Source organism: Companilactobacillus allii, from assembly GCF_001971585.1.
Taxonomy (GTDB): Bacteria; Bacillota; Bacilli; order Lactobacillales; family Lactobacillaceae; genus Companilactobacillus; species Companilactobacillus allii.
On sequence record NZ_CP019323.1, the window covers coordinates 230,687 to 288,357 of the forward strand.

A 57,671-nucleotide genomic window follows, 5' to 3' on the forward strand; every position below is an offset into this window, starting at 1 on the left:
TATAATCGCGATGTTAATCTTTGGATTATCAGGTAATTTTATTTCTGAACTAGTGCCAAAGATATTTGATGCCTTTAATGGTTATTATGTAACATCAATATTCATCCCGCTTATGTCAATTCCAGCGTATATCCTATTGCAAAAGTGGGGACAAAATATCAAGTCTGAAAAAGTTATCAGCGTCTTTGAATTTCTAGCCCCATTAGTCTTTGGGATTTATTTGATTCATAATCTGTTGATTTTATACTTAGAACCTTGGTTCATGTCAATTCTGCCATTTGGAGGGATTCTTTCAACATTTATTCGCTACATTGCTGTAGCATCACTCTCCACACTGATAATTTGGATTATCAGCTTGATCCCAGGATTGAATTATTTATTAACCGGAACACACAAAAAAAGATTGTGACATAACTCTTTTTCTACTCAAGCTTGCAGTGAAAACGTGTGCCAAAACACAATTTTCTCCGTCTAATAAAAAGAAGCCGACATTTACTTACGTAAATATCGGTTTTTTTTGCATTATACTCGAAAAATGAACGTGTTCCGTCACACTCTACGTTTCTTCTTATATCCGAATAGACCTAAAAATGACATCAAGGCTAATCCTAGAATGCTTAATAATCCACCATTTGACTCGTTTGTCTGTGGAAATGTTTCTTTTCCATCCACACTACTTGCAGAATCATTTGTTGTATTAATTGTTGTGGAGTCATTATTTACTTTTTCATCAGCTTTGTTCTCTTCTGATACATCAAGCAAATCATCGCTAGAATCTTCTTTTGATGTGTCATCAATCTGTTCGTCATCTGTATTATCAGATTCATCTGGTAATTCACCGGGTATTGTCACAGGTTTTTCAGGGTCTACATCGTTGTCTTCTTCCGTATTGTCTGATCCATCTGGCAATTCACCCGGTATTGTTACTGGCTTTTCAGGGTCTACATTGTTGTCCTCTTCACCTGAATCACCAGGTTCATCTGTATCTCCGGGTTCGTCGGTGTCACCAGGTTCATCCGTGTCACCAGGTTCGTCTGTGTCGCCTGGTTCATCCGTGTCACCAGGCTCATCTGTATCTCCGGGTTCATCTGTGTCGCCAGGATCTGGAATCTCTTCTTCCCAATCATCCTCATCCCCGGGATCTTCTTCGTCAGTTGACCCTGGAATTTCAGCTGGTGCGGGAAGTGGTTGAATTCCATCAAAGGCAGTCTCTTCTTCAGTGTTATCTTGTAGATCCCATCTGTGAGTTTCACCCTTTATATTTACTTTGTCGGCAACAATATTACCGTCCAAGTTATGATTGACAGTTATCTCAGCCTTGGGAGCAAGAACGCTACCTTGGAAAGTATTGTTAAAGTTTATGTTTCCTGTGTATAAATTATCGGATGCATCACTATTATAGAAGTTCCACAACAGATGATTGTCACCAAAATATTCAGTTTCTTTATTATTTCTCTCTGAGCCATCGCTATATATAATCTTTAGTTGAGAACCAACTTCGTATGGATCGACACCGTGCGTATCGACGTTAATTATGACAGTATCACCTGTTTCAACATCAGAAAGTCCTCTGATTGTCAATGGTGTACCTTGTTGTAACACTTCTGGTGATAAGTAAATTACAATTTGATTATTATCATTGGCTACCATATTTTCCAAATCTATGACACGATTATTCCGATCAGGAAATTGGTCATTAGTAATCAATGCTACATTATCGGAATCAACTATTTTACTTGGATCTAGTGTAGTAAGATTTGTGGATTTTTGGTATAAGTCATTGAATATTGAAGCAAAGTCGATATACTTTTCAGCTTTGTCTTGATACGTTTCATCAGCAGTTAAATGATCAATGTATACTTCTTTTCCATCTGGCAAAGAAAGTAGCGGTCTATTTGGATTGGATACATCAACTTCCATACCATTACCAAAAACGACTTTATTAGTACGAGTACTACCACCTGACACAAATGAACTACCGGCAATATTCTCAATAGCCTGAATATATGAAACATCGTAGTCGACTAATTCTTCCTTAATATTGGTTCCAAAATTTACCTGACCATCCAGTAATCCAGTGGCCACATTACCATTGGTATGTGTATTTAAATGAGCTTCATTCGCAAAAATATGAAAATATGCGGCATATCCTAACTCATTTAATTCTGGGTGCAAATTGAATCCAGTATTATTACTTTCACTATACTTCTTAATATCATTCGCAAAAGTACCACCATCTTTTACAACTGATTCAGCTTGTTGACTGGCAGTCGTATTAGCTACTGGCTGGTTTGCAACAGTTGAATTCTTTGTTACTGGAGTTTGTGATACTTGTTGTTGATTTGTACTTTGGTTTTGATTATCTTGTTGTTCCTGATCTAAAACTTGATTAGAATCCTGATTGGAAGCTTGACTTTGATTTTCATCAACAACACTTTGATCAGTTGATTGATCTGAATCAGAGTTGGAATCTGAATTAGAATTTGTATCTGAACTTGTATCTGTAGTCACACCACTTTGTTCAACTTGACTATCTGGCGTAGATGGGTCTGTTAGTGTATCACTAGCAAAGGCATTATTTGAAATAATCATGAATGAAAGAACGGCAGCACTCGTCGCTACACACGACAAAGCCCATTTTTTTCCTTTTAAATTATTCATGTAAATTCCCCTCGAATCTATACATTTGCATACTTTTATAAATATATTGCTTATAAAATTATTATCACGCTCATATTTTTATATGTCAATTTCATATCAATTAATTTTTTCAAGTTGTGCTTGTGTATAGACGTATGGAAAATGTGCCATATTGGGAACATCTTCCCATTTCACAGGGTATCCTGCACCGTGAGCACAAAATACTGATCCCGGGGTATTATCCAAATCTGATACTGGATCATAATCAAACTTTTCAACGACCTCATCTGTATTGTGACAAGGATTATAACCATCAACCATATATTCGATCTCACCTTGTCCATGAGTATAAGCCTGTACTTCTTGAGCATAATCTTGCATCTCAGATACTGGAGCGATTCCAGTTAGCACAGTATTTCCAGCAATATTACCAGATTTAGGCGTGTCAAAACTACCACTCATCTTTTGAATATCATTCATGGCACGACCAACTTGAGTCGCATTAACTTCCAAACGGAATCGATACCAAGGTTCAAGTAATTGACATGAACCACTTCTCTTTAACTCCATCAATCCTTGCCTTACCGCTCTCCAAGTTGCTTCACGAAAGTCTCCACCTACTGAATGAACGTTGCTAAACCTTCCGCCAACTAATGTGATATCCATATTGGTTAATGGTGAGCCAGTTAAGACGCCCAGTTGTTCTTTGGCATTCAAATTAGTGAGCACTTGATGTTGCCAATTCTTACTCAAAACTTCCAAGTCACAATCACTATTAAAGATTAAGCCTTTGCCGTCATTTGGTTTCAGCAACAAATGAACCTCAGCGTAGTGTCTTAATGGTTCAAAATGTCCCACACCTTCAACAGCTTTAGTAACAGTTTCCTTATACAAGATACTGCTTGCGCCAAATCTAATATCCAAATTGAATCTATCTAACATTTCCTGTTGCAAAATCTCCAATTGAACTTTACCCATAATCTGGACATGGATTTCTTGTAAGTGGCTTGACCAAGTAACATGAAGCTGTTGATTTTCATCTTCTAATTGACGAAGTGATTTCAAACATTCGTGCACATCATTACCATTTACATCCAATGAATAATTCAGTACCGGCTGGATCTCAGGTGCTCCACTATCTTTTTCGACCCCAATACCTTGACCCGGAAAAGTATCAACCAATCCCGGTATTGTGCAGATTCCCCCAGAGACAATTTCTTGACTAGTTGTAAATTTACTACCATTATAAATTCTCAATTGATTGGCTTTTTGTTCATCCACAATAATCGACTTATTAATTAATACCCCACCAGTCACTCTTAACCAAGTGAGTCTCTCACCTTTATCATCATGTGAAACTTTAAAGACTTTTGCACCAAAGTCTTGTTGATAACTGGATTCAATCGTCCACTTATCTATTCCCTGTAAAAAGTTATCCACACCATCTTGTTTTAAGGCTGCTCCAAAATAACATGGGAAAATTTTCCTCTGCTTAATCATTTCACGAATGACATCTTCAGAGACTTCCCCAGAATCCAAGAAATCCTCTAGAACATCATCATCTTGCATGGCTATTTCTTCGTATGATTCTTCAGACAAATCCTCATCAAAATCAATACAACCATGGAACGTTTCTTGCAAACTTTTCAACACCTCAGATTTATTAACACCATTGGCATCCATTTTGTTAACAAAAATAAACACAGGAATATTTCTGTGTTTCAATAAACGCCAAAGAGTTCTCGTGTACCCTTGAATTCCATCCGTGGCAGAAATAACTAGAATTGCATAATCTAACACGTCTAATACCTGTTCAGTCTGTGCCGCGAAATCCACATGTCCCGGCGTATCTAGGAGTGTTAATTGTGTATCACCAAATTTCAAACTGGCTTGATGTGAGAATATAGTAATACCACGTTTCTTCTCCAATTTATCAGAATCAAGAAAAGTGTCACCATTATCAACTCGTCCGATTTTTCGTAATTGTCCTGACTTGAATAATAATGATTCTGAAAGAGTTGTTTTACCGGCATCAACGTGGGCAACGATTCCTGTTACTATGTGTTTCATATTTTTCTCCTCTTTGAATTCAGTGAACTTCTATTAATTATTATATATTTTGGTTGAGCACATGTTAATCTATAAATAAAGATAGTATGACCGATATAGGACATAGATTAATGAATAAATATGAAAATTAGTGATAAAAATGTCCAAATACTGATGACAATAAAAGCTGATATCATGAAAGGCGGATTTAATTAAAGTGGACCTGGATATTCCCAAACGCATAGTTTTAAAAACAAGAAAATAAATTCTTGTTTATTTAAAAAAGTGGAGAAAATTACTATGTCTAATCACGATAAATCTCTTATAGAAAAAATAATATAAGACTGGATTGTTCAAATGATAGATTTAAAGAAGTATCTAATTCTGGTAATAAAAAATTTGAAAAATTACCAAATTGGCTAGACAACGTATCATATAGATATAAGGAAGAATGCGATAATCATTTTCCTAATGGATATTATCATTATAAACGAGGAACTATAATTAGAGCCGACTTCGGTGTTAATATGGGAAGTGAATTCTCTTTCTTACATTTTGCAATTGTTTTAGATAAAAAGGATAATTCTAAAAAGCGTACATTAACGGTAATACCTCTCACTTCTAAACAAAAAAGTGGAAGATTCCCATTGGGAAAGGAAATATTCAATCAAACTATAACAATTATTAATAGCAGAATAGAAGAAAATGAAGATAAGCATAGAAGGATACAGCAAAATATTAACAAAATAACTAATGAAATAGCAGATCTTGTTAATGATTTCTTAGATGCAATAATTGAAAATAATTGTGATTATAAAGAAGAATTGAAACAGTTTAAAATATCAGACGATGAAGAAGACAGATTTGAAACAAATAATTTACTAAAAGAATTAACTAAATATGTGGAAAAAAATAATCACCTTGAATACTCAGATGAATTGCTTCCAAAATTTAATGAACAATTAGAATTAATGGCTAATGAATCCAAAAATTTATCAAAAGACGCCTCACAACTGAATAAAGAAACATTGGATCTTCAAAAAGTAATTGATATTTATCAAGGTTATAATAAGAATTCATACGTTAGACTAACTGATGTAACAACCATTAGTAAGTTTAGAATTAAAAGATTAAATCGATTTGATTCCTCGGGAAAAATCCAACTAAGTAGTGAACAAATGAAAGTAATCAGTGATGAATTGATGAAATTATATATTTCTTAATGAAATCATTGACGAAAAGTAATGATGATGTAATAATATAGTCACTGGGAGCTTGGCTCCACTTATTATATTTTTACGCGGACATATGTCCCTAAAAATCGCCTTTCTCTTTATAGATTGGCGATTTTTTTATGTAAAATATTAAGTAATTTTTAGTTTTAAAAAAGGCCTATAAACGCTGATAATTAAACGTTTATAGGCCCTTTACTTTTCTTAATGAAACTCTATGAAACACTTCGAAAGCCGTCTATCGGAATTGAACCGACGACCCCCACCTTACCATGGTGATGCTCTACCTATCTGAGCTAAGACGGCACTTTCATCTACTATCTTACCAAATAGACTATGTAGATGAAATAACTTATATCAAAATGCTTCAATTATTTCCACAATTCCAGTTGTGATGAAAAAGAAGGCCAAAAAGAAAATAATGACTCCTCCAGCTAGAATTGGATTGAACAATAATATGAGTGCAAAAATCAAATTTAAAATTGCTAAAATAACAATTGCGATATAGTACTTCTTACCAAAGAAATGGTACAACCTTGATGTTGTTAATTGGAAAATTGCATCGATCAAGAACCATATGGCAAACATATAAATAAATACCATAACTCCAAAATTCAAATGTGCGATAAATAACACACCAATAAGAATATCAACAATTGAAGAAAAAACTGTCCAACCACTTCTGACACCTAAAAATCTAGTCATCTGTGATCCAAACCACAATTGATATATTCCACGTAAAATAACATAAACACCAAAAATTGCAGCAATAGTCGAGAGACTTCCTAGTGGGTACCACAAAACTAAGTAACCAGCATATAGTGAAATCAGACCAATAATAAACCCAAACCAATCGAAACGTCGCTTGGTATAATTCATAAGCATATCCCCTTTTTCTGAAAATTCAATATAATATTTACATTTATATTTTAGCATTATCACTCCACAAATTTTAATTAAAAGCGTTATAATGTATATAACTAATTAAATTTTTAGTCTAAACGAAAGGTCATAAAATTGTCACCTAACAAAGAAAATTATCTTAAGACTATATACGAGCTGAATTACGATTTTACTAAGATCACTAACAAGCGTATTGCCGAGATCATGGACGTCAGTGCACCTTCAGTAACTGAAATGCTCAATTCATTATCCGCTGATGGTTATTTAACACATTCGCCCTACAATAAAATAACCCTAACTCCAAAGGGGAATAAAATATCAGAAAAGTTAGTTAAGACTCACCGTTTATGGGAAGTATTTTTGAATAGATGTCTTGATTACCCCGTAGATAACGTCCATCATCACGCCGATGACTTGGAACATTCGTCTGATAAAGACTTGATGGATCATCTGAATGAATTCTTAGATTTTCCTCAACGTTGTCCACATGGTGGTATCATCCCTGGTAATGGCAAAGGCGAAACTGATGCTGATGACAAGTTACTAAGTATGATTCCTGATGGACAAACGGTTCAAATCGTCCGTGTTTCTGATAACTACGACTTTCTACAGTACTTCTCAAGTTTAAATATGCGAATTGACGATACTATCAAGATTATTAAAAAAGAAAAATTCGATAATTCATTAGTTCTAAAAAAAGAAGATGGATCTTCTGTAACTATTGGTGCAAAAGCCATTGATTATATTTTTGTTGAAGATCGTCCTGATATGGAAACAAAATAATATAGCGTGACAAAACACAATTTTTTATCAGGAAGTTCAATTTCAGGTGCTTTTACTTCTTATTCCTTGTTTGCTTCGCAAACGCGTAAAAACACACAATTTCTTCCGCTTAGCGCTAAAAATAGGGTCTTCACTTTCGTGAAGGCCCCTATTTTTTGTGCTAATGCTCGGAAATTCCCGTGTGTTTTTACGCTCTATTTTTCAGATTCATCCAATTTCACCTCATACCAACCAAGGAGTCGTTTAACATTTTCAACAGCACGTTCAAACGAAAATGTTCCCAACAATAATAGACATGGCAGGTACTGAATTAGATAACGACTACGACCACCTTCAAATAGCAGTAAGAATAAGAATCCACCTACCATTGATAGTCGTAGGATTTGAATAATATTTTGACGTGGTCCAAACCCTAACGCAATGATCATCAATAATGCGATCCACCACAACTGTGCAGCAAATCTGAAGTCAGCAATATGTTTTCCGTACAAATAAACATAATTCTTAATTTTGTTACTGATTCCTTTATTATTCGTTTTTTGATTATCACGGAAGAAATGTCCCTCTTTTAACCAGCCAAAAGTCCCGTCCGCAGTATTATTACGTTGCTTCATAGCTAAGAACTTCAAATAACCTAGTGGGCCTAATTTTTTCAAACGCCTAGTCAACATCTCAATTGAATAATCCGTTTTCTCTTTTTTGGTTCGTAAAACAGACATCTCAACAGCCTGTTTAGTGTTATATCCACCTTCGCCGTAAACACCCATGGCCATAAAGTGGATCGGTGGGATCGAAAGTGACTTATCTATCTTGATATAAGTTTGATTTTGAATCACATTGCTAGCAGTTTTATAGGTCAAACCCGCACTCCCGCCAACTAGAATCAAAACGGAAAAGGTCAGAATTGTCCCTTTCAAAGTGAAGTGCTTTTTTTGAACCAGCCATGTTAATAATTCAATAATAACAATTGCGATAGCCGGAACGATGGCTGATGGCTTAACAAAATATGTTAATACCAAACTAACACCACAACCGATGGACGATAACACAAATATCAATTGAGCTAAAGAATTTTTAAAACTTAATGAATTGCGCATAAGGAAATAGCAGAGCAAGAATAGTGAGATAAATGGTAATACCCATGCATCTGTATAAGGCATGATGATACTTGGGAATACAGCTAACCAAGCACAATGAATGTACATGGCAACTCCCAATAAACGCTTACGAACAACTACAACACTCAATAGATTGAAAATCGCAGATAGATCTACCAAGGCCAAAGTAACATAATCAAAAAACTGCCACGAAGTCTGTCCGCTGACTTCTGTTAACCAATGCATCCCCAACATACTCAAGATATTATTGGGATATAGGCTGTAATACGCAATAGTATTGACCTCTTTGGCATGTTCAGCACTAATAGCCGCATAATGTAGCGCTCCTGCATCGAATCCAGCAACTGGATGTACATATGATACAAAAACAACCTGACCTATCAACACGGCCAATAACATCAGCCCTGAAGTTATCAATTGATGTTTCACAAATACATTGGAAAACCAAGCATGTATCTTGGGATAGGCATAATTGAGTACTGCAATGGCAATGATCAAAATAACCAACCCTGAAGTCACCATAGTGGTACTAGTCCCAAACGTGTCATTATCACCAATAATAATATTGGATGATGTTAAAGCAAAAAAGAGGGTTAAAAAGAATAGAACCCTCCAAAAAATATTAATTATTGTATGACTGAAATTATAAAATCTACGCATCTGATTCGTCCTGTTTTTTTTGTTCTGACTTAATTTCTGATTCAGTTGGTATGTTTCGTCCTGTTACATCAATACAAAATGATCGAGTTGGTGAATCACTGACTTCGATCCTTAATAACATGGCACCGTTATCTTTCAAGATGCCATCAACTTTATCAAAGAGATATTCAGTCACATTTTCGACGGTTGGATTAATGACTTTAAACTCTGGTAAATCATTTAAGTACTTGCCAGACAATTCATCAATCGCTGCACTCAAAGACTTCTCAATATCAAAAAAAGAAACCATACCTTCGAAGGCATGCAACTCACAGACTATCTCCCAAGTATGGTTATGCTTCTTACCAGTACCTGACTTCCAACGAACTGCATGACTAGCATTTACGTATGATTTGATTTTGTATGACCGTTGTTTAATCATGAATCATTTTCCTTCCCTATCTTTACTACGCTGTTCTTTAACCGTTTTAACATCATCTTTGAAAACACTTTGCAACTGAGTTATCTCTGTATTGATATTCTTCATTTGCCAAGAAGATCTAGTCGTCATCCCGTTGATGATCCCAATCAAACGTATCCACGAACAGATGAACATATATACAGGTAGCGTCATAACGACCCACCACAACTTCAGATAATAATGTTGCTCATCATGATATTCACGCAATAGAATACCGACACTGATAAAGTTGATCAATCCGACAAATACATATAGTGCATAGATCAATATGTATGATAACAACAAGATTATCGGCGAATATCCAAAAGCTATCAAAACAAAACTCGCAAAGGTCCAGATCATTCTAGGAAAACTGAAGGTATGATCAATAATCATCCGACGAACCAAAAAGTTGTTAAAGAACTCCTTTAAACCGGCTGTTTTGGCCATATAGTTATGGGCAACTTCCATCTCACCACGTTGCCATCGCTGCCTTTGAGTATACAATTCATTCAATCCAGAAATCGGCTCACAATAAAAAATGGCATTGGAACAAATAACGACCTTTTTACCAAGTCGTGTCCGAATCTGAAAAGTCATATCAGTATCCTCACCAATAGTATCAATATCATACAAGAATGTTTCCATTAATACTTCTCGTCTAAAAGCTGAGAATGCACCTGACATTGTAAACAACTGATCACGTGAGGATTCAATCGTTCGACCAGATAGGAAAGCTTGAGCATATTCGTAATATTCATTTTTGGCCAAAATACGATGCCAAAACCCTTTAACATTTTGAACCATTGAAGAATTGGGCAATATAGCCCCCGTCATGGCCGCAATACTTGGGTCATTCTCAAATCGTAGCACCATATTCTTAACTGCATTAGGTTCTAGTACACCATCACTATCAATATTGATTACATAATTACCAATACTCTCATAAATGGCAGTATTCAACGCCTTAGCCTTACCATTATCAGTATTAACATAGCGCAAAATCAATTCTGGAAAGGTGTTTTGTGCCTTCGCATAGACGCCGAAGCTATCATCTGTACTCTGATTGTTCGCTAGTACGATCTGCATAGCTTTCTTGGTATACGTCTGATTATTTATCGATTCAATACATGCAAATAAAGTATCCTCTGAATTATAGACTGGCACAATAATGGAAACCCATGGCCACTTGCCAGGAGCTTCTAGTTTTGGCTCATGCAAATGCATATACATCAGCTTAATGGTCGATACGATTGCTGGGATTATTTCAACAACAATCGGGATCAATGCCCAAGTGATCCAAAATCCCATCCGGCTCAAAGCTAAATTGATCCAGTACATCACTGTTTATGATGCCCCCAATCTAAGAATTCTCGATAAATTCCACGTGTCAACTGAGAATAAGTGAATACATTGTAATACAATGCAATAACCAGCACATAGAAAACTAATCGTCCAATAACCGAGTGAGCTAGAAAGAAAGCACTACCACCACCAAAATGAACAATCGTTATAACGATAATCAAGCGCAAAACATTACTCAAATAAATAAAAACCAAACCGAAAATAGCATAGAATACCTTCTCCTTACGCTTATACATTGGAAAAAATACCGTCAAAGCAATAAACGCACAAGTTTCTATAATTCCGGAACATTCGTAATCAATCGACATTACTACAGGATTGTGCCCATTTGTGATGTAAACAAGTCCTGTTTTTAACATCACATTACTCCAATTAGTTATTCTGCTGAATAAATCCACCCCGTGTATGACGGCATGGGTAAAAAACCAGACCCAATATGGCCGACTAATTGCTGTGAGAATAAAGAAAAGTCCAGCACTACCAACGATGAAGAAGAAAGCAGATAGCTGGGCTCGCTTTAGCACTGACAACACATACAGCCATACCACGATGCCTAGCAGGATATATACGTTCATAAAATATCAGTCCTATTATTTAATTTGTAAAACATAAACTACTTACCAGAAATACGTAAGTCCTTCTTATCTAAGTAGCCTTTTCTCTTAAGCTGAACATAACCGAGAATAGCCACAACAGCACCAATTCCAGAAAGTAGGATTGGGCCAGTTGAACCACCGGCAACAGTAACTTTTTGAGCACCAATATTAGGATTACTCATTGTTATAGTTTGTCCAGTCATTGATGAAACACCAAGTTTACTCATATCGATCTTAAACTCAGCCACACTCTTATTATCTACATTAGAAACATAACCAGTACCGACAGTCCCGTATTGATGGCCCTCATTAATATCGCCACCAGTAAGGCTGATCTTCTTACTTTCGCCAGAGCTTAGATTATTGCTGATATTGTCTGACCAAATATAGAATTTCTTGCCACCAATATCGAAGTTATAATCACCATAACCCGGTACGGTACCATTCTTCATTTTGACATAGACGTATATATTATCACCGTCACTAGACATAGCAGTATAACCGTTATATCCTTCTGTCAAAGTCATGTTCTTCCAATCTTGATACTTACCATCAATATTAGTATTCAAATTATCATTATCATTACTTGCATTAACATCTGTAGGTGTATCACCTTTTTCATTTGTGTCACCCTTATCGGTAACTACTCCAGTAGATGTTGTTGGACTTGTAATATTTGTTGACGTAGTAGCTGGGGTATTCCCAATACTATAGGCTCTTACTGAAACCTTTTGACTAGCTGATGAACTAGAATCATCAAACTTGCTTAGATCAATTCTGAATTCACCTACACCAGAACCATTATCTTGACTTACATAACCAGTACCGACAGTTCCGTATTGGTCACCGCCATCCCATTTTCCACCAGTGAAACTAACTTGCTTAGAATCACCACTTGAACCATCAGAAGACTTAGATGACATATAATAATCCTTGCCATTGATTGACAATACATACCCTGAACTCGGTACGTCACCGTATTGCATATGAACATAGATATCTGCATATTGTCCATCGCCAACTATGGCGATACCACCATTATATCCAGTAGTTAGTTTGGTACTTTGCCAATCAGAATATTGACCATCGATTGCGATATTTGAACTAGTATCATCCGCATTAACTGTTGCAGAATTCGTAAACACTGTTAACCCTGACAAACCAAGTGCAAGTGCACCTACCATTATCATTTTGTGTAATTTCATAATATCAGTTTCCCCCTCTGAATAATTATGAATCATATTTTATATTACTTTATATAATTATATCTATATTTATTTTAACGCTTTTTGTGCTCATACTAAAGGAACTTCGACCCTAAGTTGCAGTGAAAACGCGTGCCAAAACACAATTTTTTCGTCCAGTCCAAAAAAGCCCTGCATTTACTTACGTAAATACCGGACTCAAAGGCTATCGCACCTTGTCAAACTCTGCCTCAAAAAACTTCTGTTCATCATCATTACACTCACGAGCCAAGTCGTCACGCATATTGACATGGAATACATGACCACGAGGGTGGTCTTCATCACCATAAATTTTGAATTCATGTTTAATATTAGAGTCACACAAGAATTGATCCATTCTGACTGCTTCATCATGTAAGAAGTCTTGATTGGCGGACATAACATACAATGGTGGAACTGTTGCATCGATGTAATTTTGTGGTGTCATTTGTTCATGCATTTCTTTTTGTACCTTAGCAGTGAAATAAGATTCCACCGCACCTGAGATTGCTCCCGGACGATTTAGGAAATATACGCCACAATTCATTGCAGCACCAAGAATGTTCACTTTATCAAGCTCTTTAAATCCAAACCAATCACGATAATTGGTATTAGAATAGGCTGTCATAAATTGCAATACCATATTGCCACCGGCACTGTCACCTACAAGAAAGACACGGTTCAAATCAAGATTATATTCTTCAGCATTTTCAGATACCCACTGCATAACCTTATCAGTATCTTGCAAAGCACCTGGGAACACTGTTTCTGGTGCTAGTCGATAATTGAAATTAACAAATGCAAAGCCACGCTTGGCCCAATCTAACCCATAGAATTGATAAGTCTCTTTGGTTCCATAGAAATACCCACCACCATGACAATTTACTATTACTGGTAACTTTCCGGGAGTGTTATTTGGTTCATACACGTCCAATAAATTTGAGACTCCAACAGGTCCATAACTAATATCGTTATAACGCTTAACACCCTTGGGATTAGTTGGTAATCCTAGATCTCTGTGGTCGTCACTTTTCTTCCACTCTAAGCGCATTTTTCTAGCTTCTTCAAAATTATCCATTATTTTTTGCCTTCACTACCTAATAATTCTTCCATTGCATCAAGTGCCGTACCACCGTATACATAGGCAGGTCCACCACTCATAACAATCGCTGTATTAACTGTCTCGACTATCTCTTCTCTAGTTGCTCCAGCCTTGATTGCATTACGTAAATGATCAAGGATACATCCCTCACAGCGAATCGAAATTGCTACACACAAACACATTAACTCCTTTGACTTATGAGGTAGTGCGCCGTCTTTTAATGCTGAAGCGTGTAAGCTCAAAAAGTCCTTACCCGGTTCACCTGACATCTCTGTTAACAAACCATAGTTTTGTGAAATCTTGTCTAACTTCTCTTTATAATATGCCATTAGTCAATTCTCCCATATTCGTTTAGTTCCATGATATCGCTTACAGAAAAATATGCAAAAAAAACAACGACAATTAAGCCGCCGCTTTTGCTCTATTTGCTTTATCAACCTCACTGATTTTGGCATAAAATGCTGCCAAAGTAAGTTGCTCATAGGGATGCAACCAGATCGATAAAATTTCATGTGTCATTAAATTAACAATTTCCCATAATAAAAATTCAAAACAGATGAAGAACAATGTTGTCTTGTGTCCACGCATCAATCTTGAGCTCTTTGCTAAACTCAAGAAGGTTGCACGAATCGACCAAGTCTTATTCTTATCCACATCATCCTTCAAAATATAAAAGCTCTGACTAAAAATAAGAAAGAACCAAATACCAGGAATAATGTACAGTGATAATCCAGCTTCAACGAATACACCAAGCATTGCTGTAATGAACAAAACTGGGAAGAAAAATCTACTACTGAAAACTTGTAGACTATCCTTCAAAGCATTGATCTCTAAATTTGGGTGACGCATTTTATCTAGCATTGTATATCCAACTCCTGTACAGACAAGTACGAAGAAAAATAAAAACGCAAAGATAATAACGCTACTACCCGGAGTCAAGCTAAGTGCATATTTAGTAGCTGCAGATGGATCATTAGCCATTTGTTGGGAAATCTCGCTTAAACGTTCACTGGCTTCTTGTGGATTACTAAAACTAACGCCCAATTCGCCTAGCCATGAATTATAGATTCTAGTTCCAAAATACATAGCAACCAAACGCATCAGGATGGGAAAAATATTCAAAGCAACATTTCCCTTGATATCCTTGAGGAAGGTACGCATTGCCAATCTTCTAACTTCTAAGGAGTTTACCCTTTTATAATTATTCATTAATATCCCTCACAGTACCGAATATTATAACATATCGCTAGTGAGTTTCTACTTGATAGACTTATTTACCGTTGACTTTGATCGAACCATTATCAGTTTGAACCTTTAGTAGATCATCTGAATCAGGATTATTTTGATAACTCTTACCTTTTGATTCACCATAATAAGTGACATTTCCATTAACAGTCAACAGATCTATGCCTTGTACATCAACTGTATCAGCTGAAAAACTTCCATTTTTCATTTTGAAGTTATTCGCACCTTTTAGAGTTGAATCCTTAATATCAGCATGACCATTATCAGTTTCAAAAGTTAGATTATCTAGAATTCCCTTATCAACATCCAAATCAACATTGTGTGTATTGATTATAGAATTCTTAATTGTTCCTTCAGAAAAAGTGATATTCGAATTATTTGATTCATTTAATTCAAAGTTCTCAACATCACTACGTACAAATTCCAAATAGCTCGACTCCAAATCAATATTCTTAGCGTTTTTAATCACTGAATCAGTGAACGTGATTGATCCATATGCACCACTAGAAACTTTAAGTTTATCAATATTTAATCCGTTAACATTCATATACAATTGATTCATATTCAGGTTCAATTCTTTAAGATTTGAACCACTTGGGACAGTTATCGTTATTTGAGGATTATTGTTGGATGATATACCGATAATATCCTTGTATTTACCAAATTTGTTCCCAGTAATATACAAAGTACCATCAGAAACATAATAATCACTATTACGTAACTCATCACCATCTATTTGTATCTTATATTTATCACCAGTTTCAATATTTACAGAGTGAGCATCACTATCAACTTTTATTTTATTGAACTTGTGAAGTTTCTCAGTTTTATTTACTGACTTAGATATTTTGAAACCATGATTCCACAAGACAGTGGTCTCAGCGTGCATAGCCACTCCACCGCCAAGTAAAATAGCACCAAGTATGATCAAATATAATCCCATCACAAAATACTTACGCATTATTTTTGTCCTCCTTGCTTGGTCTCTTTCTTCCATATAATAGTTTCTTACCGATCCAACGGAAGAAAATAACCACAACTTGGAAGAACCATTTGAACATCGCAATAACTATAGGAATTAAGAAGAAGTCAATTCCCAAAGCTATTAGACCTCCACCGACATAAAACAGTGTAGTGGCAAATGATTGAGTGATAACTGATATTCCTACAAATATAGCTCCGATTCCCAAGATAGCTGAAAGTGCTACTAAGAATACAAACAACAAGACTCCAAAAATTGCCATACCGACTACAACTGCTAACATAATGAGCAATACAACAGCAAATGGAATAGCCACTGGTGTCGCAAATAATCCTAAGATAATCAGCCATATCATGCGGACATTTTTCTTAGCTTTTTGCTCTGTAGGAATATTACCATTATCAACATTTTGATAATCTTCTTCTGACATCTTAATAGAATAATCAGTTAGAACCTTTCTAGCCAAATGCTTAGGTGTTCCCAGTTCATTGATTATTTTATCTGATGTATCAAGTTTTGCATCGATAATAAATTCTCGATAAAATTCCAAGACATCTTTTCGCTCATCCTCATCTAGTTGTCCCAGATAAACTTCAAACTCATTGATGTATGATTCAACAACTTTAGTTTCCATCGTTTCCCTCCAAAATAATATCTGTTGCCTCGCGTAATTCTTTCCAATTTGCACGAATTCTAGTTAATTCATCCAGACCAAGCTCAGTGATCTTGTAATATCTCCGGTTACGTCCTTCATAGGCTTGATCATATGTCTCTAACCAACCCATCTTTTTTAACCGTCTGAGAATTGGATACATGGTCGATTCTGAAATAGGGAATACCTTTTGCACTTCCCTAGTAATCGCATATCCGTAGTAATCTTCTCGAGTTAGTAAGGACAGGACTGAGCCCTCAAGAATCTCAGTTGATACTTGAATTGCCATATTATCTCCTCATTTCTTAATACTATACGAAGTTACAATACTATACGTCGTATAATATGGTTGCATACATAATATACCGCAGCATATATTGTAAGTCAATAACTCATTCAAATTAATTCTTGACAATATATAATTTTGGCTTTATCATTGTTTCAACATTTAAACACGTACAAAAACGACGACAGAAGAGTAATTTGTTAAGTTGGTTCAGAGAGTTGACGGTGGTGCAAGTCAATCCATTTAGTGAATGAAACACATCTGTAAGTTGAATAACTGAAGTCATAGTAAGTTATTTCGGTAGTCCCGTTACCACTGAAGTTATTTAATAACTTTTTGAGTCTAATACCGTGAGATATTAGAAATCAGAGGTGGTACCGCGAAATTCGCCCTCTTAGTCTTTTTGGCTAAGAGGGCTTTTTTATATCACAATTACAATAACTTCCTGAGGTTAATGTCGTAAGATATTAACGAATCAGAGGTGGAATCACGATACGTCGTCCTCTTAGTCTTTTGGCTAAGGGGATTTTTTTGTAGGTTTTAATTTAAGGGGAGGAATCAACATGAATTATATTTTTGAAATATTACCATCACTACTAAGTGGTACTGCAATGACACTTAAAATTTTCTTTTGGACTATTATTTGTTCCCTTCCATTAGGAATCCTTGTTTCACTAGGAAGAAACTCAAAATTCAAACCACTAAGTTGGATCATTTCCTTTTATATCTGGGTGATGCGTGGAACTCCACTACTACTACAACTTATCTTCGTCTTTTATGGCCTACCAAACATGCCCTTCGCACATATTGTCTTCGAGCGATATGATGCAGCACTTTTTGCCTTTATCCTAAACTACACAGCCTACTTTGCTGAGATATTCCGTGGTGGTTTTGGTGCCATCAGTGAAGGCCAGTTTGAAGGTGCTAAGGTACTTGGATTGAATTATTTCCAAACTATTAGGAAGATCATCGTTCCCCAAGTTGTCAAAATAGTCTTACCTTCAATTGGTAACGAAGTTATCAACTTGGTCAAAGATTCATCATTAGTATACGTAATTGGATTAGGTGACCTACTTCGTGCCGGAAATATCGCCAGTTCCCGTGATGTCACTCTTGTACCGTTAGTATTAGTTGGTGTTATCTATCTACTATTAACATTGGTATGTACTTGGATATTAAGATTGCTTGAAAAACGTTTCAGTTATTATAGAGATTAATGGGAGGAAAAACTTATGCTTGAACTTAAAAATATTACAAAAAGTTTTGATGGCAAGACAATTTTAGATAACCTTAGCCTAGAGGTCAAAGACAACTCTATTTTGAGTATTGTTGGACCTTCAGGAGCTGGTAAAACAACGCTTCTTCGTTGTATTGCTGGTCTTGAAACTGTTGATTCCGGTTCATTTATCTTGAATGATAAGCCATTTGACCCTTCTGATGAGACTTCCAAGGAACGTGTTGTTGGGGTGGTTTTTCAAGATTTCAACCTCTTCCCTCATCTATCTGTTATTGAGAACATCACACTAGCTCCAATGATGGTCCTAAAACAAGACAAAAATACAGCCAAACAAAAAGCTGAAGTAATCCTCAAACAATTGGAATTAGACGACTTAGCTAACCAATATCCATTCGAGTTATCTGGTGGTCAAAAACAACGTGTTGCTATTGCCCGTGCATTGGCTATGCAACCAAAGATTCTTTGTTACGACGAACCAACCTCAGCACTTGATCCTAGTTTGCGTGATGCTGTCGCTGAAGTTATTTTGAATTTGAAAAAGACAGGTATAACACAGATCGTCATCACCCATGATCCAGAATTCGCCAAAAAGATTGCCGATCAACTATTAGAAGTTAAACCAATTACTAACAAATAATTAAGGGGGGTTAATATATTATGAGAAAAAAACTAGTTTCACTCGTTGCCCTCTTAGCCAGCCTAATCATGGTATTGAGTCTTAGTGGTTGTGGAAGTAAAAAGTCAATCGCGCAAGAAGCCAATACTGCAGACACTTGGAGTTCTATCAAGAAACGTGGACGAGTTATTATTGGACTAGATGACACTTTTGTTCCTATGGGATTCCGTCAAAAGAACGGTAAGTTAGTCGGCTATGATATTGATTTGGCCAAAGCAGTCTTCAAACAATATGGTATTAAAGCTGACTTCCAACCGATTGATTGGAATATGAAAGAAACTGAATTGCGTAATCGTACTATTGATCTAATCTGGAACGGCTATACAATTACACCAGCTCGCCAAAAACAGATTGCCTTCTCACGTCCTTACATGGCCAATAGACAAGTCCTTGTTACTAAGAAAAGTGAAAATATAACTAGCTTTTCTGGCATGCAAAATAAGACTCTGGGCGTTCAAACCAGTTCTTCTGGTGCAAGTTTGTTGGATGAACACCCTGGTATGTTGAAAGACTATATCAAGGATAAAACTCCAGTAATGTATGATTCATTCAATAATGCCTTTATGGATCTTGATGCTGGTAGGATTCAAGGGATGTTGATAGATAGCGTTTATGCTGGATATTATATTCAACATGAAAAGAATCCTGATTCATATCAAACAACCGTCGGTGGATTCGATGGTGAAGATTTTGCCGTTGGTATGAGAAAAGGCGATAAGACCTTAAAGGGAAAGATTGATTCAGCACTCCAACAATTGGCTAACGATGGAACACTTAAAAAGATCAATGAGAAGTGGTTTGGTACTAATGATAATTCGCTAGTTGAACCTGAAAAATAAAGAGAGTGTGGCAGAACACGTTCAGTTTTCGTTTATAAGCCTAAAATGCCGGTATTTACGCAAGTGAATATCGGTCTTTTAGGCTTATATTGAGAAAATTATGTTTTGGCACACGTTTTCACTGCAAATTTATAGTGGAAACGTGTGAAAATACACAATTTCTTCCGTTTAACAAAAATAGTTCCGGAATTCATTTTCGTGAATTCCGGAACTATTTGCGTTAATACTCGAAAATTACCCGTGCATTTTCACACTCTAATTCTTTGATTTTAGTCTCAATACAGTAACTTTTTTATTAGTTTGTTTTTCTATTTCACTTACTACTTGCCCTATATTTCTCATATCTACATCATTCGATGTAAAAGGCAAATCAACTTCTTTATCATCCTTTAATAATATCTTCAAATAATAACCCTTTGAGAATAACCCTAAGGCTGATCCCACGACATAAAAGCTAGCATCTACTGCACCTTCTGATCCAATTCCTTTCGGCACACTCATCCCTTCACCCACTACTAATGAAATTGAATTTATTTCAGTAAAAGTTATTAATAATCTATTAGTGAATGATGGAAACAATATAGCTGCGACTCTTTTTGTGAATTTACTGTAGTCATAGTAGTAAATGCCCTTTTCAGTAACAAGCCAATAACTATGATTACCGTCAATATTAACTGTAAAAATCGACAAAATAACTATTAAACATACCAGTCCAAATATTATTCCTAATTTAAGCTCATTAGATGTTATTGAAATTAAATATCCGACAAATATACTGATTACTAATGTTATTAATAATGGATAATAATTGATTTTTTTACCAAATTTTATGCTCATAATAATTTCCCCCTTATCAACATGTTTATTCAAATTTCAAAGTTAATATCAAGTCTTTAATCTGGTCACGAATTTTACGAAATTCAACCAACTTTTCACTTTCTGATCCTGTTACTGCTGCGGGATCAGGTAATGGCCAATGTAATTTTTTTACAGTTGCAGGAGTTACCGGACACTTATCACGAGCATCTCCACATAAGGTAACTACCAAATCACAACTATTAAGATAATCAACATCGATTAACTTAGAATACTGTCCAGAAATATCAATCCCCACTTCTGCCATTACTTTAACAGCATAATTATTTAGTCCATGTGTCTCAACACCGGCGCTTGCCACTTCCCAATCATTACCTAACAACTCACGACCAAACCCCTCTGCCATTTGACTGCGACATGAATTACCTGTACATAGGAAATAAATTCTCTTCATAGTTACCTCCAGTAACGAATTTTGACATTATAATTTGTTTAAGTTAATATTACAGCATACATAGACGAATATCTATATGAGGTGAAAAATGAATTATCAAAATTACGTAAACTCTTTAAAAGCTATGTCTGATGAAAATAGACTGAAAATAATTGAATTAATCTCTGACCGGACTTTATGCGCCTGTGACTTATTAGATTATTTCAACTTTACACAACCTACCCTTTCACATCATATGAAGATTCTGGAAGATTCCGGAATAGTAAAAAGTTATCGCGAAGGTAAATGGAAACATTATTCGCTAAATGAAGAATTTGCGTCTGGTTTCTTTGAGAATACTAAACAATTGCTATCAAGCAATTCAAAGTGTGTTTGTGACTACAATAAAAAGTAGTTTATTTTTCAAATCAATAGATAGATATTAATCTATATGTTATAAAGGGGGAATATATTTTGAGAAATACAAGTAAGAAATTATCATTATTTGACCGGTATATGACCTGGTGGATAATTTTGGCTATGATTATTGGTGTATCAATTGGCTACTTCTGGCCTAACACCGCCAATATCATCAATGATCTATCGATTGGCACAACATCGATTCCAATTGCCATTGGGCTAATATTAATGATGTATCCACCACTAACCAAAGTTAAATATGAAGAAATGGGACACGTCTTCAAAGATTGGAAAACCTTAGCTGTTTCACTAATTCAAAACTGGATTGTTGGCCCAATAGTTATGTTCACTTTAGCAGTTATTTTTTTGCACAACTATCCTAGCTACATGACTGGTTTAATCATGATTGGTCTGGCAAGATGTATCGCCATGGTCATTGTTTGGAGTGAGCTAGCTCAAGGAGATAGTGAATATACAGCTGGATTGGTAGCCTTTAACGCAGTATTTCAGATAGTTTTCTATTCATTCTTTGCTTACCTTTTTATTACAATAATCCCTGGATGGTTAGGTCTACAAACTCACACTGTCAATGTTCCAATGGCATCAATTGCAAAAAGTGTCATGATATATTTGGGTATTCCATTTATTGCCGGAATTGCTTCAAGATATTTATTGATACATTTCAAAGGTAAGAACTGGTTTGAGAACATTTATGTACCCAAAATAAGTCGTATAACATTCTGGGCATTAATTTTCACTGTAATCGTTATGTTCTCAGTAAAAGGAGAAAAAGTCGTTCAATTACCACTAGACGTTGTAAGAATTGCTATTCCATTACTATTGTATTTCTTAATAATGTTCTTTGTATCATTTGGAATTGCTCATCATCGTGGAACGAGTTATCCCATTGCAACATCATTATCATTAACAGCTGCAAGCAATAACTTTGAACTTGCTATTGCGGTGGCTGTCAGTGTATTTGGTATAGGTTCTGGGGAAGCGTTTACCGCCGTTATTGGGCCATTAGTCGAAGTACCGGTATTATTAAGTTTAGTTAATGTAGCACTAAAGTATCGTAATAAATTCAAAAACTAAGAGCGATAAGTAATCTAATTAACATCAGATTACTTATCGCTCTTATCTTTTCTATTATAAAAAAGAATTTCCTAATCTTACCCATCTATAGCACGTCTATACCTAAAAAATTAATAACAAAAATGCTATCAATATCCCCACGATTGCAAGATAACTTACGTTGCGTTCATTATCCCGTAAGTTCTTTTTCTTCTTCATGGTATTTTCTTCCTCCGTGCTTAATTCCGTTATACCATCTTATATAATCAATTGAAAGAAAAATTTTAACTATGTAAGCCATATCATATAACGGTACTATAGTATTCACACACCGTTATAACGTATAATATACCATATCGTACAAAAGGGGAGAACGACTTCATGAATAAAAAAAATCGTGTATATTTGGCTGGACCATTCTTCAGCAAGGAACAAACCAATCGACTTAATGAGATTGAAAAAATACTTAATGAAAATGAGACAATCGGCGATATTTTCCGTCCCGGTGACAGTGAATATACTCCTGCTAAAATTGGAACTTTTGAATGGCAAACTGCAGTGTTCAAACACGATATAACTAATATCAACACTTCAGATCTTGTTATTGCCATGTTAGATTACAAGTTAGAAAATTCAGAATTTGAACCAGATTCTGGTACTATTTGGGAATGCGGCTATGCCTTTGCCAATAATATTCCTGTAATAGGAATTCGCTATGAGGATAATCAACCACTTAACTTGATGCTTGCTGGAAGTTTAACAGCATTTTTCAAGGGAGAAAAAAGTATTGAATCAATCAAAGATTATGACTTCAACACTTTAATGACACGTTATGAAGATGTCGATATAATTTAAGAAGATTAGCCATTAGTTTGGTTTGATCTTTTTTTGTTTTACACTAGTAGTAACAATCATCAGGGGGGAATATTTTTGAATTCTATAACCACAGCAAAAAAATCCAACAAATACTTTTTATTCAGTATGATGTTAATCGCCGCAAACCTGCGTCTACCAATCACTATCATGCCACCACTACTTGAAAGAATTGAGCAAAACTTTGATATACCTAGCTCAATGGCCGGATTATTAACATCCATCCCACTGCTTGCCTTTGCAATTTTCTCACCGATCATTGTCAAAATTGCTAACAAACGTGGAAATGAACTGACAATTTTCTTATTTTTTATTTTGCTTCTAGTCGGAAGTTATTTACGAGTGATTCCAACGATTTGGGCCTTGTTCTTGGGGACGGCATTAGTTGGTATCGGTATTGATAGTGGGAACGTCTTGCTTCCTGCCATCATCAAGGACAAAATGCCGACACAGATTCCACTCGGTACTAGTCTTTACACCCTATCGATGCTTCTAATAGGTGCAATCGGTACTGCTTTATCTGGATATCTCATTACCAGAATAAATCTAGGAACAACACTTGGAGTGATTTCTATTATGGGAATTATTGCATTCGTGTTCTGGATCCCAAATATTTTTCATAATCAAAAATCACCTGTGGACCAGAATATTACTGCACCAAAATATCACACCGTTTGGCGTCAGCATCTAGGTTGGTTGATAACCTTATACTTTGGACTTCAATCAGTTATTTATTATTCACTATTAACCTGGCTACCAAAAGTCCTCAGTAGTCACGGTGTCACAACTATCTTCTCTAGTAACTTATTAACCATCCTACAACTAGCCGGGTTACCTTGTTCATTCATAGTTCCCCTTTTGGCTCCTAGAAAGATGGGCATGAGGGTATTAATATCCTTAGTTACTCTTGGTTACGTGATTGCTCCATTGTCCTTTTTGCTTCCAACTACAAGCGGATTATATCTTGTCTTTTGGTCAATTATTATGGGAGTCGCTCAAGGTGTAGCTTTCAATACTGCCATTTTCTTCTTCACGAATAAAACCAGCAATCCTTATCAAACTGCTGAAGTTTCTGGTATGGCACAGTCTGCCGGATACTTACTAGCTGCCTTTGGGCCAGTGGCCTTTGGACTCTTACGCCAAAGCTCGATCATTCTGATTACATTAGCCACACTTGCTGTATTGTTGACGGTAACTGGAATAATAATTAATAAATCATCCCTTATAAAAGAATAAATTGAATTTGTTTAAACCTTGATACATTAACCTTTTTACTGAATATACAGTAATTCTCCTCTTGTATATAATTTTTTTGCGTGCTATTATACATTCAAGCAAAATAAGGAACGACAGTGAGCGTTCATTTTGGAGGAAAATATACTATGAAAATAGTCGCAAATAACAATTCAACCCATCTAGATAGCTACCGAGCTAAAGTGGTTGCTTCCACAGCATCAGGTTTTGGATTAGAGAATATGGACGTTATGTTTTTATCATTCGCCCTCTCATCCATTATCGCCGAATTCGGATTAAGTGGAACGCAAGCCGGAATGATCTCTACGATCACGAACATCGGTATGCTTATAGGTGGTATTTTTTTTGGAATTTTAGCCGATAGAGTCGGTAGAATCAAAACTTTTACTTATACGATCTTCATCTTCGCTATTGCTACTGGAGCAATGTTCTTCGCTCACAATCTAACACTAGTATATATTTGCCGCTTCTTCGCCGGAATCGGTGGCGGTGGTGAATATGGTATTGGTATGACAGTACTAGCAGAGAGTTTCTCCAAGAAAAAGCTTGGACGAGTTTCAAGCTGGGTCGGTATGGCTGGACAAGGTGGTGCTATCATTGCTGCACTTTTGGCAACATTAGTAATCCCAACTCTTGGCTGGCATGCATTATTCCTATTCGGAATTCTTCCAGTTGTCATCACATTTTTCATCAGACATCACTTAAAAGAAAGTGATACCTTCATCAAATCCTCCAAAGAAAAACACGGCAGTGTTAAAGAATTATTCGCTACACCAAAAATTGCACATCAAACAATTGCCTTGATGGTTATGGCAATCGTCCAAATTGCCGGATACTTCGGACTAATGAATTGGTTACCAACAATCATGCAAAAGCAATTGAATCTAACAGTTGCCAGTTCCACTTGGATGATTGCTACTATCCTTGGTATGTGTGCCGGAATGTTAACCTTCGGCTGGATCCTAGATACACTCGGACCAAGATTGGCCTTTGGGATTTTCCTAGTATGTTCAACAATCGGCGTTTACGTTTTAACATTACCAACAAACATGATTTCTCTAATCATCGTCGGAGCAATCGTCGGTTACTTCTCAAACGGAATGTTCGCCGGATATGGAGCAGTAGTAAGTAGACTCTATCCAACCGAGATACGTGCCACGGCAAATAACGTAATCATGAATACCGGACGTTGTATCGGTGGATTCTCAAGTCTAGCAATAGGCTGGATCCTTGATAATTACAACATTCTAACAGTTATGATGTTTATCTCAACCCTATATGTAATCAGCTTTATCGTCATGATGACAATAAGTAATTTGAAGGCTGAAAATTATAAACAAGCCTAAAAACAGAGCGCTTCAAAATACGGGAATTCCCGAGCATTAACACAAAAAATGACGATCAACACGAAAGTGTTGACCGCCATTTTTAGCGTTAAGCGGAAGAAATTGTATTTTGAAGCGCGTTTCAGCAAGTTTAAGAAATCAACCCAGCAATCTCCTTAACCACACCACGTGCCTCAGGAATAGGATAAACCATAAAGACATGATTCATATTCTCATAAGTATGGATTTTCAAATCAATATCCTTATCTTCAGCCATTTTACCTAGTTTTTCAGCATCAGCATACAAAATATCATGCGTACCAGTAAATACATCAATTGGAGGTAAGTTAGTTAAATCTCCATAGATTGGACTTACTAGTGGATCCTTAGTATCTAAAGTATCAGCGTAGACTTTACCCTGAAACTGTAAATCCTTAATGCTAAGTAATGGATCAGAAGACTGAATGCCCTCCATCTCCGGATTACTAGTTGAAACATCTAACCAAGGTGACAATAATACTGCCCTACCTGGCAATGGATACTCACGATCACGCATTACCTCTAATAACGACAAAGCCATCCCTGCACCGGCTGAATCTCCCATCAAAATAATATTTGCTGGATCAACAAACTCATCATTTATCAGGTGTAAATAACGTGACAACACCATAGCTGTGGCTTCATGTGCATTATGAAGTGGTGCTTTAGGATAAATTGGCATAACTACTCTAGCGAGAGATTTTTTGGACAATTTATGAAGCATATCATAATGCAGCGTAATTGGCTCAAACCAATAGGCCCCACCATGAATATAAAAAATCACCTTGTTTGTTTGTTCCTTTGGAACGTACTCTAACGTATCATCAAACCCCTTAAGGTATTTGAAGTGATAACGTAACTTAGCAATCTCTGGTAACTCAAATGGCTTACAACCATGTGAAACATATTGTTCCAAATCTTCTTGTGAATGAATCGTTGGAAACAAATTAAGAGTATCTAACGTTTCCTCAATCATCAAACTACTTAGACTTCTGTGTTCTTTATGCGCTTGGAATCCCTTCAATGCCATGAAACCTACACCGGCCATTCCAAGAATCTTTCCCGTTTTCTTGATACAGATCATCTCCTCAATCAACTATTACTACTATTATATAATTATCCTCAAAATAGGGCTCGAAAGAATTTCTTCTATCGAGCCCTATTTTAATATCTATTTATAATTTTTTCATCACTTTTTTGAAATTTATTAATTAATTATCAATATTTTAGTCACAATCACAATTATTAGGCACACAGTTACAATTTATAGATTCAACTGCTTTCTTTTGATTCAATTTAGACTGAATATTATCGATATCATCTTGGGTCAATTCTGATTCATCAATAATATAAGCTACTGCTGAACCAACTTTTTTAGCACAGACTTGATTGAAGAACTTCTTAGATGCCAAGTCAACAGTACGACTTTCGTCCATAACAGCTGAATAAATGAATTTTTTGCCATCTTTTTTGGACTTAATAATTCCCTTATCGCTCAAACGACGAAGCAGCGTCTTAATAGTAGCTGGCTTCCAATCCATTGAATCCCCTAATACATTGATCAATTGACGTGATGTTACAGTATCGAGCGCCCAAATAACTCGCATGATTCGCCATTCGGCATCTGTAATATTGATATTTGTTGTTTCTAGCATATTATCACTACCTCTAGTTTAATTTTAGCGGATTAGTGATAAAAGACAAGATATTAATTCTAGCTAATGTCACGTTGGTTAGTCTCATCTCCCATAAACCAAACAACTGCTCCGGCAAAAAGTGCAATTGCACTAATTATCCAAAAAATAACATTGGTAGTGGTAAAAGATAGTAACCAGGCTACAACGATCGGCATAGCAACTGTGAATAACTTAGCGATTCCATTGGCAATACCTGAACCACGGAAACGAATATTAGTAGGAAATAACTCTGCGACATAAACGGCTACAACACTTGCCATTAAAACGTAAAAACAAGTTGTTAATAAGAAACCAATGACAACAACTTGTGCCATTTGTGTTTGTTGCGCATACATCATTCCAAAGACAGCTGTTAAGAAGAATGCTGGAACTATGGTCAACTTACGACCGATTCTATCAACTAAGTATGCTCCAATCGCACAACCAACTGGTGCTCCAAGCATCATCATTGTTGAAAGTCCAAGGGAATTACCGATATTGATATTGCGTTGAACCAATAAAGTTGGGACCCAAGAAGTGAATGTATACTGACAAATAATCGTTGCGGAAACAGCCACAATAGCAACGAACAAACTTACACCAAATGAATGATGAACTGTCTCATGATTATTATCGGATTTCAAAATACTCGTATCACTACCATTGATCTCAAGTTGCTCAACAATTGACTTAGCTTCATCAGTCCTACCATGCGCAATCAACCAACGGGGAGATTCTGGAATACCTCTACGAAGATACCAAAGGATTCCTGCAACAATACCAATTACTGCAAACATTGGACGCCAACCAAGTCTTGGAATTATCAATGTGCAAAGTAGCATTGTGATCGGAGCACCACAATTAGCAACTAATGATACTGTGGCACACCATTTACCACGACTGTGAATTGGCGCAAATTCATTGACCATTGAATAACCAGTAACAATCTCAGAACCTAGACCAATGCTTGACATCAATCGACAAATTATCAGAATATACATATTCGGAGCGAATGCACCTGCAAATGTGAATACTCCAAAAAGGATCAAATTAATTTGGTATGCTACACGACGTCCCTTCAAATCACCGATAAAGCCAGCGATTATTGAACCGATGAACAGTCCCAAGAAACCACTTGATAAAAAGTATGAATTCTGTGAGATCGTTGACCAACCACTTTTCAATGTAGAACTTGCGACAGCACTTGCCATATATACGTCTGCAGCATCAAGGAACATACCACCAGATACCAATGCTACAACTTTGTAAAATAATGGTGATTCGTATGTACGATCAAGTCTACCTTGTAATTTGCTTCCTTCTTGTATTTCCACAATGCATCCCTCCACTAATTAAAATTAGGCATTTTTGCCTCAAATTCTTCTATTTGTTTTTCATATCCAAACGTAATTGCAATATCATCCAATCCATTAACAAACTTGTGTTTCCACAAAGGATCGATATCAAAGTTAAACTTATAATCTTTGTAACAGACAACTTGCTTAGGTAAATCCACAGTGATTTTTTCTTCAGGTGATATATTAGCCAAAATATCACGTTCATCCTGTGGAAGAACTATGGCCAATACACCATTCTTAGTACTGTTCATATAAAAAATGTCACTATAACTACCTGCGATCACTACTTCAAAGCCGTAATCTTTCAATGCCCAAACGGCATGTTCTCTTGATGAACCACAGCCGAAATTGTCACCAGTAATAAGTATCTTGGCACTTTTATATACTGGATCATTCAGGATAAAGTCAGGATTTGGTTTACCACCCTTTTGATAACGCCAATCAAAGAATAGATTGCGTCCATAACCAGTTTTCAAAATATTCTTTAAAAATTGTTTGGGGATAATTTGATCAGTATCAATATTTTCTTTCATAATCGGTATCGTTGTCTCAGTGATCGTTGTAATTGGTTCCATTTAGATTGCTTCCTTTCTAATATCAATGAAGTGTCCATGAATTGCTGCTCCGGCTACCATAGCTGGACTGGCCAAATGTGTTCTAGAACCAGCCCCTTGACGTCCCTCAAAATTACGATTAGACGTGGAAGCACAATGTACTCCTGCCGGCACTTGGTCAGGATTCATTCCCAAACATGCCGAACATCCTGGTTCACGCCAATCACACCCAGCATCCTTAAAAATCTTGTCCAATCCCAACTCTTCAGCTTTTTCTTTAACCGCACGTGATCCAGGTACCACCAGTGCCGTCACACCTTTGGCAATGTGCTTGCCTTTGATCGCATTAGCCGCAATCAACAAATCTGACAAACGTCCATTGGTACATGAGCCAAAGAATACGAATCCAATTGGAATCTGCTTAGCAGTTTGTCCTGGTTTCAAGCCGATATAGTTGTAAGCCTTCTTATCATCATCATTTTTGATCTGTGGGAAAGGTTGATCCACTGGTACCGACATCCCAGGGTTAGTTCCCCAAGATACAAATGGTGCCAAGTCGCTTACATCAAAGTCAATGATTCTATCAAAGGCGGACGGATCATCAGTCTTGAATTGTTTCCAGTACTCAATAGCCTGATCCATTTTCTTGGGAGCGTATTTACGTCCAGCCACATAATCAAATGTTGTCTGATCTGGCTGAATACTACCCATCTTGGCTCCACCTTCGATCGACATATTACAAATAGTCATCCGACTTTCCATACTCATCTTAGAGATAGTATCGCCGTAATATTCAACCGCATAACCAGTACCAAAGGCAACTCCTTCTCTAGCAATAATTCCCATGATAATATCTTTGGCAAACACACCTTTAGGAAGGTTGCCATGAATATGAATCCCCATGGTTTTTGGTTTTGTCTGCCAAATAGTCTGTGTTGCCAAGACGTGTTCAACTTCACTAGTTCCAATTCCAAAAGCAATTGAACCAAATGCACCGTGTGTTGCTGTATGAGAATCTCCACAAACAATGACCATTCCCGGTTGTGTCAATCCTAGTTGTGGTCCAATGACATGCACGATTCCTTGGTCCTCACTCCCCATACCGGCCAATCTAACACCGAATTCTTTCGTATTTTTTGCCAAAGTATCGATTTGTTTACGCGAAATTTCATCCTTAATATCGAAGATATTTACCGTAGGAACATTGTGGTCCATCGTCGCAAAATTCCTATCCGGACGTCTGACTACTCGCTTATTTTCACGTAGACCTTCAAAGGCTTGTGGTGAAGTTACTTCATGAAGTAGTTGTAGATCTACATATATCAGTTGTGGATCTCCAGTTTTCCCAGTGATAACGTGACTATTCCAAATTTTATCGAACATTGTTTGAGGTTTATTTTGTGACATATTCTTTCCTACTTTCTTTAATAGAATCAACTATGAACTCAGTTACTTTTGTGGTTGAATAATCCCCTCCTAAATCTGGAGTAACGATTTTTTTATCCACTGATTTATCCACTGCCGTCATAATTTGCTTCGCCAAATCCATTCTTCCAAATGAATATTGCAACATCATTGCAACTGACTTGATCATTGATAATGGATTGGCAATTCCTTTACCTGCAATATCTGGTGCCGAACCATGAATCGGTTCATAAAGTGCTGGGCTCACTTCACCTTTGCTCATTGATGGAATCGTTCCTAGTGAACCGGTAATTTGTGCTGCCTCATCACTCAAAATGTCCCCGAAGAGATTCTCAGTCAAAATCACATCGAATTGACCTGGTTTAGAGATTATTTTCATTGCTGCAGAATCAACATAACTAGTATCGTATTTCACTTCTGGATATTCTCTTGCGACATCTATAACTACCTCTCTCCACAACTTACTAGTGGCCAAAACATTGGCTTTATCTACCAAAGTTACGTGTTTGTTTCGTTGCATCGCCATATCAAAAGCAACTTTTGCAACTCGCCTGATTTCTTCACTGCTATAACGCATCGTGTCGATAGCCTGTGTTTGTGACTTTTCACGTGGTTGTCCAAAATAAATTCCACTTGTAAGCTCACGGACAATGACGAAGTCGATTGGTTCAGTAATTTTGATTGGTGAAAAGGACTTCATTGTTGAATTAATAATCGTTGGACGAATATTTGTAAACAATCCCAATTCTTGTCTAATTCTCAATAGTCCTGACTCTGGACTCTTCTCTACTCCATCCCACTTTGGACCGCCAATCGCTGCCAAAAGTATAGCGTCACTATTCTGGCAAGTCTCTAATGTGGCATCCGGTAGCGGATCATTTGTTTGATCGATTGCTTGACCACCAAAAGGAACCTCTGAAATCTCGTAGTCAAAATCAGTATTTTCACTTACCGTTTTTAAAACTTGCAATCCACTCGCCATAATCTCTGGACCAATGTAATCACCGGCAAGAACTGCTATTTGATATTTTGAATTCATTAGACATTTACCTCCTGCATGATATATTCAAGATCATTCTCAGAAACAATATTTGTATGATCCGCAACCGCTTTGAATTTAGGAAAAATGATTTTCATAGTATCCTTATCAACTTCATAACCCATCTTTTGTAGCTTAGCCATAACTGCGTGTGAGCCTGAAAGTTTACCAAGTGGCAACGTTGTTTTATGTGCACCAACAACTTCCGGAGTTAGAATCTCATAAGTTTGTGGATTTTTAAGCATCCCATCTTGGTGAATTCCTGACTCATGAGAAAAAGCATTATCGCCAACAACTGCTTTATTATGTGGCACCGGCATATTTGAGAAGTTACTAATCATATCGCTGGTTTTTTTAGTTTCAGAAAGATTGATATTGGATTCTGCATTGTAATAATCCTTTCTGACATACATTGCGGCGGCAACCTCTTCCAATGCTGCATTCCCGGCTCGTTCACCAATTCCATTAATGGTTCCTTCAATTCGAGTAGCACCATTTTCGATAGATGCAAGACTATTAGCAACTGCCATCCCTAGGTCATCATGACAATGAACTGAGAAAGTCACTTCATCGAACCTAGGAATATTAGTCCGAAGATTCTGGAATAGTTGAGCAAATTCAGCTGGATTAGTATAGCCAACCGTATCGGGAATATTTATAACCGTTGCACCTGCATCAATTGCTGTTTGAATGGATTGAACTAGGAAATCTGGCTCTGTACGAGTTGCATCTTCCGGTGAGAATTCCACAATATCAAAGAACTGATGTGCATAACTTACGCTGTCAAAGATTGATTGAATAACTTGTTCCCTAGTCATATGAAGCTTCGATTCACGATGAATCGGACTGGTTGCAATGAAAACATGAATTTGTTTATGGGTCGCATCTTTAGTCGCTTTCACACATGCATCAATATCTCCTTTCTTGGCTCTAGCAAGACCTGTAACTCGAGTACTTTTTACGGCTCTAGATACTGCGCTGACAGCTTCGAAGTCTCCTTTAGAAGCAACTGGGAATCCTGCTTCAATGACATCAACACCAAACTTTTCAAGTTGTTTAGCTATTTTTACTTTTTCATCAATATTAAAGTTAACTCCAATGGTCTGTTCCCCATCTCTTAGTGTCGTATCAAAAAATTGAATTTGTTTTGTCATAATTGTTACCTCTTAAATTTTAATTTTGGATAAAAAAACACCTCATCGAATAAAATGAGGTGTTAACGAGTATATCCGCCTAGCCCCAAGTACTAACGCAAAAAGGGCTCGACGTGTTTTGTCAGAGTCCTAAAGTTAGAGCAGCAAGGCTAGTAAGAAGGATACAGTATTCATATTCATTTTGCTTTTAATATTAATTGAATTATTCATAAATGTAACCTCCTTGAATTTGTTATTGCAATAGTACTACTCAAAATTAAAATATTCAACATAAATTTAATCTTTTTCTAATTTAAGCAAACAAAAAGGATGGATCCATATCGGATTCATCCCTATTTCACAGCGTTATTCACAGTTCTTAACTATTTTTTCGATTTTTACCAATTCTTTTTGATTATTGTTAAATTCAGAAAATACTCTTGCCTTAGTTAGCAGTTCTGTGACCTTATCGCTGGGACCATTGACTGCACAATCATTGATTGCAAGTTGAGCAAACAGTCTAGCAATATAATATGTCACATGGTTATCGGCACCAATTTTAATACCATAATTAAGCAACGTATTGGCAGTTTCATAATCATTTTGGGCCGAATAATACAAGGCACAGTAAAATATAATATTTATATATCGCCATATCTGATTAATATTATCAATTTCCATGCCATAGATATCATTAAAGACCTTGCTAAAGTAGTATTCACTCTTCAAAGAATCCTTTTGCTTAGCATAGACCATTCCCATACCGGTATATGCCAGAAATGTAAAGATAGTCTTACCTTCAGAGTCTAAATTGGTTAATATCTGATTAAAATCAAACACCGCATCAAACAGATCACCATCATCTAAAACGTTCAAAATCCCCTTTAAATAATAATATTGCATGAGTGCTTCATTATCATCTTTCAATAAAGATGGATCGATTTTTTCAATTATTTTCCATGAATCTTCATACTCATAAGTAATCAGATTGAATTCAACCTTGTTCATTGATTTTACTAATTTCTTTGAAGTACTATCATTGACTCCCATAACATCATCTAATGATAAATCCAGACGATTGCATAGTTGAATCAAGATTTTTAATGATGGGATTTTACCATTATTTTCAAATTTACTTAAAGTTGCTTGAGTACAAACACCGTTACTCAGCTCTTTTTGTGATAAACCCATTTCTTTACGTTTATTCACAAAACTCTGTATGTTCATAAGAACACCTCTATATAATATTTTATAAGTACCCTCATAATAATAATTATATACTCAAATCCAGCCCGTTACCATTTTTTCCAATATACATACTGACTGGCTTATGATCCAAAATAAAAGCGAGTGATGAAGCATATTTTTTTCCGCTTAATACAAAAAAACCAGCATTTACTTACGTAAATACTGGAATTTTCACACTTACTTATTCTTCAAATCTTCAATAGAGTTAATATTCTTCATATATTTTGGAACTGCAAGTCCAACTTTGGCACCTTTTAAGTTAATACCAAGGTCATCAAAGCGTCCCTTGTAATCTTTATAATACAAACCAGCTGTCTTAGGTAGCCATGCACTAACTTGTGCATCAGCAGCATTGGTTGCTATAGAAGCCCACATAGGTTGTTGCTCCATAGCTTGAATAGTTACCTTATATCCTTGATCACGGAGTACTTGTGCGACAACGTTGGTTGAAGCAATTTCAGAATCCCATGCAACATAAGTCATCTTAAATGACTTACCATGAACCTTTTTAACACCTTTAGTCCATTCAGCGACTAATTTAGGATTAGCTTTGATCCATTGTTTAGCTGCTTTTTGAGGGTCCATTCCAGCATTGACCTTCAACATAACTTCAGACATTTGAGCTGGTTTCCAATGGAAACGATCCAAAATAGTGTACGCACTAGGTTCATCCTTCTTCAATCCTTTACGAACGATAGTATGAATATTTTCAGCTTTACCATAAACATTCTTAGGATCCTTCAAGAATTTTATCGGATACTTAGTAAACATCCAATGTGGCTGCCAACCAGTAATAACAATTGGACGCTTTTCCTTAATGGCCTTATCCAAAGTACTTGTCATTGCGGCAGTAGAACTTGTCTGTAGTTGCCAATTTTTGGCACTCAAGCCGTATTCTTTCAAAGCAGTTTGAGTTGAAGACATAATACCTGCACCTGCATCAATACCTGTAATTGTGTAATTGATTTGTGGACCAATCTTTTCCTTACTTGTATAAGGTTGTGTTTCAGAACTACATGCAGTGATAAGTGGAATCATCAGCAACGCAACAAAGAAAAGACTTAAGATTTTTGATTTATTTTTCAAATAATCCCTCCTATCCTTTTTTACGATCTCTTGTTAATGATTGTGTGAGTCTATCTAAGATAATTGCCAAGATAACAACGGCAAGACCAGCAGAAAAACCACCACCAGCGTCATTTCTACCAACGGCAAAGTATACTTTAGTACCAAGACCCATAGCACCGATCATTGAAGCAGTAACAACCATTGATAATGAAAGCATCATACTTTGGTTGACACCAGCCATCAAACTTGTCTTGGCTAGTGGTAATTCAACTTTAAATAACTTCTGCCATTCAGTAGAACCAAATGAATCAGCGGCTTCGATCAATTCACTAGGAACTTCACGAATACCCATATTGGTCATTCTAACTGTTGGAGGCATAGCGAAGATAACTGATGCGACAATACCTGGAACCATACCAATACCAAACAATGCAACAGCCGGAATTAGATAAACAAAGGCTGGCATAGTTTGCATAAAGTCAAGGATCGGCTTCAGGATTATCTCGGCAGTCCTACTCTTAGACATCAATATACCCAACGGTATACCAATTACTAGAGCTATCAAACTGGCCGTTAAAACTAGCGTCAAAGTTTGTGTCATATCACGCCAAAAGTCCAAGTTCCAAATAAGCAATAATCCGGCTAATTCAAAAATCAATAAACTCCAACGTTGATTATCACGGTTAACGTAATAAGTTAACGCTAATATCAAAACGATAAAAAACCAAATAGGAATCAAATCAAATACCCATTGAAAGGCATTGTTAATTCCACCTATAAAGTTAGTTACGCCATTAAAGAATCCAGTGAAAGTAACTAACCAGTTGACAAAACTGTCGACCCATTGTGCTAGTGGTAATTGTGGAATACTATTCAAAATCGCTCACCTCATTTCCTGCAAGGGCCCCAAGAACGGCACCACGAACAATAATTCCTTGTAGTTGTCCATCATCATTTACAACTGAGAATGGAATACCAGTTGATGAAATATCATCAAGAAGTTCTGAAATAGGCTTATCTGCATTAGTTGTAGGGATATCAGTTTGAACAATTGATCTTAGATCACTACTATCACTACGAACTAATCCAATAACATCATTAGCATCAACAATACCAACTAGTTTACGATGATTATCAACAACATATGCTGTTGAAACTTCATTATTCTTCATACGTTTCAAAGTAAGTCTTGGACCAGCCTTATCAATATTGATCGTAACTGGACGAATCATAACGTTTGCAGCAGTTAAGACCTTGCTACGATCAACATTTTCGATGAATTCTTCAACATAGTCATTTGCGGGATGTGTCAAGATATCTTCAGGTGTACCAGTTTGAACGACCACACCATCACGCATAATCATAATATGATCACCAAGCTTTAAGGCTTCATTCAAATCATGACTGATAAAGATAATTGTCTTATGCAATCTTTCTTGAATATCTAACAATTGGTCTTGCATATCAGTTCTGTTCAATGGATCAAGTGCTGAGAATGCCTCATCCATTAACAGAATCTCTGGATCATTAGCTAAAGCACGAGCTAGACCGACACGTTGTTGCATACCACCAGATAATTGATCTGGATATTCATCATTGTAACCAGTGATACCAACTTGATCTAAGGCTTCTTTAGCTTTCTTTTCACGTTCAGCTTTTTCGACACCTTGAATTTCCAAACCATATTCAGCATTTTCTAATACTGTTCTATTAGGAAGTAATCCGAAATTCTGGAAAACCATACTCATCTTTTTACGACGAACATTTCTAAGTGCCTTTTTATCCATTTTCATTAAATCTTCGCCATCGATTGATACTGATCCATCTGTAGGCTCGATCAACCGATTTATCATACGAACCATTGTTGATTTACCACTACCTGAAAGTCCCATAATAACGAAGATCTCGCCATCATTGATTTTGAAGCTGGCTTTTTCAACACCTACGGTTGCACCTGTTTCCTTTAGAATTTCCGATTTTGTCTTACCTTGCTTAATAAGTTCTTTAGCACGTCCGACACGTTTACCAAAAATCTTAGTTAAATCTTTAACTTCAACTTTTACTGTCATTAAATCCCCCATTCCTGGAATAAAGAGCAAATACTTGCTCCAGCACATTTAAATTTGTGCTCTCACCTCATTAGATAAAACTAGCTCTCGAGTAAAGCTAAGCTAAACTCAGGGAGCTAAATTTTCAACAAATTACTTCAAGAAATCTATCTTCACAAATTCCTTGAAATTGCTATTTTTTAAATTAAAAATACTATTATTCATAAGGTAAAAATAATAGCAACACATATAGTACCTTAACAAATATGCTTATTCTTTGCAAACAATACGGCTTTCAAATGCCTGTACGGCGCGCTTTTGAAGTTTTTTTGGTACTGCTTTCCTTACTAGCAGTATACGTCTTTTACGACTTCTAAAGTTTCCTTAAAAAAAACTAAAAAAATACCAAGATTCTACTTTTATTGTAGAATCTTGGCATCATTTTGAGGGCAGATACTGTTTTTTTGAGGGGGAAACAGTACTACGGAAAAGTATTGCGGTTACCTTCCCTTACCTGTCAGGTTCGGGAAGTTTTAAAACTTAGTATTATTAGCCCACTTCTTAGTTAAGAAGTAGTCATTCATTTCGTACTTGGTATTATTTGGATTAGCTTTTTTATTCTTATAATATGGTTCCAATTTCTTATCCAATAATAACCAACCACGCCAACCCATATGGATAGTATCTTCAGCAATATAGTTTGGATCTTTTTCATGTGTTAAATCTACAATATTGTTGAATCCTTGAGATTGAAGTTGGTACTTAATTTTCTTGTCAAAATCAGGCAAGGCTTTTTTAGGCATCCCTGTATATTCGATCCACTTTTGATTAACTGGTTGAATAACAAACATTACTTCAGTGTGATTCTGATTGAATAGATACAACATTGCTTGAAAGTCATTATATTCAGGGGAGTGTTTATAATCAACATGTCTATGAGCATTCTTGTATGTGCTGATTCTCTTATATAACTCTTTATTATAGAAGGAATCTCCAATCTGCAAATCATTTTCACGTGAATGGTTCTTTGCCATTTTAGTGGCCAATTTATTCAAATCCTTGTAGTCATAATTATCAGGTAGCTTAGAAGCTGCTTGATCAATCTTTTTTTGATGATCATTTAACGCAACTGTTCCAAAAAGATCATCTTGGTTTTGTAAACTATTACGTTTCAAGTCGTTTATATAGAAACGTTGGAAACTAGTTATATTTTTGCCATCGGCTATTCTAGTAAGAGCATCCGTTTCAATACTACCTAGACTGTCATCTAATTCTAGAACTCTACTAGCAATATATTCATTCATCTTCTTACTACCATGATCTGAATTAACAATGAATCCTGTCAATTGCAATGGTGACAAGAAGTATTTAAAGGCATCTGATGGAACTCCTTTTTTGGTGAACCATTGAGGTGAAATGATCACCACAGCCTTTTGATTCTTCAAATTACTCATTCCACTAACATTTAATGTCTGTGTTAAAGATGCAGTACCTGGATTACCTAGTAAAAACGGTTTATTCTTCCAATGATACTTCTGTGCCATAGAAGATGGATGGAAAGGATCCATTCTAGAAAGTTCAGATGATCCAATAATAGGAATGTAATTTTCCTTTTCGGCCGCATTTTTTACACTTTCACCTTTGAGAACTCGTACATCCAGTGATGTAGATGCCTGATCTACTTTCTTAGTGGTGACTGTTTTAAAATGAATCGGAGTCCATAAAAGAATTAATAACGCAACAATCGCAACTATTACAGGTCCAAAAATCATCCATAACTTTTTTTTCATATTACTTTATTCCAGTTCTTTTACACGATCTGAGATTTTGTTGATTGTTGACCATTGTGAACGGTCAAATTCTGATACTGGTACTTCAATTCCAAAATCATCCTGTAATGTCACTAGAACTTCAACTGTTGCCATTGAATCTAGGATTCCATTTGCGAATAAGTCTTGATCCTTATCATCACCGATATTATCTAAACCTGTTACATCTTTTAAAATACCTACAATTTTTTCTGTGTTTTCCATAATAAATACTCTCCTTTTTTATGAGAACCATAATGTGTTCAAAAATCCTGAGAAAATTAGGAAACTGAAACAAACTACATTGAAAGTTATGAATACTGCAAAATACTTAGTGAATCTATTACTAGGTATTTGCTTACGATGTCTCTTTTTAAATCTTAGCCATGCATCGTTTGTGATCATTGCACATGCATGGAAAATACCATAGACGATGTAGTACCAAGTTTCACCATGCCAAAATCCCATGATTAGAAATAATACAACATAGCCAACGTTGGCCATTGTCACTCTACTTTTGATCAGCTTTTTCTTCATCATCATAAAAATCAAACGCATGTAGATGAAATCTCTAAACCAAAATGACAATGTTATATGCCATCTATTCCAGAAGTCTTTGATATTAACTGATTGGAATGGACGCTTAAAGTTCATAGGTGTCTTCACACCCATAAAATTACTTATTGCTACCGCAAATAATGAATATCCCGCAAAATCGAAGAACAAATACATACTGTAACAATACATATATGCGACTAATGCCCATGAAATACCTAATGGACGCTGGTGTGCATACGATAATGCCAAAATAGAAATTTTAGGTAATAGTATCGTTCCGAAGAAATAACCCAAAATGAACTTGTAAGCAAATCCCAGCATTAACTTATCGACTGCACTTTTTAATAGTTTTAAATATTCATCACGACTAGGAACATTCAAAACATCCTTTTGAAATCTGCGGAAACGGTCAATTGGACCAGAAGTAATTGTTGGGAAGAATAGTATGAATCTTACAAACTCTGTCGGTTTAATATGTTTGATTGTGCCATCTCTGATCTCCATTATTATTTCAACTGATTTGAAAGTTAAATAACTTATCCCCATAAATGCAAACAGAGAAATGGTCGCATTCTTTAATAGTGGATCAAGTTTAACAAAGACCAGTGGAACAATCGCCAATACTACCGAGAAGGTAAATACCCAGAAATTGTTATGTTTCTTTCTATATCTGAGATATGAGAATATTACAATCATTTCAAAGAACACGTATGCAATTAAGGAAAGTCCTTGTGATGCATTACCTCCAAAAAATGCAGTGCCCAAAATGACTATGGTTGCGAAAAAGTCATAAATCCTAAAACGTTTGCCGTATAGTAAACCGATGATTATTGGAAGTAATAAAATTAATAGATAAATAAAATAACGCGGTGAGCTGTAAGGCGTAATATTATGCATTAATCTCGCCTATAAGTGCCTTTCTATCAATCTTTCCATTCTTACTAATCGGCAGTTGTTCTACAAACTTCAAAACATTTGGAATCATATAATCCATTGTTGTTGTCTTTAATTCATCTTTAATATCAGAGTTCAACTTTTGAGAATCTGTTTTCTTAAATTTATCTTCCAAAACAATATGTGCAATCATTTTACTAACTTGCTTATCGTTGTTATATAAGGGAACTGTGCATGATTGTTTAACTTGATTCAAATTACCAAGCATCGAATCGACTTCTTCTAATTCAATTCTGTAACCATGCATCTTAATTTGAAAATCCGTTCTACCTTTGTAAAATAACAATCCATCAGGTCCTTCACTGACCATGTCGCCAGTATGGTAATAAGTTTTACCATTGATCTGTTCAAAGGCTTTTTTATTTTGTGCTGGATTATTTAGATAACCTTTTGTTACGTCAGGACCACTTATTAGTAGTTCTCCAGTTAGATATCCTTGATCATCTTTTTCAAAATTATAAATAATGTGGCTCATATTAGATTTTAAATAACCAATTGGTAAACGGTCATACTTAGCTAATATTTCTTGATCAATTAAGATTGAAGTCATAGCTACTGTACTTTCTGTCGGACCATAGGTGTTGTAGAGTTTTGCTTTTGGGAATCTCTTTAGCAGCTTCATTGCCGTTGCATGAGTTAACTCTTCACCACAGAAAATGAACTTCTTCAAATGCGGCATTTTGTCTCCCTTGAAGTCTTTAAACAACAAGCACATTTCAAAGAATGACGGTGTAGAGATCCAAGTATCAAAATCAGCGTTAAGAATGCCTTCTTGAAGTTTTCCAAAATTCCTTGTTGTAGCTTTGTCTAGCACTGTCAGTGTTGACCCATTAGTCAGTCCTGGATAAATATCAAAAACTGAAAGATCAAATGAAAATGGGGCTTGTAACATCAAGTTGGTCTCTTGAGAATAATCAAACTTAGTATCGACCCAATTAATAAAGTCGAGTAAATTATTAGTACTGATCTGAACACCCTTAGGTGCACCAGTTGTTCCTGACGTAAAGATTATGTAGAAGTCATCATCAGGTCCAATACTTTTTTTAGCGTCATAAATATTATTTTCAGATGTCATTGCCATGGACAATTCATCCTTAGTCATAATTGGAGTTTCAACACCAAAATCTTGAATTTCACTCCAATTTAGAATCAATGAAGGCTTAGCAACCGAGTTAATCTGAATGATTCGTTGAGAATCTGATCCATCGTCTACAGGAATATAAGGATGTCCCGCTTTAATTGCTCCAAGGAACATAACCAACATTTCAAACTGTTGACCACCATAAATGATGATTGGACTCTTTTCTGGCAAGAACTTATCTTGTAAGAAATTGGCGATACAATCAGATTTTTTACTCAACTCACGATAAGTCTTTGTTACCGATCCATTTCTATAACAAATCTTATCGGGTGATTTAATGGAAATATCTGTAATTTTTTCAATGATTGAATTCATGATTATTCCCTTCTTTCAATTAAAAATCGTTGTAGATAAACTTGACGCTACCTACTCCGTCATAACCATATATGTACAATATAATTAACAATATTATGAAATATGCGACTGCTTTAATTATAAATATGGGTACCGGCTTTTTTAAAAATATAAGTAAGTTTTTTTTCATAATTTACACCTCTCGGTACTTTGTGCTTACGTAAAACCTATATAACCATTCAAATATATAGAGTGTCAAACAAATAAATTAATAGTTCTTATGAATTAACGTTTTATCTATATACCCTTTATAAGTATTATAATAACTCATGTTTAAACATATGATGTAGATTTCGTAAGAATATTTTAATTTTTTTGACCAATTACTACTGCTACAAGGCATTTATTCGACATATGTTTAAACAAATAATTTAAGAACTTTTCCTCCGTTATTATTATAATTTTGAATCTTATTACATCATCGACAGATATATTATAGAAAATCATCGGCCTTTCAGTTCATCTGGAAAAGATCAAATATTCTAATCATATATATACATAATTTATATGTGTCTACATTGAATAATTGTTTTGTAAAACAAGTTACAATGTTAATTGCTATTAAATTGAAATAATTACATAAAAAAAATAATTTAAATAATTGTTCTCCGTAGTGGATTTCTATTTGATTCTTTCTAATCATAGTTTTCAGTAAGCGTATTGTCGCTTGCATCTTCTTACATAGTTCTTACATTTTTGTAAGATGAGGTAATCAATGGTATTAAAAAAGAGGATTTCCAAATGGAAATCCTCTTTTTAGTACTATTAATTATTGTCTGGAAAGAACTTGATCAATTGAAAACTCATGTGCAGTAATTCCAGTGAATGTTCATTTTGAAGCTTATCCAAGTCTATCTTGCCACTAGTCATATTCAACAATTCATGAATATCTTGCACTATTTGAGCCATTTCAAAATACTGCTGATAGCGAATAGATGAAAAGTGTAGCGTCACTCGTCTTTTATCCCACGTTGGTCCTTCCATGGGATTTTCAAGCAATGTTTCCATGAATTTATAATCAAAATCAGACCACCCTTTCAATTCATAGATGGAAACTAGATCTTTTATTTTATCAATATCATCAAACACGGCCGCAAGATTAATCATCCAGCTGATCTTTTGTGTGACCGCATTCTTTTGTGCCAATGCAGCACATAAATATAGCTTACGTAAATATTCTGCGTCATTGAATTTTAACCTTTTCTCAAAGTCATCAATCAAAAAGAAAGCGCTATCCAAATAATAACTACTATTTTTCTGTCTATCCATAAAATCTTCCAGAAGGTCCTGTGTATAAACTGTTATTTCATTATTACTGCCCAAAGTATCTACATTGAAGCCACTTTTGGTCAAAGTCGCCAATTCAGCCTTTTCATCACCTTGTATTTTCTTTTGTGCAGCCTCATAATCCTTGCTCCATGGCAAGATCAATTGATTGTCTTCTAAAATAGAATAATATTTTGTTGTCATTTTTATTTCACCTTGCCCCTATATTAACAAATCCCCACTAAAAAAGTCGCCAAATTTGGCGACTTTTTACCAGCTAGCCTTTTTAACACCGGGAATTTGACCGGCATGAGCTAACTTTCTAAAATTCAATCTGGACATCTCGAACTTACTCATATATCCACGAGGACGTCCGTCTATTAGATCACGAGAGTGCAATCTAGTAGGTGATGCATCTCTAGGCAACTTACTGAGTTCTTCATAGTTACCTGAATTCTTTAATTCATTACGCAAAACCGCATAACGTTCAACAGTTTTTTGTAGTCTTTTTTCACGTTCAATCTTTGCTTTACGTGCCATGTAAAATACCTAACTTTCCCATTTAATAGGAAGTCAATGCTAGCTAACTTTAAGAATCGATTACTACAGTAACAAATTCATTCAATGTTATCAACTTATTGAGACTATTTTTTAAATTTCGTAGCGAAGAACCGTTCTCAATCTTTCTGGCTCTATTCTTCTAGCATCTGACAAGTAGATTTCACGATGTATTTTAGATTTTCTCGGACGATCGATTTCACTTGATAATTCTTCCATGATCTTGAAACTTTCTGGTTCCGTATCGAATGGTCCAACATGCAAGATTTCTATTGCCTCATAAGCCTCTCTTTTTATTATTTCTATTTCATTCATTAATGGATGAAACTTGTTCTTTTTAACATTCTCAATAGATGCATTGATCACTTCATCGGGGACAAAATCAGGTATACGGATCATGATATCGTAGCTGAATTCATTCTTATCCAAATAGTCCATTTTTTGACCTTTTTTAGTCAGTGACCAAACTCCCTCAAGTGGAAATACCACATAATCGTCGTATTCCACGTTCTTGTCCTTACAATACTTCTTGTATCCGCCCTTGATCCCATAAGATATTGGATATAGAACTTGTAATCTTCTCTTGAATTCTTCCCCATTTGGATCGCCAATTCCAGCAATAGATACGAAACGTTGAGACGGAATATTTACCTTTATTGCCTTTTGCTTTGGTAAATATAGATCCTTTTCTAATTTACGCCATTCGTATTTCATTTTTCTCTCCCTTAATGATAAATATAACTTAATTGAACGATATTTGACCTATATAAGCAATATTTCTTACTATATTCCACATCTTGTAAGAATTTTTTACAAAATGTGACATGTTTTTATCTTTAAATTGTGTTATGTGCTATTATTATATTAACGAATAACTTATGGGGGATAAAAAGATGAAATTACATAATTGTGTTTATGCAACAGTTGCAGCTCTATCTACATTCTTAATGTTTACATCCGTGGCTAAAGCAGAAACTACAGACAACGTAACTTCATTGAATGATTCCGACAATATAGCTATTAATTACAATTCAGATGATAATAATTCTGAAACAACAACTAAAACATCAACTGTATCAGTTAACGTTCTTTCTGGCGACCTTAGCCTTGATGCTGTACCTAGTTTTAGTTTTGAAAAGATCGAAGCTGGAAGTAGTGTTAACCTCAAAGATAATTCATCCGATGGTGACGTTGTCGTTGACGGTAATTCAAGTGGTATTCTACAAGTTACAGACTCACGTAAGAATTCACCTGGCTTCATTCTTTCAGCACGACTAAATAGCTTTTCTAATAATAATAGTAATGATAATTTCACCATGACATTAAATTCTCAAGAATTATATGATGACTCCGGAGACAATATCAGTACTTCAAGTGATGACTTAACAACTGAAAAAGCTAAGTTGGATGCTGGTAGTAATCAAAACACCGAAGTTATGAATCTCAATTCTGGATCTTACAGATCAGGAACGATCACAACTAGCTTCACTTCACCAGACTCAGCTAGCTTGTACACTCCAAGTAACGCTAGTGATTTGAACTCATCGAGCAGACACTCCAGTACGATTGTTTGGACATTGACTCCAAAACCATCAACTACAGAATAAAAAATAAGACATGCCAAAATTTGGTATGTCTTATTTCTTATTATAGTGTGGAGTTACATTATACCTTTCGTATATCGCTTTTGATTTATTATAAACGAAAGGATGAAAATAATGCTTAAAATACGTGTTTTCCTCAATAAATTGTAATACATATCAAAAATTGAAAGAAAGATTTATGAATTTAGATATATATCACCTACGATTATTTGATACTATTTTATTAGGCAAATAGTGCCAAAATATTTCACGTTAGGGGGAAAACAAATGAGATTTGATAAGAAACTACTTTCAAAGCTACTAATAGCATCTAGTTTTTTACTTACCTCTGCAATAATAGCTTCCCCTACAGTTGCGCACGCTGACACAGTAACGCCCCAGACATCATCAGTTTCAGTACAGATCATCTCCGGAGTTCTAACACTTGATAAGGTACCCAACTTTAATTTTGGTTCTGCCGTTCTTGGCGGAACGACCAACTTGAAGGGTAATAGTGTTACCGATGTACCTTCTGACTTCACTCCAAACGAACAAGCTGGTGTTGATGGTAGTGATGAAGGTGTGGTTCAAGTTACTGAGTCGCGTTCTAACGCAGAAACAGGCGATACACCTGGATTTATCTTGAGTGCTTCAATTTCACCACTATATCCTTACGATACAAGTAAGAGCTCCATTAGTGGTAACATCTTAACATTGAATTCTGTACCACTGGTTGATTCAACTAATACTAATGTTTCTACATCAACCAAAGATTTGAAAACTTCAAAGGCTAATATAAGTGACACCGATACTGGCGACACTTCCCTCATGGATCTGAGTGCTGGAAGCTATCGTATGGGTACTGTCGCTGCTAAATGGAATAGTGCCAATGATGCAAGTCTATTCGTTAATGGATCAAGTGATGGTGCATCTACCAAAGTTGATAAATACAATGCCGTTATCACTTGGAGATTAACAGCTCAACCTTCAATTACAAATTAATTATTCTCATGGAAACAAAAATAACATCTCAATTCGAGATGTTATTTTTTTGTTCCAATTTTACAAATTCTATCAACAAATTCATCAGCCATACCCTTTAAAAACACACTATTGTAGCTTTCAAAGTATCTTCCAAATTCTTTATTATCAACAGAATATCCACGATAATCATTTGCTAGTGTAATTAGTAGCGTTGGCTTTTCATCCATAGTTCTTATACGTTTCCCCAACGTGTTAACTAGTTCACCAGGATAAGTAACTATCCTAAAATTAGGGAAATCTAGGATTATCGCCTTTGCCGTAAATTTCGTATGCCCATAATATCTAATATGTTTGTACGTATTTAAAAGTCCGTTTATTCCATCATCATGACTCTTCTTATATTCATCATTTATTTTTTTCCACATTGAGTTTGATGATTCATTATTCACAGCATCATAATCACATTTAAATAATACCTCTGAAACCGACATTGAACTAAAGTCTAGATCAGTTTTCTTAATACTAGTATTCAGTGAATCTGAAACAATATTCCCGATTCTACTAACTTCGTTAAAGGTACTCTCTTGTCTGGTATATCTTGTACTAGTATCTCCGCAATCTGACAAAAGGACCATTTGATATATTCCGTTATCACTTTGATAATTATTTCTTATTTGGCCAATCAAGTCCGCTGATATCATTTTATTATTTACATTCATAATCGTTGGGTGTGTAGCAATAAGTATCACCGATGTTTCCAAATTATTATTATGTCTAAACTTTAATTCATAAATATTGTCATTGTATGGAAGATTCTCACCATTCCTATTTTTATATGCTCCTGGTAAAACCTTGTGACAATCTAAAGTGGCTGAACAATTTACTGTATTATTTATACTATAGGAAGCTGACGATACAATTTTATCGGTTATTTGTCCCCAAAAGGATTCATCTATTTCAGGTTCATCCAACAATAAATCTGTAACTGTAGGTCCTGAATGAGTATGTATAGTTGAAATAATTATTTGATTAAACGGGATATGATATTGTTCAAAAATCCTTCTCTTAATCCTATCTGCACGATACTGAGGAATAGCAACTATATCTATAGAAATAATTATTAACTCATAACCATTATTAATATACATTGTTGATTCAGATAAATTATCGTGAATTCCCTCAGAAAATCTAGGAGTATATCCTTCCATTTGTGTACCAATTTTTGGTGTGATTATTTTACTATCATGTCCAATATTCATAGTAAGTGCCTCCTACTCATAGAGAATAACACAATTTTATAGTTTTTGATATAAATATCATTTAAATATTTGCTATTGATTTTTATATCAATCAGTATATACTATATTTGAAAATGCTTACAGGAATCAAAGGGAGGACATAATTTATGAAGACATCAAATGCATTTTTTGATAGATTCCAAGATGTGATGGATAAAAAGGTAGTTCCAGTTGCAAATAAGATATCCAATCAAAGGCATCTTGCAGCGTTACGTGACGGATTAACAAATCTAGTTCCATTTACTGTTATAGGTGGTATTGCACTTATGATCGCAAACCCACCGGTCAATACTCAGCTAGTTAAGCCTACTAATTGGTTTAATGATTTCTTATTACTTTGGATGGGATGGGCAAAGCAGAATTATAATTTATTAGCAACTCCATTCAATTTATCTATCGGTATTATTTCTATTTACGTTGTATTAGGGGTGTCATATAGATTAGCTCAACACTATAATATGACCGCATTTCCAAATTCACTTGTAGCTTTAATGACATTTTTGGCTGTTGCGGCACCTCCAACAACGGTCAAAGGAAAGCTTATGATTGATACGAACCAATTGGGTTCTAACACAATGTTTGCCGCTATTATAATTGGGTTATTAGTAATTGAAATTAACCGATTTTTAATCAATCATAATATGACTATTAAGATGCCAAAGAGTGTTCCTCCAGCTGTAGCTGCACCATTCCAAGTTCTCTTACCATTATTAGTAAATCTAATAGTTTTCTTGGGTATTAACGGTCTACTAGAAACAACCTTACATACTGGTTTAGCTGATGCAATATTCGTTATATTCCAGCCATTAATGAAAGCTGGAGCATCACTGATTTCAATGACTATTCTTGTTGAAATAGCACTAATATTCTGGTTCTTTGGTATACACGGTGACAACATGATTAGTGCTGTTACCACACCTATTTGGACTGCTGGATTAGTTCAAAATTTGCAAGAGTATGCTCAACATAAACCTTTAACAAATATATATGTTGGTAATTTCACATTCATCTTCGGTGAAGCCGCCGTCTACTTTGCAATTATGATTAGTATGCTATTGTTTGCTAAATCTCCACAATTAAAATCCCTTTCTCACGTTGCATGGCCAGCAACATTGTTTAATATAAATGAACCTCAAGTATTTGGTATCCCAACTGTCATGAATCTATTCACATTTATTCCTAGTTTTATTTGTTTACTAATTGATATGCCTATTGCTTATTATGCAACTACATTAGGTTTAATGAGTAAAACGGCAATGAGTGTTCCGTGGACACTGCCTGCACCATTATATGCAATGATCTCAACTCTGGATTGGCGGGCCGGATTAGTATGGCTAGTTATCTTCCTGATTGATTTTGTCATCATCGCTCCATTCATGATTGCTTATGATAAACAATTAAGCAAAGAAAATACTGAAGAATAATAAAAAGATTCTGGTGACTAATCATCAGAATCTTTTTACATGTTAGAATATTAACTAAAAGTGACAACCACATGAAGGAAGCTAATCATGAACTTAGAGGAACGAATAGGTATCTACTACACTTCACTAACCAAAAGTGAAAAAGATGTTTATCAAGCAGTACTGAATAACCCAGAAGTCATAGTTGATAAATCAATCCAAGAAGCGGCAATAAGTTACAATGTATCCCCAGCTTCAATTCAACGTTTTGTAAAAAGAGTCGGTTATAGAGGGTACACAGAATTCAAATTAGACGTAGAAGATATCATTGCACAAAATAATAATAAAGATTCATCAACTGGTAATAGCAAGTTAAGTGGTATCATCGACGCTTATTTAAAAACATTTAAAACATTAAGAGACATGGATATAGATAATGTTATGTATCAGCTTGCAAACGATATAAAAAAATACGATATTGTAAAAGCATTGGGAATTGGTAATTCTGCACTATCAGCAGAACAACTTGTTTATTCAATGTATTCTGAAGAAAAGTTCATAGAGGCAATACCTGATAAAATCAAAATAGATTATCTAGAAAATTGTTTAACTGATAAATATCTATTAATAATATTCTCAGTTACAGGATCAACAATAACATATGAAAAGTTAATGCAAACAGCACAAAAGAAACATATAAAGGTTTACCTTATCACTATGAATCAAGAAACTCCGTTGCTCAAATATACCGATAATTCTATAATTCTTCCATCTACAAATATAAGGAATACAGATAATTCTCTTTATCGTGTTGATAATCGTACTATTCTATATAGCTTTGCCGAAGTGATTTCGTACTATTATGCAAGTTTGAACTAGATTTAGACAATAAAACACAAAGTCCCTTGGATACACAGACTTAAGATTAATCTGTGCACTCAAGGGACTTTGTTCATTCATTAAAATTTATAACCTAATCAATATCCCGTTTATCAACAATTGCTGGGGTATTTTTTTCATCTAATCTAGAAGTCTTATTAGCGACATCAGATGATGTTGCAGACTTAGTCTGTTTTGATGAATCTCGTGACACTACTGTATTGGTAGTTGAATAATTAATACTATTGGTACTTTCAGATACGGCAGTATTTTGATTACTACCATATTCAAATACATCTTGTTCACTTACGAACTCGTCGGTTGCTACACGATAATACTTCACACCATTGAAGTAAACGTATTTATCCGTGAACCATGATGTGTTAGCCATCAAGGCTCTATTCTTGATAGCATTGCCACGACTGTCTACTATAGTTTTTGCTGAACCACTATTAGTTTCAATATTGGCAACATGAGCTACATATACGTAGGCATCATCAAGCTTGACCCATTCGTTAGTCGCTACACGGAAGTACTTAACTCCGTCTAGTGTCATGATTTCATCTGAATACCAGCTTGTACCTTGACCCAATCCTCTATTCAATATTGGTTCGCCATCTTCTGTATAAAGGTTTGCTGTACCTTCATTGTAATATATAGCAATATCCTGTTTGGAATTGACTATCGTACGATCTGGTTTCGAAGTATCATCTGGATCAGTAGTAGTACCCGAATCACCATTTGATGTCTTAGTGTAAGTTACGACATCTTTTGTTGTAATTGAGCCATCGGCATTAATCGTTGCAGTAATTGTAGTTTTATCGGCTGTATAACCGGTTTTAACCGGTACATCTATCGTTAATGTTTCTCCTGTTATTCCTGTTATATTAGGTAGAACTATATTGCCCATGTTACTTTGGATGGTTACGGTCGACTTTTGAGCACTACCTGTATAGGTGACCTTATCAGCTGTGGTGATTGAGCCATCATCATTTATTGTTGCAGTAATTGTAGTTTTATTTGCTGTATAACCGGTTTTAACTGGTACATCTATTGTTAATGTCTCTCCTGTTATTCCTGTTATATTAGGTAGAACTATATTGCCCATGTTACTTTGGATGGTTACGGTCGACTTTTGAGCATTACCTGTATAGGTGACTTTTTCTGCCGTTGTAATTGATCCATCAGCGTTTACCGTTGCAGAGACAAAAGTTCTGTCAGCTGTGTAACCCTTTTTCAAAGGTACGGTTACCACAACTGTTTCTCCTGTCTTACCGGTGACATTAGGTACAATTATGTTTCCTAAGTTAGTTGGAATAGTTACAGCTGACTCTTGGGAAATACCTGTGTAGGTAACTTCGCCATCTACTGTGATTGTGCCATCGGCATTTACTGTTCCAGTAATTGTATCTTTGTTCTTTGTGTAACCTGGCTTGTCGGGTACTGCGATTGTTACGTTCTTCCCTACAGTTCCAGTTAGACCACTCACTGTTACATCTCCGTAGTTTGTTGGAACAGTTGCTGTCATATCTGTAATAGTTTTGGCTGTATATGTTACCTGGCCTACTACCGTGATTGTGCCATCAGCATTTACTGTTCCTGTGATCGTGTCTTTATTCTTTGTGTAGCCTTGCTTATCAGGCACAGTGATTGTTACATTTTTGCCTACTACTCCGGAAATATTATTTACTGTCACATCGCCATAGTTTGTTGATACCGTTGCTGTCATAGCTGTAATAGTCTTGGCTGTATATGTTACCTGGCCGTTTACTGTGATTGTACCATCGGCATTCACTGTTCCTGTGATCGTGTCTTTGTTCTTTGTGTAACCTGGCTTGTCAGGTACTGTGATTGTTACATTTTTTCCTACTACTCCGGAAATATTATTTACTGTCACATCACCATAGTTTGTCGATACCGTTGCTGTTATATCCGTAATAGTTTTGGCTGTATATGTTACCTGGCCTGTTACTGTGATTGTGCCATCGGCATTTACTGTTCCTGTGATTGTGTCTTTATTCTTTGTATATCCTTCTTTATCAGGCACAGTGATTGTTACATTTTTACCTACAGTTCCAGTTAAATTATCTACTGTCACATCACCGTAGTTCGTTGGAACAGTTGCTGTCATATCCGTAATAGTCTTGGCTGTATATGTTACCTGGCCCGTTACTGTGATTGTTCCATCAGCATTTACTGTTCCGGTAATTGTATCTTTGTTCTTTGTGTAACCTGGCTTATCAGGTACCATGATTGTTACATTTTTACCTACTACTCCGGAAATATCGTTCACTGTAATATCACCATAGTTTGTTGATACCGTTGCTGTCATATCTGTAATAGTTTTGGCTGTATATGTTACCTGGCCCGCTACTGTGATTGTACCATCGGCATTCACTGTTCCAGTTATCGTGTCTTTATTCTTTGTGTAGCCAGTCTTGTCAGGTACCGTGATTATTACATTTTTACCTACAGTTCCAGTTAGATTGTCTACTGTCACATCTCCATAGTTTGTTGGAACAGTTGCTGTCATATCCGTAATAGTCTTGGCTGTATATGTTACCTGACCTGCTACCGTGATTGTGCCATCGGCATTCACTGTTCCTGTGATCGTGTCTTTGTTCTTTGTGTAACCTTCTTTATCAGGCACAGTGATTGTTACATTTTTACCTACAGTTCCAGTTAGATTGTCTACTGTCACATCTCCATAGTTTGTTGATACTGTTGCTGTCATATTTGTAACAGTATTGGCTGTATATGTTATTTTCTCCGTTGTTGTAATCGTTCCATCTGGATTCACTATTGCAGTTACTGTTGGTTTATCTGCTGTATAACCTGGCTTTAATGGTACATCTACCGGTATTTCCTGTCCTGTAGTTCCCGTTACTTCCTTTGATGTAACTTTACTTCCATCACTTGTTGGTATATCTACTGTACTTGTTACTGAATTGACAGTGTACGTTACTTCTTCTTTTGTTGTGATTGTACCATCTGGATTCACTATTGCAGTTACTGTTGGTTTATCTGCTGTATAGCCTGGTTTCAACGGTACATCTACTGATATTTCCTGTCCTGTAGTTCCTGTTACTTCCTCTGATGTAGCTTTACTTCCATCACTTGTCGGTATATCTACTGTACTTGTTACTGAATTGACAGTGTACGTTACTTCTTCTTTTGTTGTGATCGTGCCATCTGGATTTACTGTTGCGTCCACCGTTGGCTGACTTGCTGTATAGCCTGGTTTCAACGGTACATCAACCGTTAATATCTGTCCTGTAGTTCCTGTTACTTCTTTTGATATAGCTTTACTTCCATCACTTGTTGTTATCTCTACAGTACCTGTTACAGAATTGGCTGTATATGTTACTACATCTGTAGTTGTAATCGTTCCATCTACAGTTACTGTTGCCTGTACTGTTTTTTTATCTGCTGTATAACCTGGCTTTAATGGTACATCTACCGGTATTTCCTGTCCTGTAGTTCCTGTTACTTCCTCTGACGTTACAGTCTTTCCATCACTTGTTGGTATACTTACAGTACCTGTTACTGACACAATAAGTGTATATGTCACTACATCATCAGTTGTAATCGTTCCATCAGAATTAACTGTTGCAGTTACTGTTTTTTTATCCGCTATATAACCAGTTTTCACTGGTACATTTACCGCTAATGAACTTCCTACTTCTCCAGTAACGGGATCTGATGTCACAGTCCCGCCATCAGCAGTCGGGATAGTTACGGTACCTGTTACCTTACCTGTTACTATGATTTTTTTACTGTAAGTTGCATTTAATCCTTCACTGCCGCTTCCATTGTATTGGGCCATCCATTCATCATTAGTTAACACATCGTCTGGATTAGCATCATTAACCCAAACTACACTATATGATGTATCAGTCGATGGATCGGTTGGATCAGCTGGTGAAACAACTGATAAACCAGTATTTTTCAAGTTAATCTTTGGTCCCAAAACCAAATCCAATGAGTTGGCCAAATACTTCTTCACATTTTCTGCATAAACTGAGGCGTCCAACATATCTGGATCTCCAACAAAGTTAAGCATATTTTCACTCAAATTATCTCGAATACCTGTCATATCAAAACTAGATATATTCAAGTACGTTAATCCACTAGCTCCACTAAACGTGGCATACATGTCATAAACATTACTAGTATCCCACTTCAACAAATCTAAACTCTTCAGCGAACTAGCATCTTGGAACATACTATCCATACTTGTAAGATTACTAGTGACCCAGTTAGATATATTCAATTCTGTTAATCCACTAGCTCCATAAAACATCGTATCCATGACTGTGACTTGACTAGTATCAAAGTTCGATAAATCTAAGCTAGTCAATGCACTATCATCACTAAACATGCTTGTCATATCTTCCACTTCAGAAGTAACAAATTTTGATACATCCAAACTTGTCAACGCACTAAGGCCATCAAACATGCTATTCATAGTCGTAACCTTGCTGGTATCAAAGCTTGATATAATCAAAGATGTCAATGCTGACGAATCACCATCATAAAACATGGATGACATATCAGTAACATTACTAGTGTTAAAACTCGATAAGTCTAAATTCTTTAATGAATTGGTATTAGAAAACATTAGCTCCATACTAGTAACTTTACTAGTATCAAAATTCGATAAATCTAAGCTAGTCAACGCGCTGGCTCCATTAAACATATTTGACATACCTGTAACGTTACTAGTATCAAAGCTCGATATATTCAATTTTGTTAAAGCCTCATCTGAAGCAAACATATTTATCATACTTGTAACGTTACTAGTGTCAAAGTTCGATAAATCTAAACTAGTCAATGCACTATCGCCATAAAACATACCTGACATACTTGTAACGTTACTAGTGTTAAACTTTGATATATTCAAGTTAGTCAATGCACTATCACCATAAAACATACTTGACATGTCTGTAACTTTGCTAGTGTCAAAGCCTGATAAATCTAAACTAGTTAATGTCAAATCGTTACCAAACATATCCGACATATCTGTAACGTTACTAGTATTAAACTTTGATAAATCCAAACTAGTGAACGTCCTATTGCCTCTAAACATTTTCGACATATTCGTAACGTTACTAGTATCAAAATTTGATAAATCTAAGCTATCCAATGCCTTATCGCCATAAAACATATTCGACATATTTGTAACGTTACTAGTGTTAAACTTTGATAAATCTAAACTAGCCAATGCACTATCGCTATAGAACATCTTAGACATATCTGTAACATCACTAGTATCCAAGTTGGCGAGGCCGTCAATTGATGTTAATTGACCCATATTTGAAAAGTAATTTGTTACACTATCAAGCTTTATTGGTGCATCAATACTAATCTCTTTAATTCCACTTTTATAGCTACTCCAAGGTACACTTGTAGTTGTTAGAGGAACCTTTGATATATGCAAAACATAGTCTGATGTGAGATACCACGTGAAATTAGGATCATCTGCCGCAGAACTTGCTTTATTAGTAGTAAGATCATCCGTTAAGCTAGCCGTAGTATCTTTTGATGCATTATTAGTATCTGTATCAGTTGTGGTGTCTGTATTTGTTGCATTATCTGTACTATTAGTAGCATCTGTATTGTTTGAACTAGATGTAGTATCACCGGTATCAGTGTTTGTATCTGGGGTGGTAGTTGTATTTGTTGCACTATTATTATCATCTGTATTATTTGAACTGGAGTCAGCATTACTTGTATCAGTATCAGTCAATACCGACGTAGACTCTGGATCAATACTCTGAGTTGCACTTGATGTAGTTTTATCATCACTTACTGAATAATTGATAGACTCATTAGCTGTAATTGTTCCATCAGAGTTAACCGTGGCTTTAACAGTCGTTTTGTCAGCGTTATAACCATCTTTAGCTGGGACGTCAACGTCCACTACATCACCAGTCTTACCGGTAACATCTTTAACTACAACATCCCCTAAGTTAGAAGATATCGTTATATCAGAAGTTACCTGTGTATCATTTGCGGTAGCACCCGAAGAATCTGATACTTGGACTTGTTGTGTGTCCGTATTAACTGTGTCAGCATTTACAATCTGCTGACCAAACATTCCTGAAGAGAAGATAATTAACCCTCCAGCAAATGACAAGGTTGATGTTACTATCCATAACTTACCGGATTTAACCAATCTCTTTTTTACAACACTATTTGGATCCTTTTTAAGTTGTTGAAATCTCATATCTAATCCCTCCCTGGATTATGCATGCGCCTCGAAAATACTGTTAATTCGAGACAAGTACAACATACTTTATACTCTTGATTCTGAGTTTTTATAAATAAATTTGATACATTGAAATAAAATATACATATTGTCTTACAACCTCATTTATAACATAAAATAGGGTGTCACAGTTGATTAAGATTCCTTTTTGGCACGATTCTTGAAATGTACCCAAATTTATACCAAAAAGTTTGACAAAACAAATTTTCAGTGTATACCAATGAACCAAAAAAATCGGCATTTACTTACGTAAATACCGACCCTTTAGGTTTATAAATGAATACCAATCGTGTTCTGTTACACTCTAAAATCCATTGTTCTCACTTAACTTTGCATACCATTGTCCAGACTTCTTAATGGTCTTCTTTTGAGTATGAATATCATTTCTAATCAATCCATATCTATTGCGATAAGCGTTCTTCCATGACCAGCAATCAATACCGGTCCAAACGAAGTACCCATGGCAATTGGATCCTGCTTCAATTCCACGATGAAGCTCACTTAGATGATCTTTGATGAATTTGATTCGATAATCATCTTGAACCACACCTTTATCATCTAAGTATCTCTCCTCTTTTGAAACTCCCATTCCATTCTCTGACACGAACCATGGCAAATTGCCATAATTGTCACGAATGTTGATAGCAATATCATATAGAGTCTTTGGATAGATCTCCCATCCCTTATCAACATTCATAACGCGACCTGGCATCTCATAATTATCAAAGTAGATATCAGGCATCCAATCCTGCAAACTATCTGGTGATACGCTCGGTCTCATAACACGTTCTGGGTGATAGAAGT

52 protein-coding genes, 1 tRNA gene, 1 pseudogene and 1 other annotated feature (2 of these 55 running past the window's edge) are annotated in these 57,671 nt (G+C 35.7%); of the genes and pseudogenes, 15 read left to right on the plus strand and 39 right to left on the minus strand.

Translation table 11 applies throughout. From position 1 onward, the window contains the following. Positions 1 to 409 carry the 3' portion of an acyltransferase gene (locus BTM29_RS01210; protein WP_076613757.1) on the plus strand. Its footprint begins 659 nt before the window's first position, so only the last 409 of its 1,068 coding nucleotides appear in the window; its start codon lies off the left edge, out of view; the stop codon is at positions 407 to 409. A gap of 140 nt (positions 410 to 549) precedes the next feature. Here the strand turns inward: BTM29_RS01210 and BTM29_RS01215 are convergent, their stop codons facing one another. Beyond that, the gene (locus BTM29_RS01215) at positions 550 to 2,661 is read right to left on the minus strand and encodes a collagen-binding domain-containing protein (protein ID WP_076613758.1); all 2,112 of its coding nucleotides are present in this window, start codon (positions 2,659 to 2,661) and stop codon (positions 550 to 552) included. A 96-nt stretch (positions 2,662 to 2,757) separates the two neighbouring features. Then, complete coding sequence (locus tag BTM29_RS01220) at positions 2,758 to 4,710, minus strand: elongation factor G (protein ID WP_076613759.1); 1,953 nt, start codon at positions 4,708 to 4,710, stop codon at positions 2,758 to 2,760. Positions 4,711 to 5,189: 479 nt separating this feature from the next. Between BTM29_RS01220 and BTM29_RS01225 the strand changes: the two genes are divergently transcribed. Then, positions 5,190 to 5,912 (plus strand): hypothetical protein, encoded by a 723-nt coding sequence (locus BTM29_RS01225; protein ID WP_257787699.1) that lies wholly within the window; start codon positions 5,190 to 5,192, stop codon positions 5,910 to 5,912. A gap of 241 nt (positions 5,913 to 6,153) precedes the next feature. On the opposite strand, the gene BTM29_RS01230 is transcribed toward BTM29_RS01225, so the two are convergent. Then, a tRNA-Thr gene (locus BTM29_RS01230) sits at positions 6,154 to 6,227 on the minus strand. A gap of 51 nt (positions 6,228 to 6,278) precedes the next feature. Continuing rightward, a complete protein-coding gene (locus BTM29_RS01235; protein WP_076613761.1) occupies positions 6,279 to 6,800 on the minus strand; it encodes an HdeD family acid-resistance protein in 522 nt (173 codons plus the stop codon). Between the two features lie 138 nt (positions 6,801 to 6,938). Here BTM29_RS01235 and BTM29_RS01240 point away from each other — a divergent pair, with 138 nt between their 5' ends. Continuing rightward, entirely contained in the window at positions 6,939 to 7,607 is a 669-nt protein-coding gene (locus BTM29_RS01240; RefSeq protein WP_076613762.1) for a metal-dependent transcriptional regulator, read from the plus strand. Positions 7,608 to 7,801: 194 nt separating this feature from the next. On the opposite strand, the gene BTM29_RS01245 is transcribed toward BTM29_RS01240, so the two are convergent. The 11 genes and pseudogenes from BTM29_RS01245 to BTM29_RS01295 form a co-directional block, all read right to left on the minus strand. After that, a complete protein-coding gene (locus tag BTM29_RS01245) occupies positions 7,802 to 9,385 on the minus strand; it encodes a TIGR03766 family XrtG-associated glycosyltransferase (RefSeq protein ID WP_076613763.1) in 1,584 nt (527 codons plus the stop codon). A gap of 61 nt (positions 9,386 to 9,446) precedes the next feature. Then, positions 9,447 to 9,806 (minus strand): annotated as a pseudogene (locus BTM29_RS01250) (6-carboxytetrahydropterin synthase); the annotation flags it as partial. A gap of 3 nt (positions 9,807 to 9,809) precedes the next feature. Then, positions 9,810 to 11,165 carry a TIGR03111 family XrtG-associated glycosyltransferase gene (locus BTM29_RS01255; protein WP_083685887.1) on the minus strand — a complete coding sequence of 452 codons (1,356 nt, stop codon included), beginning with the start codon at positions 11,163 to 11,165 and terminating at the stop codon, positions 9,810 to 9,812. Beyond that, entirely contained in the window at positions 11,165 to 11,764 is a 600-nt protein-coding gene (gene xrtG / locus BTM29_RS01260; RefSeq protein WP_076613765.1) for an exosortase family protein XrtG, read from the minus strand. Before xrtG ends, BTM29_RS01255 begins: the two co-directional genes overlap by 1 nt. 38 nt (positions 11,765 to 11,802) lie before the next feature. Beyond that, a complete protein-coding gene (locus tag BTM29_RS01265) occupies positions 11,803 to 12,990 on the minus strand; it encodes a Firmicu-CTERM sorting domain-containing protein (RefSeq protein ID WP_076613766.1) in 1,188 nt (395 codons plus the stop codon). A 205-nt stretch (positions 12,991 to 13,195) separates the two neighbouring features. Next, positions 13,196 to 14,086: an alpha/beta hydrolase gene (locus BTM29_RS01270; RefSeq protein WP_076613767.1), complete on the minus strand. Its 891-nt coding sequence runs from the start codon at positions 14,084 to 14,086 to the stop codon at positions 13,196 to 13,198. Then, entirely contained in the window at positions 14,086 to 14,439 is a 354-nt protein-coding gene (locus BTM29_RS01275) for a carboxymuconolactone decarboxylase family protein (protein WP_076613768.1), read from the minus strand. Before BTM29_RS01275 ends, BTM29_RS01270 begins: the two co-directional genes overlap by 1 nt. Before the next feature lie 73 nt (positions 14,440 to 14,512). Continuing rightward, on the minus strand, positions 14,513 to 15,319 hold the full coding sequence (locus tag BTM29_RS01280) for a DUF975 family protein (RefSeq protein WP_076613769.1): 807 nt from the start codon (positions 15,317 to 15,319) through the stop codon (positions 14,513 to 14,515). A 61-nt stretch (positions 15,320 to 15,380) separates the two neighbouring features. Continuing rightward, the gene (locus tag BTM29_RS01285) at positions 15,381 to 16,316 is read right to left on the minus strand and encodes a DUF4097 family beta strand repeat-containing protein (protein ID WP_076613770.1); all 936 of its coding nucleotides are present in this window, start codon (positions 16,314 to 16,316) and stop codon (positions 15,381 to 15,383) included. Then, positions 16,309 to 16,971, minus strand: a complete 663-nt coding sequence (locus BTM29_RS01290; protein ID WP_076613771.1) for a DUF1700 domain-containing protein — start codon at positions 16,969 to 16,971, stop codon at positions 16,309 to 16,311. The genes BTM29_RS01285 and BTM29_RS01290 overlap by 8 nt, the downstream gene beginning before the upstream one ends. Further along, positions 16,961 to 17,278, minus strand: coding sequence for a PadR family transcriptional regulator (locus tag BTM29_RS01295; RefSeq protein WP_076613772.1), 318 nt, complete (start codon positions 17,276 to 17,278; stop codon positions 16,961 to 16,963). Before BTM29_RS01295 ends, BTM29_RS01290 begins: the two co-directional genes overlap by 11 nt. Positions 17,279 to 17,447: 169 nt before the next feature. Further along, positions 17,448 to 17,672, plus strand: a binding site (T-box leader). 166 nt (positions 17,673 to 17,838) lie between these two features. Between BTM29_RS01295 and BTM29_RS01300 the strand changes: the two genes are divergently transcribed. From BTM29_RS01300 to BTM29_RS01310, 3 genes are read left to right on the plus strand one after another with little or no spacing between them, the layout of a single operon-like run. Next, a complete protein-coding gene (locus BTM29_RS01300) occupies positions 17,839 to 18,492 on the plus strand; it encodes an amino acid ABC transporter permease (protein WP_076613773.1) in 654 nt (217 codons plus the stop codon). 15 nt (positions 18,493 to 18,507) lie between these two features. Beyond that, positions 18,508 to 19,149 (plus strand): amino acid ABC transporter ATP-binding protein, encoded by a 642-nt coding sequence (locus BTM29_RS01305; RefSeq protein ID WP_076613774.1) that lies wholly within the window; start codon positions 18,508 to 18,510, stop codon positions 19,147 to 19,149. Between the two features lie 20 nt (positions 19,150 to 19,169). Continuing rightward, positions 19,170 to 20,027: an amino acid ABC transporter substrate-binding protein gene (locus BTM29_RS01310; protein ID WP_076613775.1), complete on the plus strand. Its 858-nt coding sequence runs from the start codon at positions 19,170 to 19,172 to the stop codon at positions 20,025 to 20,027. A gap of 255 nt (positions 20,028 to 20,282) precedes the next feature. Here the strand turns inward: BTM29_RS01310 and BTM29_RS01315 are convergent, their stop codons facing one another. Both BTM29_RS01315 and arsC read right to left on the minus strand, forming a co-directional pair. Continuing rightward, complete coding sequence (locus BTM29_RS01315) at positions 20,283 to 20,864, minus strand: hypothetical protein (protein ID WP_076613776.1); 582 nt, start codon at positions 20,862 to 20,864, stop codon at positions 20,283 to 20,285. A 25-nt stretch (positions 20,865 to 20,889) separates the two neighbouring features. After that, positions 20,890 to 21,297 carry an arsenate reductase (thioredoxin) gene (gene arsC / locus BTM29_RS01320; RefSeq protein ID WP_076613777.1) on the minus strand — a complete coding sequence of 136 codons (408 nt, stop codon included), beginning with the start codon at positions 21,295 to 21,297 and terminating at the stop codon, positions 20,890 to 20,892. A gap of 88 nt (positions 21,298 to 21,385) precedes the next feature. Here arsC and BTM29_RS01325 point away from each other — a divergent pair, with 88 nt between their 5' ends. From BTM29_RS01325 to BTM29_RS01345, 5 genes are all read left to right on the plus strand, one after another. Continuing rightward, complete coding sequence (locus BTM29_RS01325; protein WP_076613778.1) at positions 21,386 to 21,691, plus strand: ArsR/SmtB family transcription factor; 306 nt, start codon at positions 21,386 to 21,388, stop codon at positions 21,689 to 21,691. A gap of 59 nt (positions 21,692 to 21,750) precedes the next feature. Then, positions 21,751 to 22,791 (plus strand): ACR3 family arsenite efflux transporter, encoded by a 1,041-nt coding sequence (arsB, locus tag BTM29_RS01330; RefSeq protein ID WP_076613779.1) that lies wholly within the window; start codon positions 21,751 to 21,753, stop codon positions 22,789 to 22,791. A gap of 360 nt (positions 22,792 to 23,151) precedes the next feature. After that, on the plus strand, positions 23,152 to 23,625 hold the full coding sequence (locus tag BTM29_RS01335; RefSeq protein WP_076613780.1) for a nucleoside 2-deoxyribosyltransferase: 474 nt from the start codon (positions 23,152 to 23,154) through the stop codon (positions 23,623 to 23,625). A gap of 75 nt (positions 23,626 to 23,700) precedes the next feature. Then, positions 23,701 to 24,879, plus strand: coding sequence for a CynX/NimT family MFS transporter (locus BTM29_RS01340; RefSeq protein WP_225972217.1), 1,179 nt, complete (start codon positions 23,701 to 23,703; stop codon positions 24,877 to 24,879). Between the two features lie 146 nt (positions 24,880 to 25,025). Beyond that, positions 25,026 to 26,243, plus strand: a complete 1,218-nt coding sequence (locus tag BTM29_RS01345) for an MFS transporter (protein WP_076613781.1) — start codon at positions 25,026 to 25,028, stop codon at positions 26,241 to 26,243. Positions 26,244 to 26,373: 130 nt separating this feature from the next. Here BTM29_RS01345 and BTM29_RS01350 read toward each other — a convergent pair whose 3' ends face one another. The 19 genes from BTM29_RS01350 to BTM29_RS01440 all read right to left on the minus strand — a co-directional run bounded on the left by BTM29_RS01350 (position 26,374) and on the right by BTM29_RS01440 (position 45,163). Next, positions 26,374 to 27,345: an alpha/beta hydrolase fold domain-containing protein gene (locus tag BTM29_RS01350; RefSeq protein WP_157886430.1), complete on the minus strand. Its 972-nt coding sequence runs from the start codon at positions 27,343 to 27,345 to the stop codon at positions 26,374 to 26,376. A 142-nt stretch (positions 27,346 to 27,487) separates the two neighbouring features. After that, entirely contained in the window at positions 27,488 to 27,916 is a 429-nt protein-coding gene (locus BTM29_RS01355; protein ID WP_076613783.1) for a CopY/TcrY family copper transport repressor, read from the minus strand. A gap of 59 nt (positions 27,917 to 27,975) precedes the next feature. Further along, complete coding sequence (locus BTM29_RS01360) at positions 27,976 to 29,271, minus strand: MFS transporter (RefSeq protein ID WP_076613784.1); 1,296 nt, start codon at positions 29,269 to 29,271, stop codon at positions 27,976 to 27,978. A 14-nt stretch (positions 29,272 to 29,285) separates the two neighbouring features. Then, on the minus strand, positions 29,286 to 29,870 hold the full coding sequence (gene leuD, locus BTM29_RS01365; RefSeq protein WP_076613785.1) for a 3-isopropylmalate dehydratase small subunit: 585 nt from the start codon (positions 29,868 to 29,870) through the stop codon (positions 29,286 to 29,288). Then, complete coding sequence (gene leuC, locus BTM29_RS01370) at positions 29,871 to 31,232, minus strand: 3-isopropylmalate dehydratase large subunit (protein ID WP_076618577.1); 1,362 nt, start codon at positions 31,230 to 31,232, stop codon at positions 29,871 to 29,873. Positions 31,233 to 31,242: 10 nt separating this feature from the next. Beyond that, positions 31,243 to 32,313: a 3-isopropylmalate dehydrogenase gene (gene leuB, locus BTM29_RS01375; RefSeq protein WP_076613786.1), complete on the minus strand. Its 1,071-nt coding sequence runs from the start codon at positions 32,311 to 32,313 to the stop codon at positions 31,243 to 31,245. Further along, on the minus strand, positions 32,313 to 33,467 hold the full coding sequence (locus BTM29_RS01380; RefSeq protein ID WP_076613787.1) for a 2-isopropylmalate synthase: 1,155 nt from the start codon (positions 33,465 to 33,467) through the stop codon (positions 32,313 to 32,315). Before BTM29_RS01380 ends, leuB begins: the two co-directional genes overlap by 1 nt. Positions 33,468 to 33,812: 345 nt before the next feature. Then, positions 33,813 to 34,673: a helix-turn-helix domain-containing protein gene (locus BTM29_RS01385; protein ID WP_076613788.1), complete on the minus strand. Its 861-nt coding sequence runs from the start codon at positions 34,671 to 34,673 to the stop codon at positions 33,813 to 33,815. 198 nt (positions 34,674 to 34,871) lie between these two features. Next, a complete protein-coding gene (locus tag BTM29_RS01390) occupies positions 34,872 to 35,732 on the minus strand; it encodes a glycine betaine ABC transporter substrate-binding protein (RefSeq protein WP_076618582.1) in 861 nt (286 codons plus the stop codon). Positions 35,733 to 35,790: 58 nt separating this feature from the next. Beyond that, positions 35,791 to 36,639: an ABC transporter permease gene (locus BTM29_RS01395; protein ID WP_076613789.1), complete on the minus strand. Its 849-nt coding sequence runs from the start codon at positions 36,637 to 36,639 to the stop codon at positions 35,791 to 35,793. After that, the gene (locus tag BTM29_RS01400) at positions 36,632 to 37,831 is read right to left on the minus strand and encodes a quaternary amine ABC transporter ATP-binding protein (RefSeq protein WP_076613790.1); all 1,200 of its coding nucleotides are present in this window, start codon (positions 37,829 to 37,831) and stop codon (positions 36,632 to 36,634) included. Before BTM29_RS01400 ends, BTM29_RS01395 begins: the two co-directional genes overlap by 8 nt. A 512-nt stretch (positions 37,832 to 38,343) precedes the next feature. Next, entirely contained in the window at positions 38,344 to 39,600 is a 1,257-nt protein-coding gene (gene dltD / locus BTM29_RS01405) for a D-alanyl-lipoteichoic acid biosynthesis protein DltD (RefSeq protein WP_076613791.1), read from the minus strand. 6 nt (positions 39,601 to 39,606) lie between these two features. Next, a complete protein-coding gene (dltC, locus tag BTM29_RS01410; protein ID WP_076613792.1) occupies positions 39,607 to 39,843 on the minus strand; it encodes a D-alanine--poly(phosphoribitol) ligase subunit DltC in 237 nt (78 codons plus the stop codon). Positions 39,844 to 39,861: 18 nt separating this feature from the next. Then, positions 39,862 to 41,073, minus strand: coding sequence for a D-alanyl-lipoteichoic acid biosynthesis protein DltB (gene dltB, locus BTM29_RS01415; RefSeq protein ID WP_076613793.1), 1,212 nt, complete (start codon positions 41,071 to 41,073; stop codon positions 39,862 to 39,864). Continuing rightward, positions 41,066 to 42,586, minus strand: a complete 1,521-nt coding sequence (gene dltA, locus BTM29_RS01420; RefSeq protein WP_076613794.1) for a D-alanine--poly(phosphoribitol) ligase subunit DltA — start codon at positions 42,584 to 42,586, stop codon at positions 41,066 to 41,068. The genes dltB and dltA overlap by 8 nt, the downstream gene beginning before the upstream one ends. Positions 42,587 to 42,605: 19 nt before the next feature. Continuing rightward, entirely contained in the window at positions 42,606 to 42,755 is a 150-nt protein-coding gene (dltX, locus tag BTM29_RS01425) for a teichoic acid D-Ala incorporation-associated protein DltX (protein WP_076613795.1), read from the minus strand. Between the two features lie 635 nt (positions 42,756 to 43,390). Next, positions 43,391 to 44,095: a hypothetical protein gene (locus BTM29_RS01430; protein WP_076613796.1), complete on the minus strand. Its 705-nt coding sequence runs from the start codon at positions 44,093 to 44,095 to the stop codon at positions 43,391 to 43,393. A gap of 66 nt (positions 44,096 to 44,161) precedes the next feature. Further along, the gene (gene rpsN / locus BTM29_RS01435; RefSeq protein WP_076613797.1) at positions 44,162 to 44,431 is read right to left on the minus strand and encodes a 30S ribosomal protein S14; all 270 of its coding nucleotides are present in this window, start codon (positions 44,429 to 44,431) and stop codon (positions 44,162 to 44,164) included. Between the two features lie 111 nt (positions 44,432 to 44,542). Next, on the minus strand, positions 44,543 to 45,163 hold the full coding sequence (locus BTM29_RS01440; protein WP_076613798.1) for a GyrI-like domain-containing protein: 621 nt from the start codon (positions 45,161 to 45,163) through the stop codon (positions 44,543 to 44,545). 179 nt (positions 45,164 to 45,342) lie between these two features. On the opposite strand from BTM29_RS01440, the gene BTM29_RS01445 reads away from it, so the two are divergent. Together BTM29_RS01445 and BTM29_RS01450 are read left to right on the plus strand one after the other, a co-directional pair. After that, positions 45,343 to 46,056: a WxL domain-containing protein gene (locus BTM29_RS01445; RefSeq protein WP_076613799.1), complete on the plus strand. Its 714-nt coding sequence runs from the start codon at positions 45,343 to 45,345 to the stop codon at positions 46,054 to 46,056. A 264-nt stretch (positions 46,057 to 46,320) separates the two neighbouring features. Beyond that, entirely contained in the window at positions 46,321 to 47,034 is a 714-nt protein-coding gene (locus tag BTM29_RS01450; protein ID WP_076613800.1) for a WxL domain-containing protein, read from the plus strand. 41 nt (positions 47,035 to 47,075) lie between these two features. On the opposite strand, the gene BTM29_RS01455 is transcribed toward BTM29_RS01450, so the two are convergent. Next, the gene (locus BTM29_RS01455) at positions 47,076 to 48,275 is read right to left on the minus strand and encodes a hypothetical protein (RefSeq protein ID WP_076613801.1); all 1,200 of its coding nucleotides are present in this window, start codon (positions 48,273 to 48,275) and stop codon (positions 47,076 to 47,078) included. A 146-nt stretch (positions 48,276 to 48,421) separates the two neighbouring features. On the opposite strand from BTM29_RS01455, the gene BTM29_RS01460 reads away from it, so the two are divergent. Together BTM29_RS01460 and BTM29_RS01465 are read left to right on the plus strand one after the other, a co-directional pair. Then, positions 48,422 to 49,738, plus strand: coding sequence for a PTS sugar transporter subunit IIC (locus BTM29_RS01460; protein ID WP_076613802.1), 1,317 nt, complete (start codon positions 48,422 to 48,424; stop codon positions 49,736 to 49,738). Between the two features lie 87 nt (positions 49,739 to 49,825). Further along, a complete protein-coding gene (locus BTM29_RS01465; RefSeq protein ID WP_076613803.1) occupies positions 49,826 to 50,596 on the plus strand; it encodes a MurR/RpiR family transcriptional regulator in 771 nt (256 codons plus the stop codon). Between the two features lie 94 nt (positions 50,597 to 50,690). Here the strand turns inward: BTM29_RS01465 and BTM29_RS01470 are convergent, their stop codons facing one another. Continuing rightward, positions 50,691 to 56,825: a BspA family leucine-rich repeat surface protein gene (locus BTM29_RS01470; RefSeq protein WP_076613804.1), complete on the minus strand. Its 6,135-nt coding sequence runs from the start codon at positions 56,823 to 56,825 to the stop codon at positions 50,691 to 50,693. Between the two features lie 346 nt (positions 56,826 to 57,171). Beyond that, a protein-coding gene (locus BTM29_RS01475) for a glycoside hydrolase family 1 protein (protein WP_076613805.1) crosses the window boundary here: on the minus strand, positions 57,172 to 57,671 show its final stretch. 892 nt of this gene lie beyond the right edge of the window; the window shows 500 of its 1,392 coding nt (coding positions 893-1,392); its start codon lies beyond the right edge, outside the window; it ends in the stop codon at positions 57,172 to 57,174.

What these genes read in the sequence shown, in the direction of transcription:
- BTM29_RS01305 (WP_076613774.1), top strand. Translation starts at nt 18,508, where the DNA reads ATGCTTGAACTTAAAAATATTACAAAAAGTTTTGATGGCAAGACAATT.
- BTM29_RS01470 (WP_076613804.1), bottom strand. Translation starts at nt 56,825, where the DNA reads ATGAGATTTCAACAACTTAAAAAGGATCCAAATAGTGTTGTAAAAAAG.
- BTM29_RS01280 (WP_076613769.1), bottom strand. Translation starts at nt 15,319, where the DNA reads ATGAATAATTATAAAAGGGTAAACTCCTTAGAAGTTAGAAGATTGGCA.
- leuC (WP_076618577.1), bottom strand. Translation starts at nt 31,232, where the DNA reads ATGTTCGATAAAATTTGGAATAGTCACGTTATCACTGGGAAAACTGGA.
- dltD (WP_076613791.1), bottom strand. Translation starts at nt 39,600, where the DNA reads ATGAAAAAAAAGTTATGGATGATTTTTGGACCTGTAATAGTTGCGATT.
- BTM29_RS01335 (WP_076613780.1), top strand. Translation starts at nt 23,152, where the DNA reads ATGAATAAAAAAAATCGTGTATATTTGGCTGGACCATTCTTCAGCAAG.
- BTM29_RS01235 (WP_076613761.1), bottom strand. Translation starts at nt 6,800, where the DNA reads ATGAATTATACCAAGCGACGTTTCGATTGGTTTGGGTTTATTATTGGT.
- BTM29_RS01245 (WP_076613763.1), bottom strand. Translation starts at nt 9,385, where the DNA reads ATGCGTAGATTTTATAATTTCAGTCATACAATAATTAATATTTTTTGG.
- BTM29_RS01390 (WP_076618582.1), bottom strand. Translation starts at nt 35,732, where the DNA reads ATGATTCCACTTATCACTGCATGTAGTTCTGAAACACAACCTTATACA.
- BTM29_RS01215 (WP_076613758.1), bottom strand. Translation starts at nt 2,661, where the DNA reads ATGAATAATTTAAAAGGAAAAAAATGGGCTTTGTCGTGTGTAGCGACG.
- BTM29_RS01270 (WP_076613767.1), bottom strand. Translation starts at nt 14,086, where the DNA reads ATGGATAATTTTGAAGAAGCTAGAAAAATGCGCTTAGAGTGGAAGAAA.
- BTM29_RS01285 (WP_076613770.1), bottom strand. Translation starts at nt 16,316, where the DNA reads ATGCGTAAGTATTTTGTGATGGGATTATATTTGATCATACTTGGTGCT.
- BTM29_RS01315 (WP_076613776.1), bottom strand. Translation starts at nt 20,864, where the DNA reads ATGAGCATAAAATTTGGTAAAAAAATCAATTATTATCCATTATTAATA.
- arsC (WP_076613777.1), bottom strand. Translation starts at nt 21,297, where the DNA reads ATGAAGAGAATTTATTTCCTATGTACAGGTAATTCATGTCGCAGTCAA.
- leuD (WP_076613785.1), bottom strand. Translation starts at nt 29,870, where the DNA reads ATGGAACCAATTACAACGATCACTGAGACAACGATACCGATTATGAAA.
- BTM29_RS01295 (WP_076613772.1), bottom strand. Translation starts at nt 17,278, where the DNA reads ATGGCAATTCAAGTATCAACTGAGATTCTTGAGGGCTCAGTCCTGTCC.
- BTM29_RS01460 (WP_076613802.1), top strand. Translation starts at nt 48,422, where the DNA reads ATGAAGACATCAAATGCATTTTTTGATAGATTCCAAGATGTGATGGAT.
- BTM29_RS01455 (WP_076613801.1), bottom strand. Translation starts at nt 48,275, where the DNA reads ATGAATATTGGACATGATAGTAAAATAATCACACCAAAAATTGGTACA.
- dltX (WP_076613795.1), bottom strand. Translation starts at nt 42,755, where the DNA reads ATGAAAAAAAACTTACTTATATTTTTAAAAAAGCCGGTACCCATATTT.
- BTM29_RS01325 (WP_076613778.1), top strand. Translation starts at nt 21,386, where the DNA reads ATGAATTATCAAAATTACGTAAACTCTTTAAAAGCTATGTCTGATGAA.
- BTM29_RS01290 (WP_076613771.1), bottom strand. Translation starts at nt 16,971, where the DNA reads ATGGAAACTAAAGTTGTTGAATCATACATCAATGAGTTTGAAGTTTAT.
- BTM29_RS01465 (WP_076613803.1), top strand. Translation starts at nt 49,826, where the DNA reads ATGAACTTAGAGGAACGAATAGGTATCTACTACACTTCACTAACCAAA.
- BTM29_RS01310 (WP_076613775.1), top strand. Translation starts at nt 19,170, where the DNA reads ATGAGAAAAAAACTAGTTTCACTCGTTGCCCTCTTAGCCAGCCTAATC.
- xrtG (WP_076613765.1), bottom strand. Translation starts at nt 11,764, where the DNA reads ATGAACGTATATATCCTGCTAGGCATCGTGGTATGGCTGTATGTGTTG.
- BTM29_RS01445 (WP_076613799.1), top strand. Translation starts at nt 45,343, where the DNA reads ATGAAATTACATAATTGTGTTTATGCAACAGTTGCAGCTCTATCTACA.
- BTM29_RS01255 (WP_083685887.1), bottom strand. Translation starts at nt 11,165, where the DNA reads ATGTACTGGATCAATTTAGCTTTGAGCCGGATGGGATTTTGGATCACT.
- BTM29_RS01355 (WP_076613783.1), bottom strand. Translation starts at nt 27,916, where the DNA reads ATGCTAGAAACAACAAATATCAATATTACAGATGCCGAATGGCGAATC.
- leuB (WP_076613786.1), bottom strand. Translation starts at nt 32,313, where the DNA reads ATGAATTCAAAATATCAAATAGCAGTTCTTGCCGGTGATTACATTGGT.
- BTM29_RS01400 (WP_076613790.1), bottom strand. Translation starts at nt 37,831, where the DNA reads ATGACAGTAAAAGTTGAAGTTAAAGATTTAACTAAGATTTTTGGTAAA.
- dltC (WP_076613792.1), bottom strand. Translation starts at nt 39,843, where the DNA reads ATGGAAAACACAGAAAAAATTGTAGGTATTTTAAAAGATGTAACAGGT.
- dltB (WP_076613793.1), bottom strand. Translation starts at nt 41,073, where the DNA reads ATGCATAATATTACGCCTTACAGCTCACCGCGTTATTTTATTTATCTA.
- BTM29_RS01450 (WP_076613800.1), top strand. Translation starts at nt 46,321, where the DNA reads ATGAGATTTGATAAGAAACTACTTTCAAAGCTACTAATAGCATCTAGT.
- BTM29_RS01380 (WP_076613787.1), bottom strand. Translation starts at nt 33,467, where the DNA reads ATGACAAAACAAATTCAATTTTTTGATACGACACTAAGAGATGGGGAA.
- BTM29_RS01265 (WP_076613766.1), bottom strand. Translation starts at nt 12,990, where the DNA reads ATGAAATTACACAAAATGATAATGGTAGGTGCACTTGCACTTGGTTTG.
- BTM29_RS01350 (WP_157886430.1), bottom strand. Translation starts at nt 27,345, where the DNA reads ATGATCTGTATCAAGAAAACGGGAAAGATTCTTGGAATGGCCGGTGTA.
- BTM29_RS01385 (WP_076613788.1), bottom strand. Translation starts at nt 34,673, where the DNA reads ATGAACATACAGAGTTTTGTGAATAAACGTAAAGAAATGGGTTTATCA.
- BTM29_RS01440 (WP_076613798.1), bottom strand. Translation starts at nt 45,163, where the DNA reads ATGAAATACGAATGGCGTAAATTAGAAAAGGATCTATATTTACCAAAG.
- dltA (WP_076613794.1), bottom strand. Translation starts at nt 42,586, where the DNA reads ATGAATTCAATCATTGAAAAAATTACAGATATTTCCATTAAATCACCC.
- BTM29_RS01275 (WP_076613768.1), bottom strand. Translation starts at nt 14,439, where the DNA reads ATGGCATATTATAAAGAGAAGTTAGACAAGATTTCACAAAACTATGGT.
- BTM29_RS01300 (WP_076613773.1), top strand. Translation starts at nt 17,839, where the DNA reads ATGAATTATATTTTTGAAATATTACCATCACTACTAAGTGGTACTGCA.
- BTM29_RS01430 (WP_076613796.1), bottom strand. Translation starts at nt 44,095, where the DNA reads ATGACAACAAAATATTATTCTATTTTAGAAGACAATCAATTGATCTTG.
- BTM29_RS01345 (WP_076613781.1), top strand. Translation starts at nt 25,026, where the DNA reads ATGAAAATAGTCGCAAATAACAATTCAACCCATCTAGATAGCTACCGA.
- BTM29_RS01220 (WP_076613759.1), bottom strand. Translation starts at nt 4,710, where the DNA reads ATGAAACACATAGTAACAGGAATCGTTGCCCACGTTGATGCCGGTAAA.
- rpsN (WP_076613797.1), bottom strand. Translation starts at nt 44,431, where the DNA reads ATGGCACGTAAAGCAAAGATTGAACGTGAAAAAAGACTACAAAAAACT.